At 28.5% G+C, this 57,671-nt stretch carries 46 protein-coding genes (2 of these 46 cut by a window edge); 6 read left to right on the forward strand and 40 right to left on the reverse strand.

The window, feature by feature from the left end:
* From ACI48P_RS02785 to ACI48P_RS02800, 4 genes are all read right to left on the reverse strand, one after another.
* On the reverse strand, positions 1 to 916 hold the 5' portion of the coding sequence (locus ACI48P_RS02785) for a sulfate/molybdate ABC transporter ATP-binding protein (RefSeq protein WP_475213244.1). Its footprint begins 131 nt before the window's first position; the window shows 916 of its 1,047 coding nt (coding positions 1-916); the start codon lies at positions 914 to 916; the stop codon falls past the left edge of the window.
* The gene (gene modB, locus ACI48P_RS02790; RefSeq protein ID WP_475214131.1) at positions 917 to 1,600 is read right to left on the reverse strand and encodes a molybdate ABC transporter permease subunit; all 684 of its coding nucleotides are present in this window, start codon (positions 1,598 to 1,600) and stop codon (positions 917 to 919) included.
* Between the two features lie 82 nt (positions 1,601 to 1,682).
* Entirely contained in the window at positions 1,683 to 2,459 is a 777-nt protein-coding gene (modA, locus tag ACI48P_RS02795; RefSeq protein ID WP_475213246.1) for a molybdate ABC transporter substrate-binding protein, read from the reverse strand.
* 282 nt (positions 2,460 to 2,741) lie between these two features.
* A complete protein-coding gene (locus ACI48P_RS02800) occupies positions 2,742 to 3,512 on the reverse strand; it encodes a DUF3298 and DUF4163 domain-containing protein (RefSeq protein WP_475213248.1) in 771 nt (256 codons plus the stop codon).
* 193 nt (positions 3,513 to 3,705) lie between these two features.
* Between ACI48P_RS02800 and ACI48P_RS02805 the strand changes: the two genes are divergently transcribed.
* Genes ACI48P_RS02805 through ACI48P_RS02815 form a run of 3 tightly spaced genes read left to right on the forward strand, consistent with a single transcriptional unit; the run spans position 3,706 to position 5,646 of the window.
* On the forward strand, positions 3,706 to 4,026 hold the full coding sequence (locus ACI48P_RS02805; protein ID WP_475213250.1) for a PadR family transcriptional regulator: 321 nt from the start codon (positions 3,706 to 3,708) through the stop codon (positions 4,024 to 4,026).
* Positions 4,019 to 4,621 carry a DUF1700 domain-containing protein gene (locus ACI48P_RS02810; protein ID WP_475213252.1) on the forward strand — a complete coding sequence of 201 codons (603 nt, stop codon included), beginning with the start codon at positions 4,019 to 4,021 and terminating at the stop codon, positions 4,619 to 4,621. Before ACI48P_RS02805 ends, ACI48P_RS02810 begins: the two co-directional genes overlap by 8 nt.
* 2 nt (positions 4,622 to 4,623) lie before the next feature.
* Positions 4,624 to 5,646, forward strand: a complete 1,023-nt coding sequence (locus ACI48P_RS02815) for a DUF4097 family beta strand repeat-containing protein (RefSeq protein ID WP_475213254.1) — start codon at positions 4,624 to 4,626, stop codon at positions 5,644 to 5,646.
* A gap of 84 nt (positions 5,647 to 5,730) precedes the next feature.
* Here the strand turns inward: ACI48P_RS02815 and ACI48P_RS02820 are convergent, their stop codons facing one another.
* The 26 genes from ACI48P_RS02820 to ACI48P_RS02945 all read right to left on the reverse strand — a co-directional run bounded on the left by ACI48P_RS02820 (position 5,731) and on the right by ACI48P_RS02945 (position 42,895).
* The gene (locus ACI48P_RS02820) at positions 5,731 to 6,342 is read right to left on the reverse strand and encodes a VanZ family protein (RefSeq protein ID WP_475213256.1); all 612 of its coding nucleotides are present in this window, start codon (positions 6,340 to 6,342) and stop codon (positions 5,731 to 5,733) included.
* Positions 6,343 to 6,524: 182 nt separating this feature from the next.
* Entirely contained in the window at positions 6,525 to 7,787 is a 1,263-nt protein-coding gene (locus ACI48P_RS02825; protein WP_475213257.1) for a hypothetical protein, read from the reverse strand.
* Positions 7,788 to 7,800: 13 nt separating this feature from the next.
* The gene (locus tag ACI48P_RS02830) at positions 7,801 to 8,622 is read right to left on the reverse strand and encodes a hypothetical protein (RefSeq protein ID WP_475213258.1); all 822 of its coding nucleotides are present in this window, start codon (positions 8,620 to 8,622) and stop codon (positions 7,801 to 7,803) included.
* On the reverse strand, positions 8,615 to 9,307 hold the full coding sequence (locus ACI48P_RS02835; RefSeq protein WP_475213260.1) for an ABC transporter ATP-binding protein: 693 nt from the start codon (positions 9,305 to 9,307) through the stop codon (positions 8,615 to 8,617). Before ACI48P_RS02835 ends, ACI48P_RS02830 begins: the two co-directional genes overlap by 8 nt.
* A 10-nt stretch (positions 9,308 to 9,317) precedes the next feature.
* A complete protein-coding gene (locus tag ACI48P_RS02840; RefSeq protein ID WP_475213261.1) occupies positions 9,318 to 9,674 on the reverse strand; it encodes a GntR family transcriptional regulator in 357 nt (118 codons plus the stop codon).
* Between the two features lie 263 nt (positions 9,675 to 9,937).
* Positions 9,938 to 11,923, reverse strand: a complete 1,986-nt coding sequence (locus tag ACI48P_RS02845; RefSeq protein ID WP_475213263.1) for a penicillin-binding transpeptidase domain-containing protein — start codon at positions 11,921 to 11,923, stop codon at positions 9,938 to 9,940.
* Positions 11,924 to 11,974: 51 nt separating this feature from the next.
* Positions 11,975 to 12,880, reverse strand: coding sequence for a DUF6241 domain-containing protein (locus ACI48P_RS02850; protein WP_475213265.1), 906 nt, complete (start codon positions 12,878 to 12,880; stop codon positions 11,975 to 11,977).
* Positions 12,873 to 13,400, reverse strand: a complete 528-nt coding sequence (locus tag ACI48P_RS02855; RefSeq protein WP_475213267.1) for a sigma-70 family RNA polymerase sigma factor — start codon at positions 13,398 to 13,400, stop codon at positions 12,873 to 12,875. The genes ACI48P_RS02850 and ACI48P_RS02855 overlap by 8 nt, the downstream gene beginning before the upstream one ends.
* 135 nt (positions 13,401 to 13,535) lie before the next feature.
* Positions 13,536 to 14,102 (reverse strand): hypothetical protein, encoded by a 567-nt coding sequence (locus tag ACI48P_RS02860; RefSeq protein WP_475213269.1) that lies wholly within the window; start codon positions 14,100 to 14,102, stop codon positions 13,536 to 13,538.
* A 197-nt stretch (positions 14,103 to 14,299) separates the two neighbouring features.
* Positions 14,300 to 15,229: an ROK family protein gene (locus ACI48P_RS02865; RefSeq protein WP_475213270.1), complete on the reverse strand. Its 930-nt coding sequence runs from the start codon at positions 15,227 to 15,229 to the stop codon at positions 14,300 to 14,302.
* Between the two features lie 80 nt (positions 15,230 to 15,309).
* Positions 15,310 to 16,083 (reverse strand): GNAT family N-acetyltransferase, encoded by a 774-nt coding sequence (locus ACI48P_RS02870; protein WP_475213271.1) that lies wholly within the window; start codon positions 16,081 to 16,083, stop codon positions 15,310 to 15,312.
* 389 nt (positions 16,084 to 16,472) lie between these two features.
* The gene (locus ACI48P_RS02875) at positions 16,473 to 18,779 is read right to left on the reverse strand and encodes a glycoside hydrolase family 31 protein (protein WP_475213273.1); all 2,307 of its coding nucleotides are present in this window, start codon (positions 18,777 to 18,779) and stop codon (positions 16,473 to 16,475) included.
* A gap of 100 nt (positions 18,780 to 18,879) precedes the next feature.
* Positions 18,880 to 21,915: an endo-beta-N-acetylglucosaminidase gene (locus tag ACI48P_RS02880; RefSeq protein ID WP_475213274.1), complete on the reverse strand. Its 3,036-nt coding sequence runs from the start codon at positions 21,913 to 21,915 to the stop codon at positions 18,880 to 18,882.
* Positions 21,916 to 21,918: 3 nt separating this feature from the next.
* Positions 21,919 to 22,812, reverse strand: coding sequence for an ROK family protein (locus tag ACI48P_RS02885; protein WP_475213276.1), 894 nt, complete (start codon positions 22,810 to 22,812; stop codon positions 21,919 to 21,921).
* Positions 22,813 to 22,893: 81 nt separating this feature from the next.
* Entirely contained in the window at positions 22,894 to 24,273 is a 1,380-nt protein-coding gene (locus ACI48P_RS02890; RefSeq protein ID WP_475213278.1) for a glycoside hydrolase family 1 protein, read from the reverse strand.
* Between the two features lie 85 nt (positions 24,274 to 24,358).
* The gene (locus ACI48P_RS02895; protein ID WP_475213280.1) at positions 24,359 to 25,633 is read right to left on the reverse strand and encodes a glycoside hydrolase family 125 protein; all 1,275 of its coding nucleotides are present in this window, start codon (positions 25,631 to 25,633) and stop codon (positions 24,359 to 24,361) included.
* Positions 25,634 to 25,734: 101 nt separating this feature from the next.
* Positions 25,735 to 27,198, reverse strand: coding sequence for an ABC transporter substrate-binding protein (locus ACI48P_RS02900; protein ID WP_475213282.1), 1,464 nt, complete (start codon positions 27,196 to 27,198; stop codon positions 25,735 to 25,737).
* Between the two features lie 78 nt (positions 27,199 to 27,276).
* On the reverse strand, positions 27,277 to 28,233 hold the full coding sequence (locus tag ACI48P_RS02905) for a carbohydrate ABC transporter permease (RefSeq protein ID WP_475213284.1): 957 nt from the start codon (positions 28,231 to 28,233) through the stop codon (positions 27,277 to 27,279).
* A gap of 21 nt (positions 28,234 to 28,254) precedes the next feature.
* Positions 28,255 to 29,184 (reverse strand): ABC transporter permease, encoded by a 930-nt coding sequence (locus tag ACI48P_RS02910; protein WP_475213286.1) that lies wholly within the window; start codon positions 29,182 to 29,184, stop codon positions 28,255 to 28,257.
* A 176-nt stretch (positions 29,185 to 29,360) separates the two neighbouring features.
* On the reverse strand, positions 29,361 to 30,854 hold the full coding sequence (locus ACI48P_RS02915) for a response regulator transcription factor (RefSeq protein ID WP_475213288.1): 1,494 nt from the start codon (positions 30,852 to 30,854) through the stop codon (positions 29,361 to 29,363).
* 1 nt (position 30,855) lies between these two features.
* Positions 30,856 to 32,592: a sensor histidine kinase gene (locus ACI48P_RS02920; protein ID WP_475213289.1), complete on the reverse strand. Its 1,737-nt coding sequence runs from the start codon at positions 32,590 to 32,592 to the stop codon at positions 30,856 to 30,858.
* A 21-nt stretch (positions 32,593 to 32,613) separates the two neighbouring features.
* Positions 32,614 to 33,168, reverse strand: a complete 555-nt coding sequence (locus ACI48P_RS02925; RefSeq protein WP_475213291.1) for a YesL family protein — start codon at positions 33,166 to 33,168, stop codon at positions 32,614 to 32,616.
* Positions 33,169 to 33,375: 207 nt separating this feature from the next.
* Positions 33,376 to 36,078 (reverse strand): alpha-mannosidase, encoded by a 2,703-nt coding sequence (locus ACI48P_RS02930; protein WP_475213293.1) that lies wholly within the window; start codon positions 36,076 to 36,078, stop codon positions 33,376 to 33,378.
* A gap of 122 nt (positions 36,079 to 36,200) precedes the next feature.
* Positions 36,201 to 39,329 (reverse strand): alpha-mannosidase, encoded by a 3,129-nt coding sequence (locus ACI48P_RS02935; protein WP_475213295.1) that lies wholly within the window; start codon positions 39,327 to 39,329, stop codon positions 36,201 to 36,203.
* A 129-nt stretch (positions 39,330 to 39,458) separates the two neighbouring features.
* Entirely contained in the window at positions 39,459 to 41,888 is a 2,430-nt protein-coding gene (locus ACI48P_RS02940; RefSeq protein ID WP_475213297.1) for a glycoside hydrolase family 38 N-terminal domain-containing protein, read from the reverse strand.
* 68 nt (positions 41,889 to 41,956) lie between these two features.
* Positions 41,957 to 42,895, reverse strand: a complete 939-nt coding sequence (locus tag ACI48P_RS02945; protein WP_475213299.1) for an ROK family protein — start codon at positions 42,893 to 42,895, stop codon at positions 41,957 to 41,959.
* A gap of 232 nt (positions 42,896 to 43,127) precedes the next feature.
* Between ACI48P_RS02945 and ACI48P_RS02950 the strand changes: the two genes are divergently transcribed.
* From ACI48P_RS02950 to ACI48P_RS02960, 3 genes are all read left to right on the forward strand, one after another.
* On the forward strand, positions 43,128 to 43,670 hold the full coding sequence (locus tag ACI48P_RS02950) for a hypothetical protein (RefSeq protein WP_475213300.1): 543 nt from the start codon (positions 43,128 to 43,130) through the stop codon (positions 43,668 to 43,670).
* A gap of 187 nt (positions 43,671 to 43,857) precedes the next feature.
* Complete coding sequence (locus ACI48P_RS02955) at positions 43,858 to 44,994, forward strand: ABC transporter ATP-binding protein (protein WP_475213302.1); 1,137 nt, start codon at positions 43,858 to 43,860, stop codon at positions 44,992 to 44,994.
* A 70-nt stretch (positions 44,995 to 45,064) separates the two neighbouring features.
* Positions 45,065 to 45,829 (forward strand): PucR family transcriptional regulator, encoded by a 765-nt coding sequence (locus ACI48P_RS02960; RefSeq protein ID WP_475213304.1) that lies wholly within the window; start codon positions 45,065 to 45,067, stop codon positions 45,827 to 45,829.
* Positions 45,830 to 46,006: 177 nt separating this feature from the next.
* On the opposite strand, the gene ACI48P_RS02965 is transcribed toward ACI48P_RS02960, so the two are convergent.
* The 10 genes from ACI48P_RS02965 to brnQ form a co-directional block, all read right to left on the reverse strand.
* Positions 46,007 to 47,281 (reverse strand): replication-associated recombination protein A, encoded by a 1,275-nt coding sequence (locus tag ACI48P_RS02965; RefSeq protein ID WP_475213306.1) that lies wholly within the window; start codon positions 47,279 to 47,281, stop codon positions 46,007 to 46,009.
* 100 nt (positions 47,282 to 47,381) lie between these two features.
* A complete protein-coding gene (codY, locus tag ACI48P_RS02970) occupies positions 47,382 to 48,164 on the reverse strand; it encodes a GTP-sensing pleiotropic transcriptional regulator CodY (protein WP_475213308.1) in 783 nt (260 codons plus the stop codon).
* Positions 48,165 to 48,429: 265 nt separating this feature from the next.
* Entirely contained in the window at positions 48,430 to 50,529 is a 2,100-nt protein-coding gene (gene topA / locus ACI48P_RS02975) for a type I DNA topoisomerase (protein WP_475213310.1), read from the reverse strand.
* 30 nt (positions 50,530 to 50,559) lie between these two features.
* A complete protein-coding gene (gene dprA, locus ACI48P_RS02980) occupies positions 50,560 to 51,660 on the reverse strand; it encodes a DNA-processing protein DprA (RefSeq protein WP_475213312.1) in 1,101 nt (366 codons plus the stop codon).
* A 9-nt stretch (positions 51,661 to 51,669) separates the two neighbouring features.
* Positions 51,670 to 53,211: a YifB family Mg chelatase-like AAA ATPase gene (locus ACI48P_RS02985; RefSeq protein WP_475213314.1), complete on the reverse strand. Its 1,542-nt coding sequence runs from the start codon at positions 53,209 to 53,211 to the stop codon at positions 51,670 to 51,672.
* 140 nt (positions 53,212 to 53,351) lie between these two features.
* Complete coding sequence (locus ACI48P_RS02990; RefSeq protein ID WP_475213316.1) at positions 53,352 to 53,696, reverse strand: YraN family protein; 345 nt, start codon at positions 53,694 to 53,696, stop codon at positions 53,352 to 53,354.
* Positions 53,697 to 53,914: 218 nt separating this feature from the next.
* Positions 53,915 to 54,931: an alpha-hydroxy-acid oxidizing protein gene (locus ACI48P_RS02995; protein ID WP_475213318.1), complete on the reverse strand. Its 1,017-nt coding sequence runs from the start codon at positions 54,929 to 54,931 to the stop codon at positions 53,915 to 53,917.
* Between the two features lie 96 nt (positions 54,932 to 55,027).
* Positions 55,028 to 55,795 carry a ribonuclease HII gene (locus tag ACI48P_RS03000; RefSeq protein ID WP_475213320.1) on the reverse strand — a complete coding sequence of 256 codons (768 nt, stop codon included), beginning with the start codon at positions 55,793 to 55,795 and terminating at the stop codon, positions 55,028 to 55,030.
* Between the two features lie 187 nt (positions 55,796 to 55,982).
* Complete coding sequence (locus tag ACI48P_RS03005) at positions 55,983 to 56,555, reverse strand: hypothetical protein (RefSeq protein ID WP_475213322.1); 573 nt, start codon at positions 56,553 to 56,555, stop codon at positions 55,983 to 55,985.
* A gap of 186 nt (positions 56,556 to 56,741) precedes the next feature.
* Positions 56,742 to 57,671, reverse strand: the 3' portion of a protein-coding gene (gene brnQ, locus ACI48P_RS03010) for a branched-chain amino acid transport system II carrier protein (protein ID WP_475213324.1). It continues 378 nt past the right edge of the window; 930 of the gene's 1,308 nt are visible here — the last part of the coding sequence; its start codon lies off the right edge, out of view; it ends in the stop codon at positions 56,742 to 56,744.

Raw genomic sequence — 57,671 nt, forward strand, 5'->3', positions numbered from 1 at the left:
AAAGTGTACAACTAAAAGGATTTTCTATAATAGATACTATTGTAAAATATTCAGTGTTTTCATCTTTTTTATTTACAATAGAAATATTATGATTTCTTATCCCTACATAGTTAATATCATTTTCTACTTCTTCACAAATAGTATATTCGTATCCCCAATCAATTGCTAATATTTTATTATGGTCAACTTTTCTTGCTGCAGATATATTTTTGCATCCAGTTATTCTAGCTTCTGCCAATGATTTTGGCTTTTCAAATAATTCTTTTTTACTTGATTTATTGTTTGCTTGTCCTTTATCATAAACTAAAATTTCTTCACAAACTCTATAGGCTTCCGAAATATCATGGGTTACAAATATTATGTTTCCATTATAGCCTTTAAGCATATTTATTAGTTCTTTTTCCATATTACTTCTTAAGTGACAATCTAGAGCTGAAAAGGGTTCATCTAAAAGTAAAATTTCTGGTGATGTTATTAATGCTCTAGCCAATGCAACTCTTTGTTGCTGTCCCCCTGATAGTTGCCAAGGATATCTATCTTCTAATCCGTCTAAGTAAAGTTTTTTTATGTACTCTAAAGAAATCTGATTTCTCTCTTCTTTATTTATTTTTCCCAGGCCTAATTCTATATTTTCTCTAACATTCATATGTGGAAACAGTGCATAATTTTGAAATAAATACCCAATATTTCTTTCTTGAGTAGATAAATTTATTTTTTGTTCAGAGTCAAACAGTACTCTATCATTTAATACAATTTTTCCTTTTGTAGGCTTCTCTAGTCCAGCAATACATTTTAACGTCATACTTTTCCCTGATCCTGATTCTCCTAAAAAACCTAATACCCCATCATCATGATTAAACTTTACCTTTAATGTTAATGACTCTAGTTTCTTTTCTATGTCTACATATAAAGCCATTTATTTATACCTCTTCCCTATTATTCTTTGCTGTATATCTGACCAATAATTTAATATTAATATCATTATGATTGATATAGTAGTAATAGTCATTACCCAAATTATTGCTTTATTCATATCCCCACCTTCAACTGCAAAAAATATAGCAAGAGGCATTGTTTGAGTTTTTCCAGGAATGTTTCCTGCAATCATAAGTGTTGCTCCAAATTCACCCATAGCCCTGGCAAAAGATAATATTATACCTGCAATTATACCTGTAAAAGCCAAAGGGATTGCTATTTTATAAAATATCCTCCATTCACTTAATCCTAGCGTCCTAGCAGCCGATAGCATATTATTGTCAATTTGTTCAAATGCTGCTCTTGTTGTTCGATACATCATAGGAAATGCAACAACTATTGAAGCTAACACCGTTGCCCACCAGCTAAAAATTATACTTATATCAAATTTTAATAGTAGTTCCCCAATAAACCCATTCTTTCCAAATACCAATAATAAGAAAAATCCTACTACTGTTGGTGGCAATATTAAAGGCAAAGTGAAAATACCATCAATTAACCCTTTGAATTTTCCTCTATAATTTGCCATAAAATATGATGCTAGTATACCAACAATAGATGTTACTAATGTAGCAAGACCTGCAGTCTTAATTGATATTATAAGCGGTGACCATTCTGTATTGATATATATCACTCTCCATGTTTACATATTTAACCTATACTTATTTTATAATATCTTTTATTAATACTCAAATTAATATATTATCTTATTTTGCAGTCTTATATCCATATTTTTCAAATATTGTTTGCCCTTTTTCACTTAATAAAAATTCTTCAAATTTTTTAGCTTCCTCATCATTTCTAGTATTCTTTATAACAGCAACAGGATATGTTATTGGTGAGTGTGTATCCTCTGACGTTACTTCAACTATTTTTATTCCATCTGAATTTATTGCATCACTGTAATATACAAATCCAGCATCTGCATTTCCTGATTTCGTCCATGCTAATACTTCTTTAACATCCTTTGCAAAAACTAATTTATCTTTTAAAGTCTCTTTAATATTAAGGTTATTTAAAACTTCATCAGCATATTTTCCAGCAGGTACACTTTCTGGCTCTCCCATCCCAACATGCTTTACTATATCCTTAGATAAATCATCCATACTGGATATTTGACTTTCCTTTGGAGCTATAAGTACCAACTCATTTTTAACTAAATCCTTATATTTATCATCTAACAAATGTCCACCCTTTTTTAAATTGTCCATTTGCTTTTTACCAGCTGAAATAAATACATCACAAGGTGCTCCCTGCTCTATTTGTTGTTGTAGAGACCCAGAACTTCCAAAGTTAATTATAAGTTCAACATTATTATTTTCATTTTTATACACCTTTTGTAATTCTTCCATAGCTTCTTTCATACTTGCTGCAGCCGAAATATTTAAGTTAATTACTTCTTCTTTTTTGCTACTACACCCAATAGTAGATATTCCTAATAAAAATGATGTTGCTATAATAGCTATTTTCTTTTTTAAATTCATGTCTTATTCCCCCTTATTAAGCCAAAACATGTTATTCTTATTATATTTCTATTCAGTTTAGTTATGTTAGGTTATGTTTTGTCATGTTTTGTTATGTTCAATACAATTATAATTGAGTTTTAATTATTTAGCAATATTTTCCTAAACTATGTATCAATTTTAATAATCCGGTCTATAATTAAAAGCTTTCATAAAAAAATTGATAGCAATTTAGATATAAACCTATTATTTCTAAGTCTAAAATCTAATTACTATCAACTTTAATACTTTCTATATTATTTTTTACTTAAAATATTTTCCAAACTCAGACCAGGTCATTTTAAATTCTGGTATTCCTACATAATATGGAGCTATATCATATAGTTGGAAGTATATTACTACCCCATCTTCATCTATATAAAATTCTTGATTATCACTAATTCCTTTAAATCCATCTTTGCCTTCAAAATACATATTAGGATTTTTGCTTATTTGAGCATTTATAAAATCATTAGCTATTTTCTTATAATCTACATCTTTTTTAAACATATCCTTTAATTTAAATTCTTTTCCTGTTAATAAATCATAGTTGTAAGATTTAAGATAAGTCATGCCGTGAGCTCCACCTGTAAATTCATAAGTCTTTATTGGAATACTTAAATAATTATTTTTATTGTAAGCTACCTTATAATTTGAATATGCTTCATATTGATATTTTACATAGTCATTATTTTGTTTAGAGTATACTTCTTCGTATTGCTTCTTATATTTTTCAGATTCATTTTTTATGCTTTCTTTAAAATTTAGGATATCAGTAGATATCTGTTTATTAATATTTTCAATAATTTCTTTATTATATCCCTCTTTATTTATATATGTATTTTTGATTTTTAAAATTGGATAACTAATATTAGATTTTAAAAATTCACTTTCTTCGTCTATATTTTCTGTAGCTATAATAAATGTATCATTCATAGAAATATCTTTACTATATTTATCATTAGCAAAAGTAAATGTACTAGTTAAAAACATTGATATTATCAAAAAAGCCATAATTCTTTTTATTAACTTCATATTCATCCTCCTTAAATTTTTTAATATTTATTATATCTTTCTCATTTAAGCTAACTTTATGTGTATGTTAACTATTACTTTTGTTAAAAATAATTGTTGACATATAATACTATACTCCATATAGTATTAGTAAAGATATATTATACATCATATAATATAGTATTAAATATAAAATATACACAAGGAGGAAAAAATGTCTTTTCAACTAGGAGCAGCATTATTAGATGCTTGTGTTTTAGCAGTACTTACTAGAGGAGATACATATGGATATGTATTAACACAACAAGTTAGAGAGATTATGAATATATCTGAGTCTACTTTATATCCAGTACTTCGAAGACTTCAAAAAGATATGTATGTAATAACTTATGATCAAGCATTTCAAGGCAGAAACAGAAGGTATTATCAAATAACTGATTTAGGAAGAGAAAAATACAAAGAATACACATCAGACTGGAATGACTACAAAATGAACATAGATAAAATTTTATTAGGAGGTTTAGTGGATGAATAAAAATCAATTTATTGAAGAATTAAGACTTAAATTGAAAAGTTTACCTAAACAAGACTTAGAAGATGCTCTAAGCTACTATGAAGAATATTTTGAAGATGCTCAAATTGATGATTATGTAGATGTAAAAATAGAGCTAGGATCTCCTTCTAAAGTAGCTTCTCAAATATTATCCGATTATGCTATAAAAGACTTTGAAATAAAAGATAAACCTAAAAGATTTAATTTTTCAGCTATTTGGTTTATTATACTTGCTATTTTAGCATCCCCAATAGCACTACCTTTAGGGTTTGCATTTATAACTGTTATTATTTCTTTAGTTTTTGCTATGGGTTCAATAGTCATAGCCTTTGGTTCTGCAGGTGTAGCAATTATATTCGGAGGCATAACAGTATTAATGACTGGATTTACTGTTATATCTTCAAGTTTTCCAACATTTATATTATTTCTAGGTATCGGTATGTCACTATGTGGTGCTGGACTTCTTGCAATAATAGGTGTATTTAAATTAGGAAGTTTCTTATTAAAATTGATAGTAGGATTTAGTAATAAAGCATTAAATAAAGTTAATAAAAGGTTTTATAGTAAGGAGGTATAATCTTGAAAAAAACTAACTTAGTTGTAAAAATAGCGCTTGGGCTTATTGTCTTTGGATTTATTTTCGCACCTATAGGTGCATTAATGGGTGGTAAATTTACTATATTAAAAGATGAAATCGAGTACAGAGTTTATGATAAAGACAATAGAATTACAGACAGTTCTTCTCTAGAAAAATTTGAAAATATTAACTTAGATGTTAACTTAGATAAAATCGAAATAGTAAAATCTAATGAAAATAAAATAGAATTAGATTATAGTGATAAAACTGGATCGATTACTTATAAAGTTGAAGAAAATACTTTAACTATTAACCAAAATAAAAATGCTTCAATAGGGATTGATGTTAACTTAGGCTTTAATAAATATAGTGATATTATAAAAATATATGTTAAAGATGATAATAAATTAAATGATATTGTAGCTATCCAAAACTATGGTGATATTTCATTAAATGATATAAATTGTAAAAATGCATCAATTGAATCAAGCTATGGAAATGTTACTTTAAGCAACATTTCATCAGATAAACTTACTGTAACTATGGACGATGGAAATATAAATTTAAATAATGTTAATGTTTCTGATAGTTTTAACCTTCAAAACAAATATGGCAGTGTAGATTTAGATAATTGTGAGTTTAATACTTTTGTTGCATATTTAGAAGATGGTAACTTGGATATATCAAAGATTAATACTAATTATTCTGAAATCAAGAATAAATATGGTAATATTTATGCAGTTGACTTCTCAACAAATGGACTACTTGCAAATGCTGATGATGGTGATATGGACTTTAGAGGTAGCTTTTTAGGTACTAGTAATCTTAATAACAAATACGGTAATATTAACATAGTATCTAATCAAAATAAAAATTCTTATAACTACTCTATTGTTAATAAATATGGAAATGTAGATATAGATAATGAGATTTTTGAAGGGTCTGTAATGAAAAGTAATAATGCTAACAATAACTTAGATATTAATTGTGATGATGGAAATGTTAAAATTTCCTTTTCTAAATAAAATAAACTTTTTTGAAGTCAATTAATAGTATTTATAAATTTTAAAACTAAAGGTCTATGTAAACATACATAGACCTTTTATAATTTATACAACATCTAATATTAATTCTTCGTTCATAGAATCAATACCTATTTTAAATTTGCCTCTATATATTAATTTGAAAATATAGTAAGCTAATACACCTCCTAAGGTATTTAATATTAAATCTTCAATATTTACAGTTCTTAATCCACTAATTAATAATAAATTTGTGATTAGCTGTGTAGATTCAATTATTACAGATATTAATAAGGCTGTTATTGTGCATGATTTTAGGTTTCTCATTTCTTCTTTTTTAGCACATAAAAACATAATAAATGGTGTTAATAATAAGAAATTTCCTAATAATATTCTTACTAACGTTCTTAAATATAATCCACCTCTAAAATAATCTGTAAATGGTAAAATATTTATATTACATCTTTCAATAAAGCTCATACTTTTTATATAATCCATTGGCTCACCAATATAAATAGGGAATATTGTTATTCCTATTAATATTAAAAAATATAATACAAATAAGTTTGTTAGTATTTCATCATATAAATTTATTTTTATTCCTTGTTTTATCTTTATAAAGGTTTGGTTTACTCTTATACCTATCCATATGGGTAATCCCACCATTAAGACAAACCTAAGTTCTAACATCATATTCATAATAATCTCCTTACTAATTTAGCAAAATTCTATTAACTTCCTTATCCTTATTTAATTATAATATTAAAAATTACAATTCTTAATTATTCAATATAAATACCTTAGGTTATAATAGATAACCTAAGGTATTTTTTAATCTAAATCTAAAGTTTTAATAATTACTAAAGTTGTTATCTTAAAACTTAAAGTTCCTCTTTCTTTACTATAGTTGGGTATATATACTGATTTCTTAATTCTGCTATTTTACCAACATATAAAACATCCTTTGTTTTCTCATCTATAACAACTGCATACTCTTTTCCTGTTCCACTACTATTTTTTGTAACTTCAGTGTCTTCATATGCACCAATAGTTAAATATATTTTATTATCTATTATTCTAAAATCTTCCATACCTACAGTAAAATATTCATTATTGTCATCAATAGATACTTTATACTTCTCGCTGTTTGATATTATCTCATTATTATCTAAATTTATTTTTGTTATTTCAAAATCTAGATTTCCATAATCACTCTCACCTCGCGCTACTAGTGTAAGTATATTGCCTTCTATATTGTATTTATCTATATAATAATCTTCTTCAATATTTAAAGGTAGGGCTACAGTTTCAAACTTATTTTTGGCAACATTATAAGTTAAAAACTCAATCTTTCTTTCATATTTATTTTCTTCACTTAATTTATAGCTAAAGCTTAAGAAGTAACCTGTATCTTTATATGAAAAACCTATATTTCTTGAATTTGATATTATTTCCTCATCATTTCCAACTTTTTTTGTCAATATATGCTCACTAGTTTCATCTTCTAAGTTTAATTTAAATACACTTATTCTAGATTCTCTTGCGCCGTATACTTCATTATTATAACTATTTACATAGTCTGCATTATAATCAATTGACGTAATAATATAAAGTTCATTGTTATACTTTATTGGAATAACTCTATCATCTGAGTTTGCATCTGCTTTATCATAAAAATCTAGTGGTATCTTATATTCACTTATTTTGTTACTTTCTAAATCTTTTTCAGTAACATATGTAATAAATTGCACTTTATCACTTGAATTAGTTGATATATTATAATCTCTTGAAATCTGTACATACCCAAGCTTTTTATCATCTTTGTATAATGTATCATGGTACGAGTTTCTATGTTGCAATAAATCTCTATGCTCTCTATTAAAACTTGATACTCTATCCTCTGTAGAAATTTCTTTTGCATATTTATTAACTGTAAGGTTATCCTTACTAATGTTAACTTCCTTGGTTTTATAAAACCCTTCCCTTTGTTGGTACACTATACCAATATCAGCCAGCGCTTCTCTATTTCCATAAACATCAACAACCTTTGATTCATCTTTATTAGCAAATCCTAAATATATACAAGTAGCAAGCATAGTTACTGTAACTATTCCTAATACAACTTTTGACAGTCCTTTATTCATCTCTTTCCCTCCCTTACATATATATCTTCTTATTTAGAAGATAATATGATAGCCCTATTGATAGAGCAAATGTAGCTATGTAGAAAACAATGTGAGTTACTAAAAATACATCTGAAAATCCAGATTTTGATGTTGTTCCAATATACGTCATAATTATTCCTAAAATATATAATATTCCAATTACTACACCCTTCTTATTATAAGCTTTTTGAATCATTATCCCTGTAAAAATTACTATTACGGCTAATATTACCCCTATTAGATTTATCATTACAAAATCTAGTAAATATGGTTGAATAAGATGAAGATCCGTTCCTAATCTCACACCATGTACTAGTAATTCTTTCATTTCATAAAAACTTACTCCAGATAACACCTTAGTGCTACTTACTAAGATTACCCATGATAACATTTGAGTTACCATAACTCCATATATCATAACTACTACCATAATAGCCTTAGCTATATATATTGCAAATTTATTGTTTGGTAACATAAATAATGTATATGCTGTTTTACTTTTTCCAATAATATCTCTGTACCATATTATGACTGCATAAAATAAGCATAATACAACCGAAAATCCTAATAAAATTGTTGTAAATGCGTATGTCTCCGCAATCTTAAAATCTAAAAGCAATAGCTTTGCTTCTTGAGTTTTCAATAATCCTATTGATGCCTTTGTGTTTAACATACCTGCTGCCGTATTCATTACATTATAAAGGTGACTAGCTAATATCCCAATATTTAGAGTAAGAATCACACCTAAAAGAGCAAAGTATAATTTGTATATTCTTTTAAATTCTATATTATATAGCGTTAATATTTTATTCACCCCTATATACCTCCCTCATTTTGTCTATTATAGACTTGCCTTCTATCTCACGAGTTTCTTCAGCATTAAACTCAAATGCAGTTTTTCCATTATCAACAACTATTACATCATCAACTATCATCTCTATTTCAGATATTTCATGAGTAGTTATTACAATACTTTGCTCATCATTCATATATTTTGCCATTGCTCCTATAAACTCTTCTCTTTTGAATATATCTATTCCTGATAAAGGTTCATCAAGTAATGTGTATTTTGCATTTTGAGCAAATCCTAATATTATTTTTACCCTCGCTTTGTTTCCCTTTGATAAACTGCATATTAATCTATCATCACTTAAATTAAAAAGTTCTAGCATTTCATAGGCTTTTTCCTTATCCCAGTTTTTATAGAATTCTTCCATAAACTCAAAACTTTCTTTAATAGTAAGCTGTGGAAAATGACTATCTATATCTGGTACAAAGGCAAGTTTATTGTATGTATTATAGTTTATTTTTTCTCCATCTATTAATATTTCTCCACTATCTATTTTCGAAAGACCTGCTATTGCTTTTAATATTGTTGATTTACCAACACCATTTATCCCTAAAATACAAGTTATCTTACCTTCCTTTATTGTAAAAGACATATTATCAAGGGCTTTTAGCTTCTTGTATTTTTTACTTACGTTTTTTACTTCTATCATAACTTACCCCCTAGTATCTATCTTTTATAATCTCTATAATTTCTTCTTTCTCAACATTAATAGCTTTCATATTTTCTATAAATGAATCTAGTGATTCAGCAATAAGATTTTGTCTAATGCTTGCTATTATTTCACTATCATTAGTTATTGTACTTTGATAATTTCTAGCTGTATTAATAATTCCCATATCTTCCATCTCCTTATATGCTTTTTGAACTGTATTTGGATTAACTCTTAAATTTACTGCCATTTCCCTTCTTGAAGGGATAGGATCCCCTGAGTTCAAGCTACCTCTTACCACCTGCTGTTTAACATATCTAATTATTTGTAGATATACTGGCTCTTTGTCGTTTGGCATAAAGTTCATATCTTCACCTCCGTATTACTGTACTATGTCAGTAGTACACCTTATAAGTGTATTATATATGTAATACACCTCTTTAGCAATCACATTTTTTAATAATTTATATTTCTATTATTATTTTTATATAATAAAATCATTTCATATTATGGTGAATTTCTCTATTTTACTAAATTTCATCTATATATTAAATTAATAAAAGCTGTCTAAAAATTTTTAAAAGACAGCTTTTTGAGCCTAAATTATATAATATAACTACAAGTATTTAATTATTTCAGATAGTTTTCTAAAATATTTTTAACCATAGATACAACATATTCTGAAGAATATCTATCTTTAATATCTTCTATTATCATAGATATAGCTATTTTAGAATTATCTATTTCAACTGCAGCAAACCAACCATTTTGAGTTCCATTTTCATCATCTTTACTTTTTTTAATTTCTGCAGTTCCTGTTTTTCCAACAAGATTTACATTTTGTATTTTAGCTAAATTTCCTGTTCCATCACTGTCATTTATTACTCCAGAAAAATAATTGATAATGCCTTGAAGATATCCACTATTTATAGCTTCTTTGTAAACTTTAGCTTGGCTATTTTCACTTATCACTAATCTAGGAACCATAATTTCACCTTCATTTCCTAATGCACTGTAAACCATAGCCACATCTAAAGGAGTCATCAATACCTGCCCTTGACCATATCCACTATCTCCTAATAGTATTTCTGACTCTAATTTACCATTATTAGATACTTGGGATTGTTCCATAGGATATTCAAAAGGCAATTCTTCACCTATTCCAAATTTTTTAACACCTTCTAAAAACTTCTTTTCACCAATTTTTATTGCTTTATCTGCAAAATAAATATTGTCTGAGTATTTAATAGCATCATATAAATTTATTGTTCTACCTGGATCTTTTACTCTCGTTACCTTATAATTTCCCCAAGAACTATCCTTTTGCCAATTTAATCCTTTTATATCCATGGTTTCATTTGGATTTATTATATTATTTTCTAATCCTATAGCTGTAGTTATTAGCTTCATAGTAGAACCTGGTGAATATGCATTGTTTGCTCTATTGTCAAACTGAGCATTTTGACTTTCTTCATATAGTTTTATTATACTATCACTTTTATATGTTACTAATGTATTTGAGTCGTATGATGGTGAACTTACCATAGCCAGTACCTCACCACTTTTAGGATCTAATGCTACAGATGCACCTTTTTCCTGGTTCATTTTTGTGTATATATCTTTTTGAAGATTTGAATCTATAGATAGCTGTATATCTTCCCCATTTACTGTATCAGTTTTAGCTATTTCAATTTTTTCTTCTCCTCTTTCTATATATATACATACCCCATCTTTAGCTCTTAACTTCTCTTCATAAACTTGTTCTAATCCTTTTATTCCTATCTTGCTATATTGTGAATACCCTTTACCTTCATTTACTTCTAGCTTTTCTTTTGTTATATCACCAATATAGCCTATTAAGTTTCCAAAAGCTTCTCCATCTGCATATACTCTAGATGGTTCTTTTTTTACTGTAACTCCTTCAATTCCTTCTATTAAATCAGCTTTTTCTTGTTCATATATAGATATTTTTACTATTGGTATTAAATGTTCTGGATTTTTATTTTCTAGCTTCCCTTGAATGAATTCTAAACTTTTATCTAAAATTTTAGACATACTATTTATCTTTTCTTCTTTATTTACTTCAAATACTCTAGGATGAATATACACTTGATTTGCTTCTCCATCATATGCTAGCAAATTTCCATCTCTATCAAGTATCTTACCTCTAACACCTTTTTCTATTTGATACTTTAATTTATCGTCTTTAATCATTCCAGGTATTATTAAACCTTCATCCCATAGTACTTTATATTGGTTATCTTCTTTTACTACATCAACAATCTTATCTTCAAATTTAATATCTCCAGCTATTGTGTTCATCCTTATATTTATTAGTGTTTTTTTATCTTTATTTTCCTCTTTAACTTCAACTTCAATATTGTTTACACCAATACCAGAATATATTGTTGAGTATCTTTTAATAAAATCTTCTTTAGAAATATATTCTTTAGATTCTTGACTTAAAGCTTCATACATTTCATCATAATTTCTATCTTTCCAAGCTTTTGTATATTGCTGAATAGCATCCGTCTTACTATTATTACTACATCCTACCAAACCTAATGTAATAGTCATCATTAAAATTGTAATATATATTTTAAATATTTTTTTCATTTACCCATACCCCTAAATTTAAATTTACTACCTCAATTTATTTTTATAATCCTAATTAAAGTGTTTATTCTTAATAGCATCAACCTTTTCTTTATTAATTGATATCGCCTTTCCTACTTCTCCATCTAACATCTCCCACACAAAGTTATGAACTAATACTGCATTGCTAAAATCCCCTTCTTTCCATCTTAGTAAGGCATTATTTAGATAGCTTGCTGCACCTTCATCTTGAATATATTTTAATCCTCCTATAGCTTGATTAATATTAAATGGCGTTATTGGTATTTCACCATACTTTCTATCATCTACAGCCTTTATTATACTGTTAGACATTTGATGTACAAGCTGCACAGCGGAGTATTCACTTAGTGGTGCTTCTACATTCTCATAATTCTTTTGTGTACTTTTTTCTGGATTTTTCTCTTGGTTATCATCTATATTATTTTCATTTTTATCATTATTTTCTTGCTTCTCCCCTAAGTCACTAAATTTATCTATTTCTCCATCACTTTTGTTAACCTTGTATTCTGTAGGCTTCTCAAATTTTATTTTCCCTTCTTCATCAACTACAGCCCTTGGAAATACTTTATCTATACCTGTATATGATGCTAGCTCATCTATTTTTAGAGTATCATTTATATTTTGAAGAACTTTTTCCATAGGTGGTATATTATGAGCTAATGCTGGGCTATATACACCAATACATAAAATTACTGATATACTAGATGCCATACCTAATATATATTTTTTTCTTTTCTTAGCTTTCATTTCAGCTTTACCTTTGTTCATAGCTGCTCTAATAATATCTTTTTTGTTTTCTGGTATTTTAATAGAATCTATTTTTTCACTATCTATATAAAAATCTTCTATTTCTTTGTCTATTTCTTCTATACTTATAGCATCAATATCACTATCAATTACTTCATCTATATTTTCATCATATAGTTTTTTACTCATGTCTGTAGTCCTCCTTTAATAAACGTTTCATATCTTTTAATCCTTTTCTTAAATGGGTTTTAATTGTATTAATAGGACGGTCTAGAACCTTAGATATTTCTTCTACTTTAAGATCTTCTATGTATTTCAACATAATAGCATCTTTATACTTCTCCTCTAGTTCATCCATTGCATTATATAAATCTATTTTTATTTCTACCTTGTCGTCTACAACTATTTCTTTTACATAAGCACTTTCTTCATGTTGCAAGTCAACCATTCCTACTTTTTTAATATAATCATTACATACATTTATAAGTATTCTACTTATCCACGTTTTAAAATACCTGGGCTCCCTTAGCGATTTAATATTCATGTAAGCTTTATATATTGTTTCCTGTACTACTTCTAGTGCATCCTCCTCATGTTTGCACTTTAAATATGCTTCCTTGTATAATCTTTCAAAATATCTATCGGATAGCTGTTCAAAGGCTTCATCATCGCCCTTTATAGCTTTTTTTACTAAAATTATTTCCTCCATTTTATCCCCTTTCACGTAATTCATTTTTGTGCTTACACCAGTTAGACTGAAATTTTATTAAAAAGGTTTTAACTTTTTTTAATTTCAAATATATTTACCAAAAAAAATTCTCCTTATAAAAATAAGGAGTTTTTCTTACACTCTTTTATATATAATTGGTGATTCAAATCCAACTATTACTTTATTTCCTTTTTTTAAAATTTCATTTACCTCGAATTTATCCTCACTTAAAGTTTCATCTAAAAGAAAAGTTGTGTCTGAACCGAAATTGCTTAAGCTCCTACCATAAAATCCTCTATCTTCTGTATATTCGTATACCATAGGATTAAATTTATTAGATATTTTTAGGTCATTATAATCTATTTTTAAGTTTTCATTATAATTAGTAAAATCTTTTTTTATTATGTTTCCTAGAATTTCATATGAAATTAATTTCACCTTACCTTCTTCATTTTCTTCAAACAAAAATAGATGAGGTAATATATTAGTTTTATTAGTTTCTATATGTGTATAATAACTTTCCTCTATTACGAAAATACCTTTGAAATTATCAGGTAAATTATCTATTTTATGATTACATATTCTATTTATATGTTTAGCTAAAGGATGCACTATTTTACCTTCAGATTTTTCTTTTTCTATTTGTTCATTATTATCAAAATTCCCTACAATCATTTTTTTAAATAATTCAAATTCAGTCATTTAACTACCTCTTTTCATATATGCAATATTCTTAATATACGTAAGTAAAATTTAATTTTTATATTTTCTATTAACAAACTTATTTATATATTGTGTAATATTATCTAAAATAACCTTATTTAAATTCAAATAAAAATCACAACTAAATTAGCTGTGATTTTTGTATATATATATATTTTTATTATTTTATTAAGGCTTTACAAAGCCGATGCACCAAGTATGCCTGCATCATTTCCAAATTCCGCTATTACAATATCTGCAATTTCTTCATTACTAAATACTACATACTTTCTTATTAAATCTTGAAGTCCATCAAATATTATTTCACTGGCATTAGAAACCCCTCCACCAATTGATATAACATCTGGATCTATAAAGTTTATTATGTTTCCTATTCCCATTCCTAAATATTCTTTAAATCTATTTACAACGTCTATAGAAACGCTATCATTTTCTTTATAAGAATCGAATACGTCCTTAGCAGTAATATTTTCTATGTTCTTTGCTTTTTCTAGTATTAAACTTTTTCTGCCTTCCCCTATTAGTTTTTGAGCATATTTTATTATTGCTGTAGCTGAACAGAAAGTCTCAAAACATCCATTGTTTCCACAGTTACAATCGTAGTAGTTTTTATCTATTGTTACATGACCTACTTCAGCTCCTATACCATGAGCCCCAGATATTAATTTTCCATTTATTATTATACCGCTTCCAACTCCAGTTCCAAGAGTTAACATTATACCTGTATTATAACCTTTCATACTTCCAAATTTATATTCCGCTAATGCAGCAACATTTGCATCATTAGAAATATCAATTTTACAAGTTGGAAATACCTCACTTAATTTTTCTTTTAAATTACCATTCTTTATACCAATATTAACACAGATTATTTCTCCATGCTTATTAACCATTCCAGGAACACCTATACCTATAGTTCCTACTTCTTCTATACTTATTTTACATTCATTTATAATTTCTTTTACTAGGCTTGTTATATTATTTGCTAGAGCATCTAATCCACCTATTTTATCAGTTTCTTTGCTATTTTTGAAAACTATTTCCCCATTCTTAACTAAACCAGCCTTAACACTAGTTCCACCTATGTCAACTCCAATATTATACATGTATCCTCCTAATGCTTTTTCTTTTGATTATATCTATTTTTATTATACCTTATTTAAGATATTTTTACATTAGCATATATTTATTTATTATAATAAATGCTCCAATATCCAATATCTTCAAACCCTAATCTTTTATATATTTTTCCAGCTTCTTCGTTATCATAAAATAAACAAGGAATTTTATTTTCTCTAAGTAATTCAGAACAAATCTTCATCGTACACTTAGTTGCTAATCCCTTTTTCCTATAATTAGGATGAGTACCTACCCCTACAATCATAGCATGAGTCTTATTCTCTGAAGTACTTTTAGCCATTGCCACTACCTGTCTATCAATTTCTATGCAATAACCTCTACCTGTTTTAAGACCATTTCTTATACTATCAGCGCTAGTATTTTCAAACTCATCTATATAGTCATATAATTTTACTATTTTGTTTATATTTCCAAACTTTATTTTCTTAATTTTCGCATCTACGCTATTATCAACTAAAAATCTAGGACTCTCTAGCTTACAGAAATGTACGTGTCTACTTTGATTTAACCTAAGCACTTTGGCTAACTGGCTAACACACTCTGATTTTCCGCTTATCTCAGAATAATTCATTTTGTTTATTAATTTGTAAAACCCTTCTATGTCAAATTTTTTATCACCGTAAAATATTAGAAATTCAAAATACTTTAAAAGTACTCCTTGTATTTCTCCTTTTTTATTTACATCAGCCCAAATATTTAAAAAGTAATTATCATATCCATATCTCTCTATATCCCCTATTATAAATAGATTGAACTCTGGCTCTTTTTTTAGATATTCCATAACCTTTTGATGATGTTTGGAATTAAGTTTTGTTATCATATATTTCCCCCTGATTTGAAACTAAAGATAATCTCTATATTATTTAACTAAATAATTTTCTTGTTATAAAAAATATATGCTAAATTATTTATTTTTATTTTAACACTTTTTAAATTATTTTTAAGTCTTATGTAATAAGATTTTCAGGAAATATATTATTAAGGACTTTGTATATTCCTCAAAAATTTTTTAAGCGACTATGTCAGCGATTATATTTTACTTAAAATTATTAAGTTGGTATCACTTAATTACATTAGTTATTCAAGCATTATGAGCAATAATAATTTACTAATACGAAAAAAGCTGTATTAAAAAATACAGCTTCTCTTGTTTTTTGATTTAATTTATAATCCTAATGAAATTAACAACTCTTAGTAATTAAACTTTTATTATATATTTTCACAATTTACATTAATAACAACTTCTTTATCTTCTACAAAATTTACTTTTACTTCAAAGTTACTATATATGTTTTCATATCCATTGTGTATTAAATCAACGTTAACGTAAATTTTATCTTTTTCTTCTATGCTAAATTTGTATAGATTGTACTTTCCTTCTTTATAATCAAAAGATTGACCATCATCTTGATAATGTATATATTCAAACTTATCTTGACCACCATAAATATCTAATACTAATTTATCAATATTTGATTCATTAATATAATTCATGTTATTGAAATTAGGAATTATACTTCCCGCCTTAACATAAATAGGACAAACATCAAGAGGAGTTTCTCTAACAATATATTGTCCTCCACTTAAAACTTCCTTACTCCAATAATCTATCCATTTATTGCCTTCTGGTAAATAAACCATTCTAGCCTTTTTACCTTGCTCTAAAACTGGAGCAACCAGTATGTTTTCCCCAAACATAAATTGATCATTTATTTCATAAGTTTTTTCATCACTTTCATAATCTAAAAACATTGGTCTCATTACAGGAAGACCATCTTTTTCTCCCTTATAAAATATATCATACATATAAGGAATTAACTTATATCTTAACTTTATATACTTTCTATTAATATCTTCTGTCAACTTATCAAATGCCCAAGGCTCTTGATCCCTAGAATATATAGTAGTGTGGTTTCTAAATAACGGCGTAAATGTACCTACTTGCACCCAACGACTTAATAATTCAGGAGTACAATCATATCCAAATCCACCTACATCAGTTCCACAAAATGCCATTCCGCTTAAACCTAGATTCATAAGCATTGGTACGCTCATTCTTAAATGTTCCCATGTACTTTGATTATCACCGGTCCAAACTGTAGCATACTTTTGAGTTCCAGAATAAGCAGCTCTTGTAACTACAAAAGGTCTTTTATTAGTAGCTTTTTTTATACCTTCATAAGTTGCCTTATTCATCATATGACCATATACATTATGTATCTCTTTATGATCAACAATATTTCCATCTTCATTAAACTTTACATCATCTGGAAGTGGACCATTAAAGCTAGCTGGCTCATTCATATCATTCCATATTCCAGCTACTCCACTATCCATCATTATTTTTTGATTATTAGCCCACCATTCTCTAACATCACTATTCATAAAGTCAGGGAAAACTGCATTTCCTGGCCAAACCCAATTAGTATAAACTATACCATTTTTATCAGTTGCAAAATAACCATTTTCTAAGCCTTCATCATAAATCTTATAGCCTTTATCAACTTTTACACCTGGATCTATAATTGTAACTACCTTAAATCCATCATCCTTAAGATTACTTAACATGTTTTGATGATTTTTAAACTTGTTTTTATCCCAAGTAAATACTCTAAAATCATCCATATACTCTATATCTAAATATATGGTATCGCAAGGAATATCCTTCTCTCTAAACTTCTTTGCTATATCCATAACATTCTCCTCTGGACAATATGCCCATCTACACTGTTGATATCCTAATGTCCATAGTTGAGGAATAGGTGTAGTTCCTGTTAAATATGTATATCCTTTTATTACTTCTTTAGTAGTTGGTCCATATATAAAGTAATAATCTATGTTACCATCTACAGATGCGAAATAATAATAATTAGAGTTTTCTTTTCCTAAGTCAAAATGTGCTTCGAAGGTATTATCAAAGAATATTCCAAAAGCTTCTTTTTCTCTTAGATTGATGAAAAATGGTATTGATTTATATAACTTTTCATATGTCTCTCCATGTGGTGTTGGATCATCAGTATTCCAGTTTATATAGTGGCATCCTCTTTTATTTAAATGACCACTTCTTTCACCAAATCCGTAGAAGTACATATTATCTTCTAATTTTTTAGGTATAAATACCTTATAATCCATGTGGTCTGTAGGCTTATGACCTTCTTGCATAGCAATATCTAGTCTTCCCGCACAGTTTTTTATAAATGGTTCTCTTTCTCCTCTATAGTCTTCACAGATTAATTTATCTTCTTTATTATATATATCTATTTTAAATTCATCATATACTCTTACTTTTAGACCCTCAGTTTTTATTTCTATAAAATCTATAGTTTTATTTACTTCAAATTTGCAGTTAGCGACTTTTAAATTTTCTATTGCTTTTGATTTTTGTTCATTATTAAATATAGGAACAAAAAAGTTAATTATATACGGATTTATTATATTTATCTTTGCATATGTATTCGTAAATTTTATTTCTACACTGTTGTCTTTTATTTTATATTCTTGTATTTTACCAAACATATTTTTCTCCTCAGTTTATTAAGTAAGATTGTATTCTTCATACATGTAAAATGCTAAGTCAGTGCAGTCTGTGCACCAACTTAGCTTATATTTTTATACTTTAATTATTATTTAGTAATGGACTTATGCCATTAATTACTTGTATGTTTTTAAATGCCATCATTAGATACTCCTGCGCTTTTAGTATCTCTTCTTTTTCAACTTCAACAATGTCTATAATTTGCTTAACCTCATTTAGTACTTCTTCAAATGTTTCATCAGTTATTCCTAATTCTTTATATTCTTCTTCTATTTTATTTACAGTTTCTATAAAGTTGTATAAAGTTTCTTTGTTGTCTAATACTATTACTTTATCAACATCTAATCCTAAAACTTCTATTTCATATATTCTTGTTGCTCCACCGCTACCTTGTTCTGATTTATTTATATTAACTCTTACGTATCTTGATAATTCATAATTTAAATCATCCCTAGATACAGCATCTTTATTTCCTTTTACATCCTTAAGTTTTTTCCATTCAACGCCATCTTTACTAACTTCTATTGAGTATTCAGATGTATTCATACTTCTTGCTTCTCCACCAGCTTCAGCGTGACTTATACGAAGTTCTTTAACTGTCATTTCTTTACCTAAATCTACTTCTATCCAATTTCCTTTTTCCCCAAAAGCACACCATTTGCTATTTAGCTTTCCATCAAAAGCATACTTAGCTCCTTCAGAATCATTTACTTGAGCATTAGCCTTTGCTTCTTTATTTAATGATAAGTTTGATAATCCATCTTTAGCTTGGTTACTAACTACTATAAAGTCTTCTTTAGAGTTAACAGTTTCTCCTGCAGGATTTGATACTGTTTGAGTTACAGAATATACACCTGGCTTATCAAACTTTACACTTACTTCATTTCCTTCTAATTCTTCGTCCTTGTGTAATCCTTTTATGTTCCACTTAACTTTATCACCAGCTAATGACTTATCTGTAAATGTAATTGATTGTCCTGGTGCTATAATCGGTTCACTTACTTCAAAATCAGCTTTTGGAGCTTCTAATTTAGGCCACTCTACACTTACTTTTGCTTCATACCTTGAATCAGTATCATTTAATTTATTAACTGGTTTTATTATAAAGTTTGTTTTTGTATCAACTGAAAGCTCTCTTTCTATATCTTTTACATAAAACGCATTACTTGGTGTTGCCCCAACTAATTCTCTGTTTCCATCTTTATCTTCTATATATATTTCATAGTGACTTACATCTTTTCCTGCTTTATCCCAAGTTAATCTTACATTACCATAGAAGTTATCTATAACTTTAAATTCCTCAACTTTCAAATTATTAACTTTCGCTAATTTGCTTCCTTTATTATTATCAGTTATCGATAATTCTCCAAGGTTTAATTTATAGTCGCTTTCAGCCTTGTTTCCTTCAACTATTAAAGATATTTCTTTTATTGTATCTTTTTTAAACTTGCTTAATGATGCTTTAGCTTCTACCCATTCAGAATCTTTATTAGTTTCTAAATCTATTATTTGAGTTTTATTCTTTTCAAAAACTAACTCTAATTTAAGCTTTGAAGTATCTAATTTATTTTCTTTATATCTTAAACTTACTTCAGCCTGATTAGTTATATCTAAGTCAGAAGCGTATAGTTTTACCTTTGTGCTTCCGCCTTTTTTAACGTCACCTTCTAATGATATTGAATTTCCTCCATAGAAACTTTCAGAGTAGTCAATATCTGCACTTAAGTTATTTTTATTATTATCAACCACCCATCTATATGTAGGAAGAACATCCATCATACCTCTGTGATTCCAATCATCATCTGAAACTTGTTTTCCATCTACATTAAAGAACTCTCCATTACCCATTGAGAAGTTAGTTACGAAAGGAAGCTCTGTAACAGGACTTTTTTCAACTATGTTATTAGATATTCCCTTCCAATTTTCTTTACTTTCTTCTCTTGGATCTCCTTTTTCATTTACCCAGAATCTTTCTTCTTTTTGTAAGAACTCTTCTACAGTTTTAGAAGAATCATAAGTCCATGATGGTACATATAGACCTAAAGAAGTGTTAGCATCTCCATCTTCTGAGAAAATGTAATCCCACTTTACATTAGTGTTATATCCATTAGCCTGTACATCTACTCCTGTGTATAAATCATACTTACTTCTTCCCATAGATTCTGCAAGTTCACCTGATTCTTTTAGTTCATTACCAGTCACTTCATGTATTAATCTATTGTCAGCATCATCAGGGTCTACCACAGAATATTTATCTTCTGTCCACCAGAAGTTTAAAAACATACCATCAGATAATTTTTGTTCTTTTTCTCCTAAAAAGCTTTTATTATATTCTGTTAATCTATTTTGCCAGAAAACTCTACCATCATCTATCATTGAGTCGTACCATATTATTTGCATATCTTCAGGCTTTATTTTTTGTAAATAAGCCATAAATTCTTTCATTAAATCAGCAAGCTCAGGATTTAAGTATTTGCTACTTCTATGACCTGTTTCTTGATTTAAAAACCATCCATCAAAGTTATAGTGAGCGGCAACTTCAACTAACTTGTCCGCCATTGGGAAATTACCATTTTCGTCTTTAACTAAAAAATCATACAACCAATCAAACTTTCCACCATAATCTTCTGGTGGGAAGAATACTGTTCCAAGTACAGGAACTCCATTTGTATGAGCTGCATCAGTTAAATCAGCACTTGGTGGAACTATTAAACCTTCACCTGCTGAGCCTCCCCATGCTACTAATGTATCTACATATTGCCAGTAACTAAAGTTATATCCTTCAAAAACATTTTTTCCTTGAGATGGTGTTGAACTTGTTGTCTTATTAGCTATTGCTAAAGATATTACTTTTGCATCTTCATTTTGTGAGTTTTGTTGTTTGTTTCCATTTGTTCTTTCTTTAAGATCTACATTAGATACGTTATACTTTGCATCTTTATCAGTTTTTGGATCCCACTTTAATAATTCATTTGGATACCAATATGAAGAAAATGGCTGACCATTTATTTCTTGAACACCTAAATCTGAATCTAAAATTGCATAACTAGTATTTGATACTGCCGAGAATAATAACATTGCTGCTATTGCTGATGATATAAGCCTTCTGTGTTTCATTTCTTATCCCCCTATTTTTTTATTTAAAAAATTATATAAAGCACCTATTTTTCCTGAGTCATTTTGGAATTTACAAGTGTCTATAACCACAGTATCTAATATATCTTCGTTTAAAAGCTTTAATTTGTCTTCTACATTTTTTATTAAATCATCTCTTACACTTACTCCTCCGCCAAGTAAAACCTTTTCCGGGGCAAAGCTATAAACTATGTTATAAATCCCGACTGCTAATGAGAAGTAAAACTCTTCGATTAATTCTATAACTTCTTTATCTCCTTCTTCAGCTAATTTAAATACTCCAATTCCATCTAATTCCATATTTTTCGTTTTATTTACTCTAGCAATTAAGTTATATGTTGAACCTAATCTACTAAAAGTTCTCATATTCATTTGGTCTAAATCTTTTAATCTATGGTCTAGTATATTTATTCCAAACTCCCCTGCCATACCTCTATAGCCTCTATATAATTGGTTATTTATAAAAACTCCGCCACCAATTCCAGTTCCTATTGTTATACAAACAAAGTTTCTGTTATCTACTGCATTTCCCATGTATTTTTCTGCCATAGCAACACAGTTTACATCATTATCATATGCACAGTCTAATCCTGTGTTTTCTTTTATATATTTGTTTAGATACATATCTTGAAGATCTATTACTTGTCCCATAAAATGTATATATCCATCGTCATCTATTCCACCGGGTACACTCATCGCTGCACCTTTTAAATCGTATTTTTCTTTAAATTCATTTATTATATCAACTAGTATTTTTTGTGTTTTTCCTTGTCCTTGTTCTGGTGTGTGTACAGAATATGATTCTATCATTTCACCTTCTTTAGTCATTATGCTATATTTTATAGCAGTTCCTCCAATATCAAATACTATATAATGCATATATCCTCCCTCATATTTCAATATTTACGATAGCTTATTGTTTAAGCTATCGTAAATATATTTAGATAATATAAATCTTATTTAAAATCCATTATTTTCTATTAATTCTTTAAACCAATATGCACTCTTCTTAGGAGTTCTTTTATAATCATTATTTATATCCACTTCTACAAATCCATATCTATTTTTATATGAGTTTAACCAAGACCAGTTATCCATAAATGTCCATAGATGATATCCTTTTAAGTTTGCTCCTTCTTCCATAGCTTTATGAGCCCATTTTAAATGCTCACTTACAAATTCTATACGATAATCATCTTCAATTCTTCCATTTACTTTAAACTTATCTTCTCCTTCTACACCCATACCATTTTCTGATATAAAGAAAGGTATGTTTTTGTAGTTATCTCTAATATTTATAGATAAATCATATATACCTTTTTCATATATCTCCCATCCTCTGTGAGGATTTATTTTCTTTCCTGGCATATCATAAAAATCAAAGAATGATTCTGGAGTTAATGGAGAACCTTCTTCTATTTTACTTTCCTTTGCTTTTACTCTTCTAGGTTGATAGTAATTTACTCCTAATAAATCAACAGTATTGTCTTTTATTACAGCTAAATCTTCTTTTGAGTATTCAGGTAAAAGATTTTGTTCTTTTACAAATTCTATCAATTTCCCAGGAAATTCTCCAAATACAGAAGTATCTAAGAATGAGCGATTTAATATTAAGTCAGCTACTTCTGATGCTTTTAAATCTTCTTCGCTATTACTTCTTGGATATGAAGGAGTTAAGTTTATTATTATTCCTATTACTCCACCTTGGTTTAACTTTTTGTATTCCATTATTGCTAATGAACTAGACAACATTATATGATATCCTACTTGTATTGCTCTCTTAAAGTCTACTACTGCCGGATAGTGATATTCTCCTAAATATCCACACTCTACAGGTACTATAGGTTCATTATGAGTGAACCATTTTTTAACTCTATCTCCAAATAGCTCAAAGCATTTTTTAGCAAAATGTTGATATGAAGCAACAACTTGACGATTTTCCCATCCCCCAATTTCTTGCAAATACATTGGCATATCAAAATGGAATAAGTTTATAAAAGGTTCTACATTATTTTTTATCATTGTATTTATAACACTATTATAAAACTCTACTGCTTTCTCATTAACACTTTGGTCTTTGTTTATAAGTCTTGACCAGCTAATAGAAAATCTAAATGAATTGTGACCAAGTTCCTTCATTAAAGCTATGTCTTCTTCATATTTATAGTAAAAATTACTTGTATTGTGCGGTCCTATATTATTGTGAAACTTTTCAGGCGAAACTTCGTACCAATAATCCCATATATTTTGATTTTTTCCATCTATATTATAAGCACCTTCCATTTGAGTCGCTGAAGATGCACTTCCCCACCAGAAGTCTTTTGGAAATGTGTAGTTCATGTTTATCCTCCATATTATATAACTATAAATCCTTAATTTAAGTTTATATATTTAAAGCTCATATACAAATATACGAGCTTTTAATTTACTTCTTAACTTTTATGCCACAGTAATCTAATACTAGTTCACAGAACATCATATTTGCCCATGAGAACCAATCTCTAGTAAACTTATTAGGGTCATCCGGATGGAATCCTTCATGCATTAAATATGTTCCTGCATCAGTATTTTTCATTGTTTCAAGTAGCTCTTTCTTCTTGTCTATATCATTTGTTGTTAATCCTTGCATAGCAAGTGAAATATGCCATATATATCCTTCTGGAGTGTGAGGACTTCCTACTCCACTTGCATATTTACCAATATGGAACTCTGAGTTTTCAGTACTTAATATAAAGTTTCTAGTATTTACATACTTTTCATCATTTAAGTCTGCATAACCTAAGTATGGTATAGCAAGTAAGCTTGGTAAGTTTGCATCGTCCATTAAGTTATAGTTACCTAAACCATCTACTTCATAAGCATATATTTCTCCACATCTTGGATGATTATATACTGCATGTTTTTGTATTCCTTCATTTATTTCATTTCTTAAAGCTACTGCTTTTTTAGATAATTCTTCATCCTTAAGTATTTCTCTACTTATTTCATCTATATAATTTAATACAACTACAGCAAACATATTAGATGGTACTAAGTAACTGTATGTACACGCGTCATCACTTGGTCTAAATCCACACCAAGTCATTCCTGTTTCCTTATGAACTGGTCCTTTTCCACCTCTAGCTAATGTATCTAATTGTCTACAATCTAATCTTTCAAATGTGTATGGAGAGTTTTCTTCATGATTTTGTTCTACTTTCCATAGATCTATTATTGTATTTGCAGCTTTCTTAAACGTTTCATTGAATTGTGAAGTTCTTCCTGTGTTTTTGTATAATAAATAACTTAATTGTATCGGGAAACATAGCGAGTCTATTTCATACTTTCTCTCCCAGATTTCTGGTTTCATTTCTGTTAAATCACTTTGATGCCCCATACCATTAGCTTCTTCATTAAAAGCATTCGCATATGGATCTACTAATATATATCTAAATTGTCTTTCAACTAATCCTTCTATCATATCAGCTATTTCTTTATCTTCATTAGCTAAAACTAAGTATGGTCTAACTTGGCATACAGAGTCTCTTAGCCACATAGCTGGTATATCTCCAGTTAATACATATGTAGTATTATCATCCATTCTTTTTATAGTTGTATTTATAGTATTTAAGAAACATTTTTCAAACATTTCTCCTAATTTAACATCATCTTTTAATTGTTCTTTTACTTTATCTATTAATGTATTTACTGAGTTGTACATACTTTCCCTCCATAATATAGAAGGTACTCCACTACTAATAGTAGTAGAATACCTTATTTTAAAGTTTACAATCTTTAATTGTAAATTTATTGGCTAATTAATTATTTTTGCTCTGCCATCCATGCATCATATTGACCTTGTAAAGTTTCCATAACCTTATCTATTCCAGCTGCATCTAACTTTTTATTTAAATTAGCTAATTGCTTTTCTGGATCTACAGAACCAGTGAATAATGGAGCCTTGAACTCTTGAATTATATTAGATATTGTTGCTATTTCTGTACTTATACTAGAAGTATCAGCGTAGAATCCTAATGTAGGAGATGCAACAGCTTTATTGTTGAATGCTTCATATTGATCTATTCTATCAGTTGGATCTGTATCATAGTTCTTAGTTAAGAATACATTTCCTAAAGCCCAAGATGGCATAGACCATGAGTTTTTACCTTGTTCAGTCTTAGTTATAGTTCCATCTTCATTTGTAGTATAGTGAACATCTTCTATACCTCTATCTACTAAGTTTCTTAAGTATTCATCAGTATTTAATAAGTTTAAGAATTCCATTGCTTTTTCAGGATTCTTAGAAGATGCAGATATAGACATTACAGAACCTGTTACTGAGTTGTTTATTGTTAAAGGTTCATGCATTTCAGTATACTTAACTTCATATCCTGCATTTGATGACCACATTTCACCAGCACCTGGAGCATATTGATCTTTTCTAACAAACCAGTTTTCAACACTCATTTCGTGTGGATCTGTATCTGTTGCAGCTTGTGAATGTATATATCCTTTTTCATAGAATCTTCTTAATGTATTTAAAGTATTTTTAACATCTTCTTCTTCATATATATTTACTATCTTAGTAGTGTCACCTTCTAAAGCTATACCGAATGGTAAGTTTTCACCTAATAAGAAGTCATAAGGCATGTAAGGCACAAAGTTTGCTCCTGCTGCCATTGGCATTTTTAAGTCAGGGAACTTAGCTTTTATTTTTTCTAATTGTGGCTCTAAGTCTTCTAATGATTTAACATTAGTCATATCTACGCCAGCTTCTTCTGCCATTTTAGCATTGTAAGCCCAAACCATTTGTTGACCAACTTCCTTATTTGCAGGAACTCCGTATAACTTTCCATTTATAGTTGCTCCTTCTAAGAATAATGGATCTATAGTTTCTTTTAATTCCTTTCCTTTACTATCTAATAAGTCACTTATTTCTAAATAAGCTCCTTTTTGAGCATTTAAAGCATAATCACTTGCGAAGGCTATATCATATGGCTCTCCTGAAGATGTTATAACTTGCATCTTTTGCCCATAATCTCCCCAGTCTACCATTCTTAAATCTAATGTAACTCCTATTTTTTCAGCTGTATATTTGTTAACTTCTTCCATAACCTTAGCTTGGTCTGGTTGAGGAGTACCTATCATGTACCATACTAATTCTGTTGCATCTCCATTTGAACTAACTTTTTGATCTTGATCTTTTGAACTTGAACATCCTGTAAGTATAGTTGAAGACGCTATTGTCATAACTACGAATAAACTTGCTAACTTTTTTAATTTCATAAATAAAATCCCCCATTGATGTAATTATTTATCTTATAGCCTACACTTTATGGTAGGCCATATTAACTTAATTTTTTGTTATTCTTTTACTCCACCTACTGTTAATCCACTGATAAAGTATTTTTGGAAGAATGGATATGTACATGCTATTGGTAATGTCGATATAACAACCATTGCCATTCTAACAGATTCTTGTGGTAATGCACTCATAACTTCTCCACTTAACATTGCATTTTGTCTTATGAATTCCATATTCTTTTCTATTTTCATAAGCATGTGTTGAAGTGGTACTAGATGTTGATAATCGATGTATAACATTGCATTGAACCAGTCATTCCAATATGCTAATGTTGAGAATAATGCTATTGTTGCTATACCAGGTAAAGCTAGAGGTATAACCATCTTTACGAATATTTTAAGCTCACTCGCTCCATCTATTCTTGCAGATTCTATTATTGATTCTGGAACAGATTTTTGGAAGAATGTTCTCATTACTATTATGTTAAATACGTTAAAGGCTAATGGTAATATCAACGCCCATATTGTATTTTTAAGGCCTAAAACTTGCGTCATCACTATGTATGAAGGAACCATCCCTCCACCAAATAACATAGTAAAGAATGCTAAGAATGTAAATTGCTTACGATAAGCAAAGTTTGGTCTAGATATTGCATATGCATATGTAGATACCATAGTTACATTTATTATAGTACCAAGTATTGTTATCATTATAGTTACCATATAAGATTGTGCTAAGGCACTACCTGATTGTAATAAGTATTTATATGCATCGAAACTCCATTCTTCTGGGAATAAAGAGTATCCATTTTGTAATAATGATTGTTCTGATGTTAATGAAATAATTATTACAAATATAAATGGGAAAATACATGCTATAGCAAATATTGCTAGTATTATGTTTGCAATTATATTTGTAACACCTGTAAACCCTTCATTATAGGCTTTCTTTTTCTTTGAGAAAAGACCAGGCTTTTTTTCTTGTTTTACTGTAGTTGAACTCATATTTTTCGGCAAATACTGCCTAACCCCTTTCTTTTAGAATAAACCGTATTCAGGATCTACTTTCTTAACAATAAAGTTAGTAAACATTATTAGTACAAATCCTACAATTGATTGATATAAACCTGCCGCTGTACTCATACCAATATTACCCATTGTCATAAGACCCTTGTAGATATATGTATCTATAACATCTGTTACAGGATAAAGTACTGCTGAGTTTCTTGGTACTTGGTAGAATAATCCAAAGTCTGATCTAAATATTCCACCGATTGCCATTATAGTTAATATAATCATTAATGGTATTATTAATGGTATTGTTATATTCTTTATTTGTTGCCACTTGCTAGCCCCATCTATTCTTGCAGCTTCATAATATGTTCTATCTATACCAACTATTGCTGCTAGGTAAACTATACTTCCGTAACCTACACCTTTCCATACATTCATAAATACTAGAATGAATGGCCAATATTTTGGTTCACTATACCAAGCGACTGGATCTACACCAAAGCTACCTAATACTGAGTTAAGAAGACCTTTATCCATACTTAAGAAACTGAATACAAAGTAACTTACTATAACCCAAGATAAGAAGTGTGGGAATAACATACCTGTTTGATATAATTTTCCAAGTTTTTTATTTGCTATTTCACTTAATGCTATTGCTACAAATACAGCAAATATTAAGCCTAATACTATAAATATCAAGTTATATACAACTGTATTTCTTGTTATACGCATTGCATCTCCACTTGAAAATAAAAACTGAAAATTATCTAATCCTACCCATTCACTATTTATTAAGCTTTGTATAAATCCGCCTTGACTTATTTTAAAGTCTTTGAATGCTAATACGATCCCAAACATTGGAAGATATGAAAATACTAATAGCCATAAAGTTCCCGGCAAAACCATTAGCAACCATGATTTGTTTTTCCATAGATTTTTTGCAAATTTTTTCATTGATGTATCGCCCCTCTCTATATATTTATTTTACCACCTTGTAAGCGTTTTCTAAAGTTTACTATTATTAGGTTCGCTACACTAATCTTATTAAATATTTGTAGTTTTTTATAAGATATATAGGTCAATACATACGAAAAAAAAAGATGTAATTAAATACATCTTTTTTATGCTTATTACAAGTTAATTTTTCTCCATTCACTAGGTGTTATTCCTACTAAATCCTTAAATTTTCTATAAAAATAATTTTTATTAGAGTATCCTACTAAGTCTCCTATTTCACTAGCCTTTAAGCTTGTATCTATTAGTAAATCCTTCGCTTTATTTACTCTAAAGTTATTTATATAATCAGAAAATAAAATACCAGTTTCTCTTTGGAATAATTGACCTAAATAAATTGCATTAATATTTAGTTTTTCACTTATTTCCTTTAAGTTTAAATCATTCTGATAATTCTTTTCTATATGCTTTAATAATTTTATTATAATTGGACTTATACTTTCCTCAGTGTTTTCTAATTTAGACTGCATAAACATTATCATATTTATAACTTCGGCTTCTATTTCATCAACAGTCTCTTTATTTATTACGTTTTCAAGGTATTCATTTAAACCTTTAATAATTTTTGACTCATTAAAATAATTATAAACATTTAAAAATATCTCTATAGACTTTATCTTTATTTGTTTAGGTGTCAAATCTTCTTCTTTTATTTTCGCAAACATTTTCTTTATAGTAGTTAAAGTATCAGAGAAGTTTTTATCCATTAAAATATTTCTTAATTGCTCAATCTCAGCATGTAAGTCTTTATTATTTTGGTAATCATCTTTATATTCTTTTATCCAAGATATATTAGGATATACAATTTTAAATTCACTAACTTCCATAGCACTCTTATAACTTTTATGTATACTTGATATATTGCTAATCTTTTTACCTATACTTACATATACACTGTTACTTTCATCAGCGCTACTTATATTATTTTTTATATCAGTAAGCTTTTCTATAACTTCCTCATACTCTTTTGCATTTAATAATAAAACTGCTTTTTGACTTGATTCCATGCAGAATAAGAATTTATATTCCTTGGATTTTTCTCTTAAAATATCTTCTATATTTTTATGTTTACCTTTAGTTTCTATTACTACAGTGCAAAAACTATCTTGTTTAAGATCTATATCTATGTCTATTTGCATTAACTTATTTTCAATATTCTCCATGTTATCATCTTTGAATATCTCCAATAAATAATTGTTTTTTATAACCTTATTGTCTTCTTTCTGTTTTTCTTCTTTTTTAATAATTTCATAAACTTTTTTTATATTTTTTGTTAATTCATCTGTATCAATAGGTTTAAGTAAGTAATTTTCAGCACCTATCTCTATTGCTTTTCTTGCATATTCAAATTCTTGAAATGCACTCATTACTATGAATTTAGATTTATAATTTTGTTTTTTTAGATTTTCTATAAGTTCTAAGCCTGTCATCTTTGGCATCATAATGTCACTTACTATTAAATCAATATCTGTATTTATTATCTCATTATAACCATCTTCACCATTTCTAGCGCTCCCCACTATCTCAAAACCATAATCTTCCCATGGTATTATATATTTAAGACCCTCTAATATGATTGGCTCATCATCTAATAAGTATACTTTATACATTTTATACCTCGCCTTTTATAATTGGTATACTGATTTTCACAGTAGTTCCTTTGTTAATTTCGCTGTCTAAGGTTATTCCATAGTTGTTTCCAAACTTAAGCTTTAATCTACTATTTGTATTCATAAGTCCTATTGAATTATTTTTTTGTAAATTCTTTTCTAGACCAGTTCTTGTTTTATTTAGAGTTTCTTCATCCATTCCATTACCATTATCTTTAATAATTATTTCTAATTTTTCTTCTAATTGTACTATTTCAATAGTTATTAAATTGTTATCAGAAGACTTATCAATTCCATGGTTTATGCTATTTTCAAGAATAGGTTGTAGTAAAAATTTAGGAACTCTATATTCTAGTACCTCTTCATCACAATGAATATTATATTCCATCATTCCCCTATATCTAGAACAACAAAGGTCTAAGTACATTTTAGAATGTTTTATCTCATCATTTAAAGTAACCATACTACCATTATCATAAGTAGAATACCTAAACATATTTGCTAAATTAAATATCATCTGGGCAACTTCAGTATTTTTACTTGTCAATGCATACATTCTTATTACTTCTAATGTATTAAATAAAAAATGAGGTTTTATTTGAGCTTGAAGTGCACTTATTTCAGCTTCTTTTTGTCTTACATGTGCAATATAATGATTATTTATATAAAACTCTAAGCTTTCACTCATGTCATTTATACTTAAGGCAATCATATCTAACTCGTCACCTTCATCCTTTATGTCAAATCTTACTTTTAAATCTCCATTTTTTATTCTGTTAATCCCTTGCATCATATTTTTTAATTTATTAGAATAATTGTTTATTACTATATAAGTAATTACTAATATAGTGATAATGCATATTGTTGATATCCATACAACTTTTGTTACTAAATTGTTAGTATCTAAGTCACTCTTTTCTATAATACTTACAAATTTAAATCCATTTTTTGAATCCTCTTTAACATCAATTATTGGACTGTCAACTTTTATACTATCCATAAAACTAATATCATTTTCTTTATTATTTATTTCTTCATCAATTATCTTATCAATATTTTCACTTTGCATTAATACATTTGAATTAAAAATAATATTGTCATTTTCATTTAGTATAATTAAATCTCCTCTTAGATTTGATGTTTCAACTATTTTATCAAATTTACTAAGATCATAATATACATCTATATATCCTACGGTATACATAGTATCCATATTTTTTATAGGTTTACTAATTTTTCTTACATACATATCTTCCGTAGTTGATTTTCTTATGTCATACCATTTATCATAATTTAATACAATTTCACGCTTAAACTGTTGATTTTTATCATTTATAACAACTGCTAATGCATCTTTTCTATTAGATAATATGGTATCTATCACGTATTTTAAATCTACATTTTTTCTACTTGATATATAAAAATTATCAAGCTTATAATTCAAATATTCTTCATATGTTGCCCCTACAAGCATACTAATTTCTTCTACTATACCTGGCTGAGTATTTATACCATTGGCTATTGAGTTCGTTAAGCTATTTTGCTCTTCAAACCTTTTCTCAATATTTAATATTACTTCAGAGTGAATTTTTAGTTCATTTTGCAATTCATTGTCTATATAGTAGTTGATAAATACATAACTTAATAAAAAAATCGATGTAATAGTTATTACTGTGTATATAAGTAGCATTTTGTTAAACATTCTATTTCTTATATACTTTTCATATAACTTTTTCAAGTTTTAAGTTCCCCCTATAGTTTATCTTAACGCTTTATGAAGTTGATTAAATCTTTTAAATAATACATGCATAACCCAGTAACCTGGTACTACCATACCAAAGAACATTAACAAACCAGGATTCGCTCTAACTATGTAAGCTAATATTCCAAATCCAATAAATAAAAGTATTGTTTGCATTGGACTTGCTAACGCTAGTGCAAATGAATTCTTTATATACTCTTTATTTGTTTGAGTAAAATGTACATATGTTGGGAAAAAGTAAACAAAAGATATACTTACAAAGAATAAAACTGCCATAACAATTATATATAAGATAGTAGAATACAAAGGTTGCATTTTATAAAGTATATTTAAGTCAAAAGCTAAGAAAGCAAATATAGCAAAAAACACAAATCCACACTTGTTACTATTAATAAACTCTTTCTTATATATATCTTTAAAAGTTTTAAATAGGTTTATATCAAACTCACCTTGTACCCACTTTCTAAGAATATAAAATGTTGCTATTGTAGATGGCATAACCCCTAAAACAACACCTCCAAGTAACATAAAAATTACCCATAAAAAATTCAACGCCATAAATCTCCATATCCATTCGCAAAAATTTAACAGTATGTCTCCAATTTTCATAAACTCACCTCAAATGTTTTTATATTAAAATTGATTAATATCTTAAAATAATCAAATCAATTTTTAAGTTCTAATTAAACTATAGTTAAATATAAGTTTTATTAATTACTTATATTTAAAAAGGTTATCTATTAAGATAACCTTTTTTCATTACTTCCCTATTGATATAGTTAAAATTTCTGATTTTCTTAATTCGACTTTATTATGTATGGTATTTTGAGTTTTTTCCTCTAGTATATTAGATATGCTCTTGTTCCCTTCGAATTCGCATTCTTTTATATCTAATTCAGCATCTTTATTTTGTACATTAAATACTCTGAAAATTTTATCCCCAGTTGTTTCGTCAATTTTTAGTGCTGACCACATTATACCATATCCATCATATGTAAGTAAACCGTTTTCATGACTTATTCCGTCATCATTTGTCGATAGTTGTTTTGTTATTAATGGTATTTGGAAGATATGTGCTTCTTCATACGATTTATATGAATCTTTCCCATGAGGTATTATTTCTAGTTCTGCTTCATGCATTCCTTGACACTGTGCCTCTGGAGTTTCAAATACTCCCCAATCCCCTAATTCTCTAACACTTCTTAAAAGTGTTACTGCTATCGTATTACTTTCATCATTTATTAATTCATATTCATTTAAACCTTTATTAGCTATAGTAAGACCATATTCTTCGTTATGTACATTTACAAATGATTGTTGATGCTGAGCATTACTTGGATTTTCCCACGCTTTATCAACTTTGTTTTGTCTTTTTGCTACTTCAAATATTGAGTCTGCATAGTGAACATCACTTTCTATATCTGTAGCAAATAACATTCTCATCCTATGATCTTTTGCTATATTATTAAATAATGATTTTATTTTTAGACCTTTTCCTTCTCTTTCTAAAGTTAATATAGTCTTTATTTCAAGCTCTACAGTTTCTTCTATTCTTTGAGATTTTCTATGTTTAAACTCTAAAACTTCTTCTATTTCTTCTTGTAATAATTCATTAGCTCCTACTGGTATATTCCAGTTATGAGTAATTTCTATTACAGCTTTGTAATCTAAATCTTCCTTGACTTCTATATTAGCTTTTAACTCTTTAGTAGTTAAAGGAACTTCTCCTACTGGCTTCATGTATATATATTCATTACCTATATCTCCACTGTTTTCATATACACATAAATCTTTAAATGTTTTATTAGTATTTTTATCTAATAAATCTATTGAACCATTTTCTTTTATTTCAATTTTTAAGTTTTTATTCTCTAATATATTTCCATTTATTAAAGATTTCTTTTCCTTTATAGCTTCTTCTTTAACTTCAACTAATGCATATGTATCCCATCCGAAAGACTTTATATTTTTAGTTTCTAATTCAATCTTTACCACTCTTGAATAATATGGTTGTCTAAACTTATCTTTTGGTAAGTCATAATCAAACTTAATTCCCATATCTTCTATCTTTGCATCTATTTCATTGCCATTAGCATCTAATACTTTGAATTTAGGAACTTCTACTTTTCTCATTTCTTTTGCTATGGCATTTGGTTGACCTTCTCTAAAGTATTTTTTCGCTATGTCTACATTAACTTCAACTACTCCACATCTTTCATATCCAGAAGTATTTAATACCATAAATGGATAAACTCTTTCTCCTAGCTTTGTAAAGCTTGAAGTATTTATCTTAGATGATAAGTATGATAAGCTTTCATTTATTATATATTTCGCAACATCCTTAGCTTTATCAAATCTTGCCACCATTTCTCTATGAACTTCATCAACACTACATCCGCATATACTATCATGTGGATGATTCTTCATTAATGATTTCCATCCATATTCAAATAAATGATGAGGATATTCATATCCATAATGACTCGCCATTGTTGCAATCGGTTCTGCAACTTTTTCAAATAATGTTTGGCATAATTGATTCCATTGCTTTAAGTAAACTCTTGCAGAGGCCGTATTTACTAATGTATACCATCCATCAGTTTGTTGACTTCTAAGTTCGCCCTTTATTATTTGTAAGTCATTTGGCATTTTTTCTTTTAAAACATTTACATAATCTTCAAAGTTTGAATGTACAAAATCTATATCATTGTATAATTTTTTAGCTACTCTTATTGCCTCTGATAAATCAGTTTGTATAGGCTGATGGTCGCACCCATTCATAAATAATAATTCATCACAAGATGCAAACTTAGCTGCATCATCTATTCTTTTTTCCCAGTATTCTTTTGCTTCATTTTCATCTGTTGGAACTTCCATCCCATTACAGTACCAGTTCGCAAATAATATACCTAATACTTTAGATCCATCTGGACTTTCCCAGTACATTTCAGAATATGGAGATTCAAATTTATCATCTGCACTTACTTCATTGTTAAATCCTGTTGGCTTTACTCCTCTACCAAATGCAGCAGTTTCTATTCCTGCTTGTTTTAATATTTGTGGTGCTTGTCCCATATTACCAAAAGAATCTGGGAAGTAACCTATTTTACAAGCATCTACACTATACTTACCTGCATCTTTATGCCCATACTGTAAATTTCTAACATTAGCTTCACTACTTGTTAAAAACTCATCTTGAAGTACATACCAAGGACCTATCTTTAATTTTCCTTCTTTTATTACTTTTGTTAATAACTCTCTTCTTTCTGGTCTAACTTCTAAGTAATCTTCTAATAATACTGTTTGACCATCTAAGTGATAGTATTTAAATTCTGGATCATTTTCAAATTTATCTAATAAAGTATCCATTGTTTCTATTAGCATCATGTGATGAGTTTCATATGGTAAATACCACTCTCTGTCCCAGTGAGTGTGTGATATAATATGTGCTGTCTTTTTCATAATTAATTCCCCTAGCATATTTATATTAATTAAGGTAACTAAATTATCTAACTAGACTTTTTAGTTACCTTTTGAGTTTATCTTAATCTTTAGCTATATTGATATTACGCCATTTATGTCATTTATGCCATTTTTATCATTATAGTTTTTATTTCGTATGGTTCAACTGTTAAGTTTATTTCACTTTCATTTCTTAATTCTTCCATTGGTTTTTCCATTAAGTTAGTTTCCATCCAACCAGCTATTTTGTAATCACTGTTTATCTTAACTTCTTGTCTACTTCCTGAGTATTCATGGAAACGAAGAACTACCATATCATTATCTTCAGCTTTCTTTATAGCATCTACTAATACATAAGCATCGTTAAAATCAAACATCTTAGCCGGTATATTCTCATTTATAGAACCTTCTATAGCTCTTAATGGTTGGTTTAGAGCATATGCTGCTTTAACCGTATCTGCTTCAACAAAGTCTCCTTTGTGAGGAAGTAATGAGTAAGTGAAGTTTTGCTCTCCTTGATCTTGTACTGGATCTGGGTGAGTTGCTGACTTTAATAATGTAAGTCTTATTACATTATCCTTTATGTCATGTCCATACTTACTGTTGTTTAATAAACTTACTCCATAATCTCTTTGAGATAAGTCTACCCATTGTTGAGCAACTGTTTCAAACTTAGCCATATCCCAGCTTGTATTCCAGTGAGTATTTCTCTTAACGTTACCAAATTGAACATCATATGTTGCCATAGTAGCTCTTACATCAACTGGGAATGCAACCTTTAATAATTGCTTTTGCTCTCTCCAATCAACATTAGTTACAAAGTCTATTCTTCTATCATTTGCATATACTACCATATCTTGGTTTATTGTAGTATTCATGTACTTATAGTTAAATCTAACTACTGCTTTTAGATTTCCATTTTCTATAAGTTCAACATTTTGTAAATCTGTTACTTCTCTCATTTTTTCTTGATAGTATATATCTATATCCCAAGCTTCGTGAGCCATTGGCTTATCTTCAAACATTTGAAGAACATTTCCTCTTTGCTCTTTTGCTAAAACTTGTCTATTGTTTTCTTTATCAAATATAGAAGTTAATTGTCCTAATTCATTCCACTTTAATTCATAGTATGGTGTATCTATTTTGTTATCACTATATTCAAATGCATTTTTAACATTTTCTACATCTTCAACCTTTAAACTTATAGATTTAAATCCTGTTCCTGGTATATTTTCAACCTTAACTGTGTATTTTACATTTTCTTTTTGTGCTTCTAGTTTATTACCTTCTTTATCATAGAAGTTACCTTCTAATTCTGTTTCTATTTCAACATTTTCGCATCTTGTCCAGTTTGCATTGTTTATTACCGTCCAAGTATTTTCATTTTCATTTACTAAAGATAACTTAAAGTCTTCTTGTGCTTTTAATGCTAACTCTTCAGCTTCTTTGTATTCTATCTTTGTATCTTCATAAACTTCTGTTATTGAAGATCCTGGTATTATATCGTGGAATTGGTGTCTAAGTATTGTCTTCCATCCCTTAGTTAAGTTAGTAGATGGGTAAGTGTTCCAATCACCATTATTTAAAGCACTCATAGCTCCTAACCATTCTGTTTCTCTATATAATAATTCAAGTCTTCTATTCATCATCTTTGTATAAGCTTGACTTGTATATGTTCCTCTGTGGTACTCTAGGTAAAGTTCACCATCCCAAGTATGTACATATGCATCAGTATTTTCTACTTTTTCCTTTAAGTTTCTGAAGTAATCAGCAGCTTTTCCTGTTTTTACATTTGGTAAACCTGGCATTTTATCTAGTCTTCTTCTGTACTCTAACATTTCGCGGTTAACACCACCACCGCCATCTCCAAATCCATAAGAAACTAGAAGATCATTAGTTATTCCTTTATCTGTATATGCATCCCATACACCTTTTACTGATTTTGGTGTAAGTCTTCCATTGTATGTATAGAACCAAGAACCTGGTTGACTCCATGGTTCTGGAGTAGTTATAAAGTGAGTTAATATTTCTGATCCATCTATTCCTCTCCAGTTAAATGTATCATGTGGCATTCTGTTGTATTGATTCCAACTTATCTTAGTAGTCATGAATGTGTTTATTCCTGACTTCTTTAATATTTGAGGAAGGGCCCAAGAATATCCAAACACGTCTGGTAGCCATAAGTATTCTACATCTTTATTGAATTCTTCTTTTATAAATCTTGAACCTACTAATATTTGTCTAACTAAAGATTCTCCTGATGGAATATTACAGTCAGCTTCTAACCACATTCCTCCATCAACTTCCCAATTTCCATCAGCTACTTTTTGCTTTATAGCTTCGTATAATTCTGGGTAATCATTTTTTACATACTCATATAATTGAGGTTGTGTTTGTAAGAATACATACTCTGGATATCTTTCCATAAGTCTAAGTACTGTTGAGAATGATCTTGCACATTTTTCTCTAGTATGCTTTAATCTCCATAACCATGCAACGTCTATATGAGTGTGTCCTATACAAGTTACATTGATTATTGAATCTTTATCTATTTTATCTATTTCGCTATTTAAGAAGTCACTTGCTTCATGAGCAGACTTATAAAAACCTTCACTTCCTGGGTAAGACCAATCTATTAATTTTAGAGCATTGTTTAATATTTTTGTTAAATGAACTCTATCAACTGAATATTGATCTAATTCTTGTATTGTTTCTAAAATTACCATTGCATTGTAGTATAAATCATCTATCTTTTCATCTAACCATGCAACTTGTGCTCTGTTGATTCTATGTTCTTGATCTCTAGGTACTCCTCCACCTTCAAGACCCGACCACAATCTAAATAATAATTCTAAGTTAGTACCTGCTGTCCCCTCTGGGAAGAATACTTCTTTATGGTTACTATCTACACCTTGGTAAGGCTTATTATTTAAGTAGAATAATGACTCAAATCCTGAGTTGTTACCTGCCCCTGTTTCACCAAAGTCAAATATACCTACTATATTTTTACCTTCCCAGTTTGCTGGTATTTCAACCGATTTATTCATCCATATATATAAGTCTCTACCCTTCCATGTATCACCAGTTTTAAGTACTGTATCATAAGTATCTGGTATTTGTGGATTTATGTCTTTATCTTCATTTATCTTTGTGTTAAAATATTCTAATTCAATTATATCTCTATATCTAAAACCTTCTATTTCATGTATTCTATTTCTTAATTTGTCTACTGTATAAAACATATCTTTCATACTTTTTGCCTCCCCTAAATTGTTATAAATCGATTATATTTAAAAACGTTTTCTATTTCAATATGCTACAAATTATTCATATGTTTAGTGTAGTTTATATAATAAAAGTATAGCTGTTTTTTAATTTTTTTAGTCGATTCTATAAGTAAGAAAAGGTATGTCCATTTGTTTGCTATAATCAATAAGTTCATTTTCATCACTTACTTTATTTCCCCAGCTAAATGAATAATTAAATTCAATAAATCCACCTAATGATGCTTTAAAGTTAGTCTCCCAAATGTTATTCATAACCCATGAATATAACTCATAGTCATTACTATCAATATATTTTTCATGATATAACTTTTTTGAGTTCTCATATTCTAGCTTTGAAGTATAAATTAATGATGTATCTAGCATGGCTATACTAACGCCGTAGTTTTTATGTTTTAATCCAATAGCTCCTTGGCCTAAGTAAAAATCGCAATTTGTTCCCGGCAATTGGTCTTTTTTAGGCTGTATTATGCATCCTGTCTTTTCTATATACAAGTCCATATTTTTGTTATCAAATCCAAATGGAAGTGCAATATATAAGCTTTCTGGGTCCCATACACTATCTTTATTAATCATAGCCACTATGTCAGCTTTATTAATTTCATTGTATATTTTAAACTCTAGGTTAAATAAATTCGTTCCCTCTAGGCTTAATTCTATTATAATTTTAGAAAAAACATCTCCTACTTCAGTTATTTTTATATCTTCTATTTTAGGATTGTATATTTTAAAGTTTGATCCTCTCATATTACGACCTAATCTTTGACGAACTTTATACTGTTCATCACTATTCTGTCCTTTTGATTTTGTTATTTCATATACAGGCATAAAAGCACCATACTTAGAATCATTTTTTACTAACTCAACATTATTTATTTTATCAAACCAGCTCACTATACCTTTTTCATAGTTGTAAGATATTTTCACATTGTTATTTTCATATACATTGTCATATTTTTTTATTTTTCTATCTTCTTCATATAAATAAATATCTTCAATGCCTTGGCAACATGCTCTTTCATTCATATTTTTCACATAGTTTACTTCATTTTCATATCTCTTTATAAAGAGCTTTCTTTCTTCTTTCGGGTTTAATGTTATTACAAAGTTTATATATACACCTCTTGGGTGAGACTCTTTTTGAGTAATATATTCATTACCTAAATTATCTAATACTACTTCCCTTAAGTTAGACGTTTCCCAATAATCTAAAGATAATTTTACACTTTCAGTAACTTTTCTATTATATGGATTTACTATTTTAAATTTCGGCTCACGATTTGGTTTTAAACTACTCATGCCTTTTTTATCTAATACATTTAACAAGTTTCTACTTGCTAGCTCATGAGCATTTATTGCATATCCCGCATTTTTATAATCTAATAGATTTACAAAGCTATTCCATGGATTTGTCACAGAAGAAGAATGTCCCCACGTGTGCTCTGAATAAAGCATTAACTTATTTTCACATTCATCAATAAGCTCTTTACAACTAAGTTCTAAATTTTCATCTATCATTTTTGTTGTATTTAAAGTTCTTTGAGCTTCTTTGTATATTTTATTGATTTGTGGCGTACTTCCTACTCCAAATGCCCACCAATCTGGCCAATCACCACTATATGTAGGTATATCTACATTACTATTTCTAACTTTATTAAAGAAATTATCAAGAGTAGTCATACTCATAACAACCTCATCTCCAAAGTTTTCATTCCACCAATTAATAAATTCGACTACTTCAATATTTGGTGATCCATTATCTGTTGGTAATCCATGAATAGTTATTGGAACAAAATCATATTCATAGCCTTCATTATCTAAACTTTGTAAATACCTAAATATCCTCTCTTTTCCTATCTCATGACGATTGTTTTCATTAATTATTTCCCTATATTCATCTTTATTTATATATGACCCTGTGGCTGTTTTTACTATTCCAAACTCATTTCCAAAATGATAATGTTCTCCATTCCAAACTAATACTTTCTCTTTACTTGGAGTCTCCCAGTAAAAAGGTGTTTGCTTTTTAAATATAGGATACATACCGTGATGTGTATGAACGCAAGAATATAAATTTTTTATTTTATTCTCAGAAAGAGCTTTTGCATATCCCCAAGAGTATCCATTTATATCTGCGGTTATTGCACTACTTAATTCTTTTCCTAAGCTATTTGAATAGTTTACAGCCTTAGAAATATGATTTTTTAAAACATCATAATCAATAAGTTCATTTAAATTCAAGTAATTTGCGGTTATTTCAATACTGCTATTAAGCACACATTTTTCAAATCTCTCTTTCCATGAATCATCAACAGCCTTCAAGAAAACTTCAATATTCCAAAAGCACTCACATACCCATTTAAATTCATTTTCTCTATTTTCTTCTCTTAACTTTTCTGCAATTTCTATTGCTTGTTTAATAAAATTAACATGGTACTGCTCAATCTGTTCTTGTGTTTGGGTATATCCTATATCTGTATGTGTATGATGAATAAGTAAAACTTCATATTTTCTGTTAAGCTTCATATTTTCTCTCCTATTTGCTTTTATATTTTTATAGGCTATTACTTTTAAAGTAATAGCCTATTATAAACCTAACTTAAAAATGCAGCTCCTATTATCCCAGCATCTGCACCTAATGTTGCGCATACTATATCTGCAAAATCTTCTTTTCTATACAAAATATGTTCTCTTACTAAATCCTTTAATCCATCCAATATTATATCGCTAGCTCTAGATACTCCACCACCTATTGATATAATATCTGGGTCTAGTGTATTTACCATAGATGCCATAGCTTTTGCTAAGTAGCTTTTAAATCTATTTATTGTTTCTACTGCTACTAAATCATTTTCTCTATAGGCATCAAATACCATTTTTGCATTTATATTTTCTATATCTCCATCTGCTTTTTGAAGAATATTACTTTCTCTTCCTTCTTCTATCAGCTTTTGGGCATATTTTATTATTGCAGTTGCAGAGCAGAATGTTTCTAAACAACCATTATTTCCGCAGTTACAATCAAAATAATTTTCTCCTATTATCGCATGTCCTATTTCAGATCCCATCCCATTAGCACCAGTAAAAGCTTTTCCGTTTATTATTATTCCTCCGCCTACTCCAGTTCCTAAAGTATACATAACTGCTATATTTTTTTCTTTCATACTCCCAAAATTTGCTTCTCCTACTGCTGCTACTGTAGCATCATTTTCTGCATAAACCTTTACTTCTGGAAACATCTTTTCTAATGTCTCAACAAATTTGACTTCATGCCATCCTAAATTTACAGCAGTTACTAAACCTTTTTTATTTATAAAACTTGGTACACCAAAACCAATAGAGCTTATCTCATCTATTTTCAAATTATTTTCTTCTAATAAACTTCTAACTAAGTTGTTTATATCAACCATTACACTATCAAATCCATTTTCAACCTTAGTCACACATTCTTTTCTAAAAAGAATTTGTCCCTTCTCATTTACTACTCCCGCTTGTACGCCAGTTCCACCTATATCTACTCCAACAAATAACATAATATATCCTCCAAACTAAACCATACTTAATTTTATTTTTTTATTTTATAACTTTATATTAACTAATGATTTAAAAGTACAAAAGTACAAATATTTAAGTTTATCTATAATTATCTTATTTTATGTATCAATTTTCAAGTTTTAGGAAAACATTATCTTTTAAATTTTTTATTAATATCTTATACTTTCATTATTAAGACATATTTAGCTACAACATTGAAGGGAGATTCTTATGAATAAACTTGAATCTTTAAAATTATTTAAAGAATTACAATTGGTATCAGAAAAATATCGTAATTTGATATTAAGGGATGAAGAAAATGAAGTTAGTGACAACAATAAATTAAATTCTCTTCTTATTCATTATCAATCAAAACTTGATGATATAAGAAAAAGAGCTAATTTTATTTCTGTTAGTACGAGAGAAGAATTAAAAGGGTGTAGCCCTCAAGACATATCTAATGTACTATTTGATCTTAATTCATTTGCTCATCAAAAATATAACACTCTAAAAAGTAGTGATATAAAATCTACTACATTTAAGGCAGTTATGTTTACTACGGTTGATGAACTATTGCTTATAAATGAGTCAATAACTAGTAAAGAATACTTAAATGACCAAAATACATATTTTTACATATACGAAAAAATATTAATAAATGCATTTATGAATTTTTTAGCATTAAAGGATATGGATATGGAAGATGAATTAATAAATAGTTTTTCTCAAGGAGTATTTACTCAGCTGAAAACATTATCAATAATATCTATGTAATTTATTAAAATATAATATTTATAAAAATATCAAATATAAAAGATATTTTAGTATTAAAAATTAAGTGTTGTACATTTTGTATAATCACTTTTGGTTATTTTATACATTCACAGGATAACCTTTTTAAGTTAGTATTAGTTTAAAATTAAAACATCAAAATAATATATTTATATGGGGGAGAAATATTATGTCAGAAGTTATATTAAAAAATATTTGTAAATCATACTCTAATGGATTTAACGCAGTTAAAAACGTTAATATAAACATAGAAGATAAGGAATTCGTAGTTTTAGTTGGACCATCTGGTTGTGGTAAGTCTACAACTTTAAGAATGATTGCAGGACTTGAGGAAATAAGTTCTGGTGAACTTTTCATTGGAAATAGATTAGTAAATGAAGTGGATCCTAAGGATAGAGATATAGCTATGGTTTTCCAAAACTATGCTCTTTATCCTCACTTAACTGTATATGAGAATATGGCATTCGCTTTAAAACTTAGAAAAATGCCTAAAGAAGAAATAGATAAAAAAGTTAAAGATGCTGCTGCGATACTTGATTTATCTCACTTATTAGATAGAAAGCCAAAAGCTTTATCTGGAGGACAAAGACAAAGGGTTGCACTAGGACGTGCTATAGTTAGAAATCCACAAGTATTCTTAATGGATGAGCCTTTATCTAACCTAGATGCTAAACTTAGAACTGCCATGAGAACAGAAATAACAAAACTACACAAATCTCTTGGAACAACATTTATATATGTTACACATGACCAAGTTGAAGCTATGACAATGGCTGATAGAATAGTTTGTATGAAAGACGGTATAGTACAACAAATTGCTACACCTCAAGATATATATGATACACCAAGTAACATCTTCGTTGCTGGATTTATAGGTTCTCCACAAATGAACTTTATAAATGTTACGCTAATTGAAAAGAACGGTCAAATATATGGTAAAAATGAAACTATGGAAATAGCTATAAACAAAGGTGATTCTTCTATTTTAGTTGAAAAAGGATATATAGGTAAAGAGGTTGTACTTGGAATAAGACCAGAAGATATACATATTGAAGATGTATTTGTTGAAAACAGCTTAGATAGTTCTTTTGATGCTGAAGTTGAAATAGGAGAACTTATGGGAGCTGAAGTTTATGCTTACTTAAAAGCTGGTAAAACTAACATAACAGCTAGATTTGATGGAAGATACAGATTAAAAATCGGAGATAAGTTAAAGCTTGCTATGGATAAGCATAGATTACATATATTTGATAAAGAAACTCAACAAGCTATAAGAAATGAAGTTACTTTAGAAACTGCAAAATAATATTAAATATAAAATAGTAAGGTGATTAAATCATCTTACTATTTTATATTTTCAACCTTTGGGGGATTAAATGGAAAGTTTAATTGAATTTTTAGAAAAACAGACTAATAAGAAAATTAATATATCTAAATATGACAATCAAAATCTAAGCTTAAATCAAAAGCTTCTAACCTTTGATGATAAAATTTATGTAGTTGAATTTAAGGATGAATTAGATATTAATAATATTGAAGGTTATGTTTATGCAGTATATCAAAATAACGCAAACTTTGAATGTGTAAAAGGAATATTAGATAATTTATATTCTAGTATAAATATATTTGAACATGATGGGTGTATTATCTTAAGTAGTAGCTATGAATTAGATATAGACTTCTCTACACCTGAGATAATAGAGTCTGAAACTTATCGTTCTACATATATTTCCTATTTGGGTCAGGTATCAAATGTAGAAATCTTTAATTATAGATTTTCTATATTTAAAGAAATTGTATCTAACTTAAATAATAGAGGTAATATTAACAAGTTTATGACTATAAATGATTTAATACTTTATAAATCTATATCCACTATTTCAGCAGATAAATTTTTTGATTATTTAGTTGATATTGATAGCCTTAAAAATTTAGATGATAATTTATTACAAACAGGATTTATATTTATAGAAAATAATCTTAATATTTCTAAAACATCTCAAGTTTTATTTTTACATAGAAATACTCTTATTTATAGATTAGAAAAAATAAAAGAAATTTTAGGCTTAGACTTAAAAAACTTTAGAGACTCTTTAGCCTTTTATATAACTGTTAATGCTTATTTTTCACGTAAAATTTAATGATCTAAAATTACATGTGAAAATTCTCATCGTTTGAGCGATTACGTAGGATGGTCAAATGAGCTATAAACATATTATGAATTTATCATAATTTCCTTATACGTAAAAAATCCTAAATAATAACTTTAATAAGTTTATTATTTAGGATTTTTATTATTTTAGTATCTATAATTTATTCTATTTGCTCTTCTTAACACTATTCCAATATTCTTCATGAGCTTTTTCATTTTTGTTATTTCCAGGTACATAATATTTCTTATCTTTTATTGGATCTGGAAGGTATTGTTGATTAACATAATGATTACTGTAATTATGAGGGTAAAGATAATCAACACCTCTTCCAAGCTTCTCAGCACCTGCATAATGGGCATCCTTAAGGTGTGTAGGTATATCACCTATCTCTATATTATCTAAATCATCTAAAGCCATAGCTATTGCCTTATAAGCAGAATCAGACTTTGGACATTGTGCCAGATATATAGTAGCTTGTGCTAAAGGAATTCTAGCCTCTGGAAATCCTAGTTGTAGCGCTGATTGAACACAAGCATTAGTTATTGTTATTGCTTGTGGAACTGCTAATCCTACATCTTCACTGGCTACACATAATAATCTTCTCGTTATTCCTTGAATATCTTCCGCCTTAACTAACCTTGCTAAGTAATGTATAGCTGCGTCTGCGTCAGAGCCTCTAAGAGACTTATGAAATGCTGATAGGATAGAATACCCATCATCACCTCCTCTGTCAAAGCTAAGCATCTTTACGCTTGAAGATTCCATTACAGTATCTAAAGTAATATTTACAGTATTTGTACCTATATCAATACCAGTATTAAACGCTAATTCTAATTTATTAAGTGCATTTCTCATGTCTCCATTACAAGTTCCTGCTATTTGTAAAAGTGCTTTATCTTCTACATTGATACTTTCATATGTATAAAAATCTTTTAACTTATCTACGCCTCTTTTTAATCCTATATATATATCATTTTGATCTATTGTTTTAAATTCAAAAATTGTACTACGGCTAAGTATAGCTTTGTAAACTACAAAATAAGGATTATCTGCAGTACTTGCAATAAGAGTGACAGAACCATCTTCCATAACTTCAAGTAATGATTGTTGTTGTTTTTTGTTCATAGCTTGAATCTCGTCAAGCATTAAAATTATCCCGTTATATGAAAATAAATCTGCCTTAGCACTATCTATAACTTCTTTTATTTCTTTTACACCACAGTTTACAGCATTTAGTTTTACATATTTTTTTCCTGTAACATTAGCTATTATATTTGCTAGTGTTGTTTTTCCTGTACCAGGCGGCCCATATAAAATCATATTCGGTATTGTCTTATTTTGTATTAACTTATTAATAATTTTACCCTTACCAATAATATGAGATTGACCTATCATATCATCTATAGTTTGTGGACGCAGTCTATCTGCTAGTGGCTGCATATTATCCCTCCTATCCCTTAAGTTTCTTATACTTAAAAAAAGGATATCTATTTTATTAAATTAGATACCCTTTTCAAATATAAGTTGAAATTTGTTTTTATTACTTAGTTTTCATTAATTTTAATTCGTCCATTAGCTTATCGTTAAGTACTTTTATGTGCGTACCTTTCATTCCTAATGATCTAGACTCTATAACTCCTGCACTTTCAAACTTTCTAAGTGCATTAACTATAACTGATCTAGTTATTCCTACTCTATCAGCTATTTTACTTGCAACAAGTAAACCTTCTTTTCCGTCTAATTCTTCAAAGATATGCTCTACAGCTTCTAACTCAGAGTAAGATAATGTTCCTATAGCCATTTGTACAACAGCTTTCTTTCTCATTTCTTCTTCTGCTTCTTCTCCTATAGATCTTAATATTTCTAATCCAACAACTGTTGCAGAATATTCACCTATAACTAAATCGTCATCAGTGAATAAATCATTGTATCTAGAAAGTATTAATGTACCTAATCTTTGACCGCTTCCAAGTATAGGTATTATTGTGATAAACTTTTGAAGTCTATCTTGCTCATCTGGGAATATATTTAATATATTTTCTCCAGTTACGTTTTCTAAAGTTTCATCAACTTTTAATATATTTTTTGTATATTCATCTGGAAGTCTTTGTTGCTTAGTATCTTCATCTACAACTACAGAACTATCTCCTTCATCTGTCAAATAAAGACCTAACACTTTTCCCTTTGAACTCAATATGTAGGCATTTGAGTTTAGAACTTCTCCTAAAGCACCGGCCAATAAATCAAAAGAGACATTGCTTCCACCACTTGTTTGTAATGTTTTATTGATTTTTCTCGTTTTTTGTAATACTTCACTTGCCATTAATAATCATCTCCTCAGCAAAATTAGGCCCAATAACCTATGTATTTTCAGATAATTTATATATATTTAATAGAAATTCTTCTTATTTCATTTTTACCATATTTTATTAAAGCTGATAACATTTTCAATAATATAAAAATTATTGAAAAATATTAATTTGCTTAATATTTTAAATATTGAATTTTCTATTTATTATGCAATAGAAATATTAACACAATTTCAAACCTTTTTCAATACTGTTTCAATGTTTTTTGTTCAAAATTCGCTATTTTCCGTCAGTTTTTTCTATCTCTTCAGTTTTCTGCTCTTCTTTACTACAATCTTTATTCGAACAGATAACTTTAGTATCTGATTTCGTTACCTTTTCCATCATGTATGAACCACATTTTTCACAGTTTTCGCCTGTAGGTTTATTCCATGCTACGAAGTCACAGTTTGGATAATTTGAACATCCATAGAAAGCTTTACCTTTTTTAGATTTTCTAAGAATAATATCTCCTTCTCCACATTTTGGACATTTAACTCCTACTTTATTTACTATGGGCTTTGTTGTTTTACATTCTGGATAATTCTTACATGCCATAAATTTACCAAATCTACCGTGTTTTATTACCATGTTTTCTCCACAGTTTTCACAGATTTCATCAGTTTCTTGGTCCATATTTACCTTTTCTACTGTTTCTTTGGCAATTTCTATAGCTTCTTTTAGAGGTTCATACACTTCATTAACAACAGACTTCCATTCTATTTGTCCCTCTTCTATTTCATCAAGTCTATTTTCCATATGAGCTGTAAAGTCTACATCTATAAACTTTTGGAAGTTAGCCTCTAATATTTTAGTAACTATTATTCCAAGCTCAGTTGGGCATAAACTAGTTCCTTGCTTTTCAACATATTCTCTATTTAAAATAGTAGCTATTGTTGGTGCATAAGTACTCGGTCTACCTATTCCTAGTTCTTCTAATGTCTTAACTAAGCTAGCCTCAGTATATCGTGCTGGTGGTTGAGTAAAGTGTTGATTAGGTAATATATTTTCACATTTAAGAACATCTTCTTCTTTAAAACTTGGAAGTATTTTATCTTCTCTATCTGTAAAGTTATATATTTTTGTATAACCATCAAACTTCATTTTAGAACCTGTAGCTTTAAAAATATAACCTTCTATTTCACACTCTACATTTAGTATATCAAATACAGAGTCTTCCATTTGACTAGCTACAAATCTTCTCCAAATTAAGTTATATAACTTGAATTGGTCTTTACTTAATGAACTTTTTATACTGTCTGGTGTTCTTGTAACAGATGTAGGTCTTATTGCTTCATGGGCATCTTGAACCTTCTTTTCATCTTTCTTTTCTTTTTTATCAGATTCACCTTTATAGTATTCTTGTCCTAACTCATCTAATATATAACTTCTTGATTTTTCCTTAGCTTCTTCAGATATTCTCTTTGAGTCTGTTCTGATATATGATATAAGACCTACTGTACCTTCGCCTTCTATATCTATACCTTCATATAACTCTTGAGCGACCATCATTGTTTTCTTTGTTGTGAAAGATAATCTATTAGCACCTTCTTGTTGAAGCATACTTGTAGTAAATGGTTTTGGCGCTGATTTTTTTCTTGATTTAGATTCTATACTTTTAACACTTAAGTCTTTTCCTTTTATAGTATCTAATATTTCATTTACCATAGCTTCATTATCTAGTTCCATTTTTTGATTTTCTTTACCATAGAACTTTAATGTTATATCTTTATTTTCATTAGTTTTTGCTTCTAGCTCTATACTCCAATATTCTTTTGGTATAAATGCTTCTATTTCTTTTTCTTTATCACATATTAACTTCGTTGTTACTGACTGAACTCTACCTGCACTAAGTCCTGTTCTGACTTTTAGCCAAAGTATTGGACTTATTTGATAACCTAGTAATCTATCTAGAACTCTTCTTGCTTGTTGAGCATCTACTGTGCTTATGTTAATATTTCTTGGACTTTTTATTGCTTTACGTATTGCTTCCTTAGTTATTTCATTAAACTCTATTCTACAATTTGTTTCTTCATCTAAGTTTAATATATGAGCTAAGTGCCAAGATATAGCTTCTCCCTCTCTATCGGGATCGGTTGCTAGAAATACTTGTTTAGATTTTTTAGCTTCCTTTTTTAATTCTTTTATAACATCGCCTTTTCCCCTAATATTTATATATTGAGGTTCAAAATTATTTTCTATATCTACACCTAATTTACTCTTAGGTAAATCTCTAATATGCCCTACCGATGCTTTTACTGTATAATGACTTTTTCCTAAAAATTTCTCGATGGTCTTAGCTTTTGCTGGCGACTCTACGATGACTAATGTTTTGGCCATTTAAACCACACACCCCCACTATCTATGTTCTTATACATTTAAACTGTATATTTTATTGTTCATCTCTACGACTAAATCACTTAATTCTAGGTTACTTAAAATACTATTTACTTTTTTAATTTCTATTCCAGTATAGTCACAAATTCCGTCAATATGCAAGCTACCTTCATTTTTAATTGCTTCCATTATAATAATGGATTCAGCACTCAAACTAATATTATCATAGTTTTTACCAATTTTATTACAATTAATACTATTTATATTATATTCAATTAATATATCATCAATACTTTCTATTAATTTTGCACCTTCTTTAATAATTTTATGGCATCCCCTACTCATCTCTGAGTTAATGTTACCAGGTACTGCAAAAATATTTTTTCCTTGTTCTAAGCCAAACTCAACAGTTATAAGTGCGCCACTTTTATTTGCAGCTTCAACTACAACTATCCCATCACTTATTCCACTAATTATTCTATTTCTATTATAAAAATTTGATGGAATGACAGATGAATTTATATTATACTCTGATATTAATAATCCACCTTCTTCTATTATTTGCTCTGCTAATTTAGTATTTTGTTTTGGAAGAGGATTATGTACAGAAGATCCTAAGACTCCTATTGTCTTTCCAACACCCTCCATACATCCAATATGAGAATATGAATCTACTCCTATTGCTAGACCACTTATTATGTTTATACCTTGACTTGATAAACCAGAACTTAAAGTTTTTGTACAATTTTTACCATAAGCACTACATTTTCTTGAGCCAACCATAGCTATAGTTAAATTATTACTAGCTATAGATAAATCACCTTTATAATATAACAATTTAGGTGGATTGTATATTTCCTTTAAATTTTTTGGATATCCTTTATCATTTATGCATATGTACTTAATAGATTTCTTGTATAATTGTTCTTTTATATCATCTAGATAAGAATGACTTTTATATTTTACTATATTTTCTTTAATATTTAAATTTATATTTTTCAAATTATATATTTCTGCATCAGTAAATTCTATTAAATCTTCAATATTTACCACTTCATTTTCTATTTTTTCTATGGTTTTAGTGCTAATTCCACCTATGTTTTTTAACCACAAATAGACATCATTTTTGTTCATAATTCACCTCTATGTAAAATAAGAATAATAAGCCTTTCTAAAGGAAAAGGCCTCTGTTATATGATCTGAACTAATATCTTCACTTTCTTCTAAATCTGCTATTGTTCTTGCCATTTTTAATAACTTTGTATAACTTCTATTACTTAACTTATATTTATTGAAAATTAGTTTTGTTGTTGATATAGCATTATTATCCATTTTGCAGTATTTTAATAAATTTGATGATTTTATTTCATTGTTACTACTTATATTATCGTTTTTATATCTTTCAGCTTGAATATCACGAGCTTTTTGTACTCTTATTTTTATTTCTTCTGAGGATTCTGATTTGATGTTCGTATTTAATTCTTCATAAGATACAGGATTTACTTCTACAAAAATGTCAAACCTATCCAAAAGAGGTCCTGACATTTTATTAATATATCTATTTATGTCATGATTTCTACATTTACACTCTATGTCTGACATATAATATCCACATGGACAAGGATTCATTGCACCTATAAGTATTAAGTTACATGGATATTTTATATTGTGTCTCACTCTTGAAATATTAATGTATTTATCTTCTATAGGTTGCCTTAGAGTCTCTAGTATCCTTCTATCAAACTCAGCTATTTCATCTAAAAATAATACTCCTCTATGGGCTAAAACTACTTCTCCTGGTCTTGCGTCAAAACCTCCGCCTATTAAGGATTGTTTAGTAGTCGTATGATGTGGTGATCTGAATGGTCTTTTATCTACTATTCCTATATTTTCATCTATTAACCCTGATATGCTATATATTTTACTTACCTCTATCATTTCTTCTTTACTTATGTTTGGCAATATTGTTCTTATCCTTTTTGCTATCATAGTTTTACCTGAACCAGGTGGTCCTATCATCAATAAATTATGATTGCCAGCTGCTGCTATTTCCGCACTTCTTTTTATGAAATAATTTCCTTTTACATCACTGAAGTCTTCATCATAAATATTTTTATTATTATCTTTTATAGAATTTTTCTTTGTGTTTATTATTTTTTCTCCATTGATATTTAGTTCTCCATTTAAAAAGCTTATACACTCATTTAAACTATTTATAGGTATAATATCTATTCCATCTATAAAAGAGCTTTCTATTATATTGTCTATTGGTATAAATATTCTTTTTATTCCTAATTCCTTTGCCCCTATTATAATAGGAAGAATTCCTCTTACTTTTCTTATATGTCCATCTAAAGACAACTCTCCTACAAACATACTTTCATTAATATATTCTTCATTTTTTTTTATATATTGTCTTAATATTCCTATGCATATTGATAAATCTAAAAATGATCCTTCTTTTTTTATATCTGCTGGTGATAAATTTACTACTATTCTAGAGTTCGGGAATTGGTATCCGCTATTTATAATAGCTGATTTTACTCTTTCTCTAGCTTCTTTTATTTCTGTACTAGCTAGCCCTACTATATTGAAAGAAGGTATTCCATTTGTTATATCCACCTCTACTTTTATTAGTATTGAGTCTATTCCTATTAGATTACTAGAATTGATAATGCTTAACATCTATTCACCTCTTTTTAAATTTTCTTAAAATTCACTTCATTCATGCCGCCAACGTCTACTCGGCAGGCTCGCATCCCGTTGCTTAAAATTCACTTCATTCATGCCGCCAACGTCTGCTCGGCGAGCTCGCATCCCGTTGCTTAAAATGCGTTTACTATGTGTTTTAGTTTTTTATCTCCAAAGTATATTTCTACTACATCAAATCTTATCGGTACTTCGTACAAATTGTTTATTAACATATAATACTTGGCTGTATTAGTAATCTTCTTAATTTTTTTATAGTTGACTGACTCACATGGACTTCCATACTTTTTGTTACTTCTAGATTTTACTTCTATAAATACTATTTCATTGTCTAACTTTGCTATTATATCTATTTCTCCAGATCTTATCCTATAATTACGCTCTAGTATTTCTGCTCCTTTATTTAGTAAATATTTAGATGCTATGTTTTCTCCGATTTCGCCTTTTTCTCTATTATTCATAGATAATTCTCCTATTGTATTATTCTTTTACTAATTATTGTCAGCTAAATATTTAAGTATTCAAATTTTCTTATATATTTAAAAATATTGTAAAATAAATATGACATTAACTTTTCATACAATACAATTAATATAATAATCATATGCCTTCTGGCACTATAAGGTTATTCACATAAAAATACCTCAACATCATTTTGATATTGAGGTATTCTTATAATTTATTTAAATATTACTTTGCTATCTATATCACTTATATTTTGACATCCTGTAAGTATCATAGTTGAGCTTAGCTCGTTTTTTAATTTGTTAACATATGTCTCTACACCATCTGTTGCTCCTCCAAATGATGCTATTACAAATGGTCTTCCTATTAACACTGCATCTGCACCAAGACCTATCATTTTTAATACATCTACTCCTGTTCTTATTCCACCATCTACAAGTATAACTGTTTTACCTTTAACTGCTTTAGCTATATCTTCTAATACATCTGCAGCTCCTGGTGTACAATCTAAAACTCTTCCACCGTGGTTTGATACTACTATTGCATCTACACCAGCTTCAACAGCCATTAAAGCATCCTCTGGTGTCATTATACCTTTTAATATAAATGGTAATTTAGTAGAATTTTTTAAGTCTCTTATCATCTCTACATTTTTAGGCTGAACAGTTTTACCATGCATAGATAATGTAACAAGACCACAAGCATCTATATCTACACCTACTGCAAATGCTCCTGCTTCTTCTGCTAATTTTATCTTTCTTTTTATATCTTCATTTTCCCAAGGCTTAATAAATACTATACCTTCTCCATTATATTCTTTTAAGACTTTAAGATTTTCTATTAAGAATTCATCAACAGCAGTATCCCCCACCATAGCATATATACCAGTATTTATACACCCTTCTACTACAGGCTTTATATAATCTCTTTCACTTATTTTTCCACCCATATTTAAAGTTGTCCCTGTTATTGGCGCTGCAAATATTGGTGCATCCATTTTCTTTCCAAATAACTCTATAGAAGTATCTGGATTAGCTACATTATGTATAACTCTCATATTTATTTTAACTTTTTCTAAGCTTTTATTATTTTCTATGAAAGCTGATCCACTTCCTTTTCCACCCATACCAGGTACTTCTCCCGCACAAACTACTCCATTACATACTTTGCATACTTTACAGCTTCCATTTAAGTTATCTCTAGCATTTTTTAGCATTTCTTTGTAATCCATATTTGTTCCCCCATTTCTTTATGTAATATACTTGTATCCAATATTTATTATAATACTAATTACTAACTAATGTTTGTTATATTATTATGTTCTTCCTTATAATATATTCTTTAAGAAACTTCTTCTATGTATTGGTGTTATACCGTTATTTTCTATAGCTTCATAATGTTCCTTAGTTCCATACCCTTTGTGACCTTTAAATCCATACTCTGGATATATATCATCATACTGATACATAAGACTATCTCTTGTTACTTTAGCTAATATACTTGCTGCTGCTATAGATATAGATTTAGAATCCCCTTTTATTATTGGCTTTTGATCTATATCCACTCCAGGTATAGTCGCTGCATCTACTAATAGATAGTCTGGAGTATTTTTTAAACAGTTAACAGCCTTTTTCATAGCCATATATGTAGCATTTAAAATATTATACTCATCTATTTCTTCATTGCTTACGATACCTATTCCATAATCAAGTGCTTCTTCTTTTATAACATTGAATAGTTCATCTCTCTTAGCTTCACTAAGCTTCTTAGAGTCATTTATGCCCTCTATTTTAGTACCAGGCTTAAAAACTACTACAGCAGCTACTACAGGCCCTGCTAAAGGACCTCTACCAGCTTCATCAATTCCACCTATGTATGTATATCCATTTGCATATCCTTCATTTTCAAAGGTATTTATTAATTCTAATCTTTCTTCTTCTTTTCTTATAGCATCTAACTTTTTAGCTAATTTTAAGGCAATATTTTGGACTGATTTTCTTTCATCATTTCTTAATATATCTATATACTCTAAATATTTATCTACTTCTATATTGTCTATTATTTCTTTAATATCTTTTACACTCTTATCTTTCATATTAATCTCCTTGTCATGTCTGTAGGCTATTTCGTTCCTAACCATATTTTATTATTATTTAGAAAGTAAATCAATAATATACGATTTTGATCTTATAGTTTTATTTAATTATACTACTTTAATTAAGAAAGTAAAAATAGAGCAATAATTTAACTTATTACTCTATTTTTTCTCTATTATTTTAAGTTTATTTGATCTCTTTACATGTTAATTTTATAAATATATTTAATTCATTATTTTTAACATAATAATTCTTATCTTCCTCTGACAAATAACCTAAGTCTGAAATTCTAAGCCCATTTTCACTTTTTACACCTTGGAATAAATAGATTTCATCTTCCATATTTATTTTGGCATCTTTATAAAAATATTGCTGTGACAAATCTCCTATGCTTTCCTCAATATCAAATGAAGTATATGCTCCGCCAGCCAAGCATCTTATCTTATCCTCTTGAATGTTTATAGCTAAATTTAAATCATCTATTTTTTCATTTGTTGGCTCATGTAGCATACTTATAAGTTTTTCTTCTTTTATTTTTTCATAATTTTTATATACCTCATATATTATGTTTAATTCATAATTTTTATCATTAGGCAAATTTTTCAATTTATATTTTAGAATTTTATTTCCTGTTAATATTAATAGTTCATTTTGTTCTTCTGATACCCCATCATATTCCATTTTAAAATCTCTTTTTTGACTACATCCTGTAGTAATTATAATTATTAATAATAAGATTAATAATTTTACCTTTTTCATGTTATACCCCCTCTAAAATCATACCTATTTATATTATAGCTTTATAGGTTCTTACTTTAATTATAACCTTCATTAATTGATTATAGTATTGTTATTCTATTGACACTTTCATAATAAAAATTTACTTATCTCATAATAAAAAAAAGATTATCTCAAAATTTTTAAATTTTGAGATAATCTTTTTATTTATCCTACTTTGTCTAACCTATTATTCGCTCTATTACTTCTAGAAGGTATAAAGCTTCCTATAACACCTGCTATTAAAACTGGTACAATCCAGTTAAATCCAAACTTTGCAAAAGGTAAGCTGTGAATCATAGGTATTTGTACTCCTAAACTATCTGCAACTGATAATGTACTTATAATTAAAGCCATATATGCTGCAAATTTAAATGTATTATCATTTTTAATTTTTGAACTAAATAATGTTAATATTACTAACACTATAGTAGCTGGGTATATCATTTCTAACATTGGTGCTGAGAACTTTATTATAGTACTTACACCGAAGTTAGATACTATTGCACTAAATATACAAACAATTGTTACTATTACTTCATACTTTAATTTTCCATTAGATATTTTAGCAAAATATTGACCTGTTGCTGAAGTAAGCCCGATTGCAGTTGTTAAACATGCAAGACCTACTATTAATGCTAATATTACTTTACCAGGATGACCTAATATTGATTCTGTTATACTAACAACTAAAGCTGTTTGAGATACATCCATTCCATATGCTTTAGATACTGTTGCCCCAAGGTAAGTAAGCCCACCATAAACAAAACATAAACCTAATGCTGCAACTATACCTGCTTTTAAAGTTAATTTAACTTTTTCATCTTCACCTTTATATCCTTTGTTAGCTAATGAAGATATTATAACTGTAGATAAAGCTACCGCTCCTAATGGGTCCATTGTTTGATATCCTTGTCTAACGCCTTCAGCAAATACTCCATCTATCATAGACTCTGGGCTTATTTCTCCAAGTGGTGACATTACTCCTTTTATTATTAAGAAGGCTAATGCTATTAATAATGCTGGTGTTAAAAACTGTCCTATTATATCTACAACCTTTGATGGTCTTATCGTCAGAATATATGTTATTGCAAAGAA

The sequence above is a fragment of the Romboutsia sp. LXY-2 genome, assembly GCF_056171995.1.

Coding starts and splice junctions, on each gene's coding strand:
- ACI48P_RS02880 (WP_475213274.1), bottom strand. CDS start 21,915: ATGAAACACAGAAGGCTTATATCATCAGCAATAGCAGCAATGTTATTA.
- ACI48P_RS02860 (WP_475213269.1), bottom strand. CDS start 14,102: ATGACTGAATTTGAATTATTTAAAAAAATGATTGTAGGGAATTTTGAT.
- ACI48P_RS02915 (WP_475213288.1), bottom strand. CDS start 30,854: ATGTATAAAGTATACTTATTAGATGATGAGCCAATCATATTAGAGGGT.
- ACI48P_RS02900 (WP_475213282.1), bottom strand. CDS start 27,198: ATGAAATTAAAAAAGTTAGCAAGTTTATTCGTAGTTATGACAATAGCG.
- ACI48P_RS02945 (WP_475213299.1), bottom strand. CDS start 42,895: ATGTTATTTGTTGGAGTAGATATAGGTGGAACTGGCGTACAAGCGGGA.
- ACI48P_RS02995 (WP_475213318.1), bottom strand. CDS start 54,931: ATGGATTACAAAGAAATGCTAAAAAATGCTAGAGATAACTTAAATGGA.
- topA (WP_475213310.1), bottom strand. CDS start 50,529: ATGGCCAAAACATTAGTCATCGTAGAGTCGCCAGCAAAAGCTAAGACC.
- ACI48P_RS02930 (WP_475213293.1), bottom strand. CDS start 36,078: ATGAAAAAGACAGCACATATTATATCACACACTCACTGGGACAGAGAG.
- dprA (WP_475213312.1), bottom strand. CDS start 51,660: ATGAACAAAAATGATGTCTATTTGTGGTTAAAAAACATAGGTGGAATT.
- ACI48P_RS02855 (WP_475213267.1), bottom strand. CDS start 13,400: ATGGAGGAAATAATTTTAGTAAAAAAAGCTATAAAGGGCGATGATGAA.
- ACI48P_RS02810 (WP_475213252.1), top strand. CDS start 4,019: ATGAATAAAAATCAATTTATTGAAGAATTAAGACTTAAATTGAAAAGT.
- ACI48P_RS02990 (WP_475213316.1), bottom strand. CDS start 53,696: ATGAATAATAGAGAAAAAGGCGAAATCGGAGAAAACATAGCATCTAAA.
- codY (WP_475213308.1), bottom strand. CDS start 48,164: ATGGCAAGTGAAGTATTACAAAAAACGAGAAAAATCAATAAAACATTA.
- ACI48P_RS02805 (WP_475213250.1), top strand. CDS start 3,706: ATGTCTTTTCAACTAGGAGCAGCATTATTAGATGCTTGTGTTTTAGCA.
- ACI48P_RS02955 (WP_475213302.1), top strand. CDS start 43,858: ATGTCAGAAGTTATATTAAAAAATATTTGTAAATCATACTCTAATGGA.
- ACI48P_RS02850 (WP_475213265.1), bottom strand. CDS start 12,880: ATGAGTAAAAAACTATATGATGAAAATATAGATGAAGTAATTGATAGT.
- ACI48P_RS02870 (WP_475213271.1), bottom strand. CDS start 16,083: ATGATAACAAAACTTAATTCCAAACATCATCAAAAGGTTATGGAATAT.
- ACI48P_RS02840 (WP_475213261.1), bottom strand. CDS start 9,674: ATGAACTTTATGCCAAACGACAAAGAGCCAGTATATCTACAAATAATT.
- ACI48P_RS02965 (WP_475213306.1), bottom strand. CDS start 47,281: ATGCAGCCACTAGCAGATAGACTGCGTCCACAAACTATAGATGATATG.
- ACI48P_RS02885 (WP_475213276.1), bottom strand. CDS start 22,812: ATGCATTATATAGTATTTGATATTGGAGGAACTGCTATAAAATATAGC.
- modA (WP_475213246.1), bottom strand. CDS start 2,459: ATGAATTTAAAAAAGAAAATAGCTATTATAGCAACATCATTTTTATTA.
- ACI48P_RS02895 (WP_475213280.1), bottom strand. CDS start 25,633: ATGTACAACTCAGTAAATACATTAATAGATAAAGTAAAAGAACAATTA.
- ACI48P_RS02960 (WP_475213304.1), top strand. CDS start 45,065: ATGGAAAGTTTAATTGAATTTTTAGAAAAACAGACTAATAAGAAAATT.
- ACI48P_RS02845 (WP_475213263.1), bottom strand. CDS start 11,923: ATGAAAAAAATATTTAAAATATATATTACAATTTTAATGATGACTATT.
- ACI48P_RS02800 (WP_475213248.1), bottom strand. CDS start 3,512: ATGAAGTTAATAAAAAGAATTATGGCTTTTTTGATAATATCAATGTTT.
- ACI48P_RS02950 (WP_475213300.1), top strand. CDS start 43,128: ATGAATAAACTTGAATCTTTAAAATTATTTAAAGAATTACAATTGGTA.
- ACI48P_RS02835 (WP_475213260.1), bottom strand. CDS start 9,307: ATGATAGAAGTAAAAAACGTAAGTAAAAAATACAAGAAGCTAAAAGCC.
- ACI48P_RS03005 (WP_475213322.1), bottom strand. CDS start 56,555: ATGAAAAAGGTAAAATTATTAATCTTATTATTAATAATTATAATTACT.
- ACI48P_RS03000 (WP_475213320.1), bottom strand. CDS start 55,795: ATGAAAGATAAGAGTGTAAAAGATATTAAAGAAATAATAGACAATATA.
- ACI48P_RS02910 (WP_475213286.1), bottom strand. CDS start 29,184: ATGAAAAAATTTGCAAAAAATCTATGGAAAAACAAATCATGGTTGCTA.
- ACI48P_RS02875 (WP_475213273.1), bottom strand. CDS start 18,779: ATGTTTGGTAAAATACAAGAATATAAAATAAAAGACAACAGTGTAGAA.
- ACI48P_RS02825 (WP_475213257.1), bottom strand. CDS start 7,787: ATGAATAAAGGACTGTCAAAAGTTGTATTAGGAATAGTTACAGTAACT.
- ACI48P_RS02890 (WP_475213278.1), bottom strand. CDS start 24,273: ATGAACTACACATTTCCAAAAGACTTCTGGTGGGGAAGTGCATCTTCA.
- ACI48P_RS02985 (WP_475213314.1), bottom strand. CDS start 53,211: ATGTTAAGCATTATCAATTCTAGTAATCTAATAGGAATAGACTCAATA.
- ACI48P_RS02820 (WP_475213256.1), bottom strand. CDS start 6,342: ATGAATATGATGTTAGAACTTAGGTTTGTCTTAATGGTGGGATTACCC.
- ACI48P_RS02935 (WP_475213295.1), bottom strand. CDS start 39,329: ATGAAAGATATGTTTTATACAGTAGACAAATTAAGAAATAGAATACAT.
- ACI48P_RS02865 (WP_475213270.1), bottom strand. CDS start 15,229: ATGTATAATATTGGAGTTGACATAGGTGGAACTAGTGTTAAGGCTGGT.
- ACI48P_RS02940 (WP_475213297.1), bottom strand. CDS start 41,888: ATGAAGCTTAACAGAAAATATGAAGTTTTACTTATTCATCATACACAT.